At 59.9% G+C, this 52,613-nt stretch carries 72 protein-coding genes and 1 tRNA gene (1 of these 73 cut by a window edge); 56 read left to right on the top strand and 17 right to left on the bottom strand.

The annotated features are described in order from the left end of the window. Together JET17_RS20230 and JET17_RS20225 are read left to right on the top strand one after the other, a co-directional pair. Window positions 1–237, top strand: the 3' portion of a protein-coding gene (locus JET17_RS20230) for a sulfurtransferase TusA family protein (protein WP_012315801.1). The gene continues 3 nt to the left of window position 1, outside the view; 237 of the gene's 240 nt are visible here — the last part of the coding sequence; its start codon lies off the left edge, out of view; the stop codon is at window positions 235–237. A gap of 20 nt (window positions 238–257) precedes the next feature. Next, window positions 258–1,328, top strand: coding sequence for an AI-2E family transporter (locus JET17_RS20225; protein WP_012315800.1), 1,071 nt, complete (start codon window positions 258–260; stop codon window positions 1,326–1,328). 114 nt (window positions 1,329–1,442) lie between these two features. Here JET17_RS20225 and JET17_RS20220 read toward each other — a convergent pair whose 3' ends face one another. Together JET17_RS20220 and JET17_RS20215 are read right to left on the bottom strand one after the other, a co-directional pair. Then, window positions 1,443–1,916 carry a peroxiredoxin gene (locus JET17_RS20220; RefSeq protein ID WP_012315799.1) on the bottom strand — a complete coding sequence of 158 codons (474 nt, stop codon included), beginning with the start codon at window positions 1,914–1,916 and terminating at the stop codon, window positions 1,443–1,445. A gap of 11 nt (window positions 1,917–1,927) precedes the next feature. Next, window positions 1,928–2,488, bottom strand: coding sequence for a glycine cleavage system protein R (locus JET17_RS20215; RefSeq protein ID WP_012315798.1), 561 nt, complete (start codon window positions 2,486–2,488; stop codon window positions 1,928–1,930). A gap of 260 nt (window positions 2,489–2,748) precedes the next feature. Between JET17_RS20215 and dapA the strand changes: the two genes are divergently transcribed. The 8 genes from dapA to JET17_RS20175 all read left to right on the top strand — a co-directional run bounded on the left by dapA (window position 2,749) and on the right by JET17_RS20175 (window position 9,079). Beyond that, complete coding sequence (gene dapA, locus JET17_RS20210) at window positions 2,749–3,627, top strand: 4-hydroxy-tetrahydrodipicolinate synthase (RefSeq protein WP_012315797.1); 879 nt, start codon at window positions 2,749–2,751, stop codon at window positions 3,625–3,627. 17 nt (window positions 3,628–3,644) lie between these two features. Continuing rightward, window positions 3,645–4,763, top strand: a complete 1,119-nt coding sequence (gene bamC / locus JET17_RS20205; protein ID WP_012315796.1) for an outer membrane protein assembly factor BamC — start codon at window positions 3,645–3,647, stop codon at window positions 4,761–4,763. Further along, entirely contained in the window at window positions 4,764–5,522 is a 759-nt protein-coding gene (locus tag JET17_RS20200) for an MBL fold metallo-hydrolase (protein ID WP_012315795.1), read from the top strand. It abuts the gene before it with no gap. A gap of 30 nt (window positions 5,523–5,552) precedes the next feature. Then, window positions 5,553–6,263 (top strand): phosphoribosylaminoimidazolesuccinocarboxamide synthase, encoded by a 711-nt coding sequence (gene purC / locus JET17_RS20195; protein ID WP_012315794.1) that lies wholly within the window; start codon window positions 5,553–5,555, stop codon window positions 6,261–6,263. 92 nt (window positions 6,264–6,355) lie between these two features. Continuing rightward, window positions 6,356–6,445, top strand: a tRNA-Ser gene (locus JET17_RS20190). Between the two features lie 109 nt (window positions 6,446–6,554). Beyond that, a complete protein-coding gene (locus JET17_RS20185; RefSeq protein ID WP_042111674.1) occupies window positions 6,555–7,532 on the top strand; it encodes an integrase in 978 nt (325 codons plus the stop codon). 56 nt (window positions 7,533–7,588) lie between these two features. After that, the gene (locus tag JET17_RS20180; RefSeq protein WP_042111673.1) at window positions 7,589–8,008 is read left to right on the top strand and encodes a hypothetical protein; all 420 of its coding nucleotides are present in this window, start codon (window positions 7,589–7,591) and stop codon (window positions 8,006–8,008) included. A 123-nt stretch (window positions 8,009–8,131) separates the two neighbouring features. Then, window positions 8,132–9,079, top strand: a complete 948-nt coding sequence (locus tag JET17_RS20175; RefSeq protein WP_042111672.1) for a DUF6414 family protein — start codon at window positions 8,132–8,134, stop codon at window positions 9,077–9,079. 15 nt (window positions 9,080–9,094) lie between these two features. On the opposite strand, the gene JET17_RS20170 is transcribed toward JET17_RS20175, so the two are convergent. The 8 genes from JET17_RS20170 to JET17_RS20135 all read right to left on the bottom strand — a co-directional run bounded on the left by JET17_RS20170 (window position 9,095) and on the right by JET17_RS20135 (window position 12,508). Continuing rightward, window positions 9,095–9,343, bottom strand: coding sequence for a helix-turn-helix transcriptional regulator (locus JET17_RS20170; protein WP_012315791.1), 249 nt, complete (start codon window positions 9,341–9,343; stop codon window positions 9,095–9,097). Window positions 9,344–9,397: 54 nt separating this feature from the next. Continuing rightward, entirely contained in the window at window positions 9,398–9,640 is a 243-nt protein-coding gene (locus tag JET17_RS20165) for a hypothetical protein (protein ID WP_012315790.1), read from the bottom strand. After that, window positions 9,630–10,187 carry an HNH endonuclease signature motif containing protein gene (locus JET17_RS20160; RefSeq protein ID WP_012315789.1) on the bottom strand — a complete coding sequence of 186 codons (558 nt, stop codon included), beginning with the start codon at window positions 10,185–10,187 and terminating at the stop codon, window positions 9,630–9,632. The genes JET17_RS20165 and JET17_RS20160 overlap by 11 nt, the downstream gene beginning before the upstream one ends. Beyond that, window positions 10,180–10,542, bottom strand: a complete 363-nt coding sequence (locus tag JET17_RS20155) for a hypothetical protein (RefSeq protein WP_042111669.1) — start codon at window positions 10,540–10,542, stop codon at window positions 10,180–10,182. Before JET17_RS20155 ends, JET17_RS20160 begins: the two co-directional genes overlap by 8 nt. Next, complete coding sequence (locus tag JET17_RS20150; protein WP_190273314.1) at window positions 10,539–10,682, bottom strand: hypothetical protein; 144 nt, start codon at window positions 10,680–10,682, stop codon at window positions 10,539–10,541. Before JET17_RS20150 ends, JET17_RS20155 begins: the two co-directional genes overlap by 4 nt. Then, window positions 10,679–11,092, bottom strand: a complete 414-nt coding sequence (locus tag JET17_RS27865) for a carbon storage regulator (RefSeq protein WP_012315788.1) — start codon at window positions 11,090–11,092, stop codon at window positions 10,679–10,681. Before JET17_RS27865 ends, JET17_RS20150 begins: the two co-directional genes overlap by 4 nt. 90 nt (window positions 11,093–11,182) lie before the next feature. After that, window positions 11,183–11,572, bottom strand: a complete 390-nt coding sequence (locus JET17_RS20140) for a LuxR C-terminal-related transcriptional regulator (RefSeq protein WP_012315787.1) — start codon at window positions 11,570–11,572, stop codon at window positions 11,183–11,185. A 156-nt stretch (window positions 11,573–11,728) separates the two neighbouring features. Then, window positions 11,729–12,508: an XRE family transcriptional regulator gene (locus tag JET17_RS20135; protein WP_012315786.1), complete on the bottom strand. Its 780-nt coding sequence runs from the start codon at window positions 12,506–12,508 to the stop codon at window positions 11,729–11,731. Between the two features lie 86 nt (window positions 12,509–12,594). Between JET17_RS20135 and JET17_RS27600 the strand changes: the two genes are divergently transcribed. From JET17_RS27600 to JET17_RS20065, 14 genes are all read left to right on the top strand, one after another. Then, complete coding sequence (locus JET17_RS27600) at window positions 12,595–12,900, top strand: transcriptional regulator (RefSeq protein ID WP_080516490.1); 306 nt, start codon at window positions 12,595–12,597, stop codon at window positions 12,898–12,900. A gap of 445 nt (window positions 12,901–13,345) precedes the next feature. Next, complete coding sequence (locus tag JET17_RS20125; RefSeq protein ID WP_012315785.1) at window positions 13,346–13,675, top strand: hypothetical protein; 330 nt, start codon at window positions 13,346–13,348, stop codon at window positions 13,673–13,675. After that, entirely contained in the window at window positions 13,672–13,962 is a 291-nt protein-coding gene (locus JET17_RS20120) for a hypothetical protein (RefSeq protein WP_012315784.1), read from the top strand. The genes JET17_RS20125 and JET17_RS20120 overlap by 4 nt, the downstream gene beginning before the upstream one ends. After that, complete coding sequence (locus JET17_RS20115; RefSeq protein ID WP_012315783.1) at window positions 13,959–14,252, top strand: hypothetical protein; 294 nt, start codon at window positions 13,959–13,961, stop codon at window positions 14,250–14,252. Before JET17_RS20120 ends, JET17_RS20115 begins: the two co-directional genes overlap by 4 nt. Beyond that, on the top strand, window positions 14,249–15,013 hold the full coding sequence (locus JET17_RS27395) for an ORF6N domain-containing protein (protein WP_012315782.1): 765 nt from the start codon (window positions 14,249–14,251) through the stop codon (window positions 15,011–15,013). The genes JET17_RS20115 and JET17_RS27395 overlap by 4 nt, the downstream gene beginning before the upstream one ends. After that, window positions 15,010–15,651, top strand: coding sequence for a hypothetical protein (locus tag JET17_RS20105; RefSeq protein WP_012315781.1), 642 nt, complete (start codon window positions 15,010–15,012; stop codon window positions 15,649–15,651). Before JET17_RS27395 ends, JET17_RS20105 begins: the two co-directional genes overlap by 4 nt. Next, window positions 15,648–15,878, top strand: coding sequence for a hypothetical protein (locus JET17_RS20100; RefSeq protein WP_012315780.1), 231 nt, complete (start codon window positions 15,648–15,650; stop codon window positions 15,876–15,878). Before JET17_RS20105 ends, JET17_RS20100 begins: the two co-directional genes overlap by 4 nt. Further along, the gene (locus JET17_RS20095) at window positions 15,875–16,669 is read left to right on the top strand and encodes a hypothetical protein (protein ID WP_012315779.1); all 795 of its coding nucleotides are present in this window, start codon (window positions 15,875–15,877) and stop codon (window positions 16,667–16,669) included. The genes JET17_RS20100 and JET17_RS20095 overlap by 4 nt, the downstream gene beginning before the upstream one ends. After that, window positions 16,666–17,448, top strand: a complete 783-nt coding sequence (locus tag JET17_RS20090; RefSeq protein ID WP_012315778.1) for an ATP-binding protein — start codon at window positions 16,666–16,668, stop codon at window positions 17,446–17,448. The genes JET17_RS20095 and JET17_RS20090 overlap by 4 nt, the downstream gene beginning before the upstream one ends. Beyond that, window positions 17,445–18,827 carry a replicative DNA helicase gene (locus JET17_RS20085; RefSeq protein ID WP_012315777.1) on the top strand — a complete coding sequence of 461 codons (1,383 nt, stop codon included), beginning with the start codon at window positions 17,445–17,447 and terminating at the stop codon, window positions 18,825–18,827. Before JET17_RS20090 ends, JET17_RS20085 begins: the two co-directional genes overlap by 4 nt. After that, a complete protein-coding gene (locus JET17_RS20080) occupies window positions 18,814–19,344 on the top strand; it encodes a hypothetical protein (protein ID WP_012315776.1) in 531 nt (176 codons plus the stop codon). The genes JET17_RS20085 and JET17_RS20080 overlap by 14 nt, the downstream gene beginning before the upstream one ends. Continuing rightward, window positions 19,341–19,628: a hypothetical protein gene (locus tag JET17_RS20075; protein WP_012315775.1), complete on the top strand. Its 288-nt coding sequence runs from the start codon at window positions 19,341–19,343 to the stop codon at window positions 19,626–19,628. Before JET17_RS20080 ends, JET17_RS20075 begins: the two co-directional genes overlap by 4 nt. Next, window positions 19,625–20,014 carry an antiterminator Q family protein gene (locus tag JET17_RS20070; RefSeq protein WP_012315774.1) on the top strand — a complete coding sequence of 130 codons (390 nt, stop codon included), beginning with the start codon at window positions 19,625–19,627 and terminating at the stop codon, window positions 20,012–20,014. The genes JET17_RS20075 and JET17_RS20070 overlap by 4 nt, the downstream gene beginning before the upstream one ends. Before the next feature lie 150 nt (window positions 20,015–20,164). Beyond that, entirely contained in the window at window positions 20,165–20,524 is a 360-nt protein-coding gene (locus tag JET17_RS20065; protein WP_012315773.1) for a hypothetical protein, read from the top strand. A gap of 371 nt (window positions 20,525–20,895) precedes the next feature. On the opposite strand, the gene JET17_RS27390 is transcribed toward JET17_RS20065, so the two are convergent. Continuing rightward, window positions 20,896–21,129: a DUF6555 family protein gene (locus JET17_RS27390; protein WP_075044688.1), complete on the bottom strand. Its 234-nt coding sequence runs from the start codon at window positions 21,127–21,129 to the stop codon at window positions 20,896–20,898. A 279-nt stretch (window positions 21,130–21,408) separates the two neighbouring features. On the opposite strand from JET17_RS27390, the gene JET17_RS20060 reads away from it, so the two are divergent. The 26 genes from JET17_RS20060 to JET17_RS19935 all read left to right on the top strand — a co-directional run bounded on the left by JET17_RS20060 (window position 21,409) and on the right by JET17_RS19935 (window position 44,631). Continuing rightward, window positions 21,409–21,741, top strand: coding sequence for a phage holin, lambda family (locus tag JET17_RS20060; protein ID WP_012315772.1), 333 nt, complete (start codon window positions 21,409–21,411; stop codon window positions 21,739–21,741). A gap of 49 nt (window positions 21,742–21,790) precedes the next feature. Then, window positions 21,791–21,985: a hypothetical protein gene (locus tag JET17_RS20055; protein WP_012315771.1), complete on the top strand. Its 195-nt coding sequence runs from the start codon at window positions 21,791–21,793 to the stop codon at window positions 21,983–21,985. After that, window positions 21,985–22,323, top strand: coding sequence for an HNH endonuclease (locus JET17_RS20050; RefSeq protein ID WP_012315770.1), 339 nt, complete (start codon window positions 21,985–21,987; stop codon window positions 22,321–22,323). The genes JET17_RS20055 and JET17_RS20050 overlap by 1 nt, the downstream gene beginning before the upstream one ends. Window positions 22,324–22,481: 158 nt before the next feature. Next, complete coding sequence (locus tag JET17_RS20045; protein ID WP_012315769.1) at window positions 22,482–23,015, top strand: terminase small subunit; 534 nt, start codon at window positions 22,482–22,484, stop codon at window positions 23,013–23,015. Continuing rightward, on the top strand, window positions 23,012–24,700 hold the full coding sequence (locus tag JET17_RS20040; protein ID WP_012315768.1) for a terminase large subunit: 1,689 nt from the start codon (window positions 23,012–23,014) through the stop codon (window positions 24,698–24,700). Before JET17_RS20045 ends, JET17_RS20040 begins: the two co-directional genes overlap by 4 nt. A 2-nt stretch (window positions 24,701–24,702) precedes the next feature. Further along, a complete protein-coding gene (locus tag JET17_RS20035) occupies window positions 24,703–25,917 on the top strand; it encodes a phage portal protein (RefSeq protein ID WP_012315767.1) in 1,215 nt (404 codons plus the stop codon). Continuing rightward, on the top strand, window positions 25,904–26,545 hold the full coding sequence (locus JET17_RS20030) for an HK97 family phage prohead protease (protein ID WP_012315766.1): 642 nt from the start codon (window positions 25,904–25,906) through the stop codon (window positions 26,543–26,545). Before JET17_RS20035 ends, JET17_RS20030 begins: the two co-directional genes overlap by 14 nt. After that, window positions 26,542–27,744, top strand: coding sequence for a phage major capsid protein (locus JET17_RS20025; protein ID WP_012315765.1), 1,203 nt, complete (start codon window positions 26,542–26,544; stop codon window positions 27,742–27,744). Before JET17_RS20030 ends, JET17_RS20025 begins: the two co-directional genes overlap by 4 nt. Window positions 27,745–27,799: 55 nt before the next feature. Next, on the top strand, window positions 27,800–28,171 hold the full coding sequence (locus JET17_RS20020; protein WP_012315764.1) for a hypothetical protein: 372 nt from the start codon (window positions 27,800–27,802) through the stop codon (window positions 28,169–28,171). After that, window positions 28,172–28,471 (top strand): head-tail connector protein, encoded by a 300-nt coding sequence (locus JET17_RS20015; RefSeq protein ID WP_012315763.1) that lies wholly within the window; start codon window positions 28,172–28,174, stop codon window positions 28,469–28,471. Beyond that, window positions 28,471–28,797, top strand: a complete 327-nt coding sequence (locus JET17_RS20010) for a phage head closure protein (protein ID WP_012315762.1) — start codon at window positions 28,471–28,473, stop codon at window positions 28,795–28,797. Before JET17_RS20015 ends, JET17_RS20010 begins: the two co-directional genes overlap by 1 nt. An 8-nt stretch (window positions 28,798–28,805) precedes the next feature. Then, the gene (locus JET17_RS20005) at window positions 28,806–28,985 is read left to right on the top strand and encodes a hypothetical protein (protein WP_012315761.1); all 180 of its coding nucleotides are present in this window, start codon (window positions 28,806–28,808) and stop codon (window positions 28,983–28,985) included. Between the two features lie 3 nt (window positions 28,986–28,988). Continuing rightward, on the top strand, window positions 28,989–29,489 hold the full coding sequence (locus tag JET17_RS20000) for an HK97 gp10 family phage protein (protein WP_012315760.1): 501 nt from the start codon (window positions 28,989–28,991) through the stop codon (window positions 29,487–29,489). Next, complete coding sequence (locus tag JET17_RS19995) at window positions 29,482–29,868, top strand: DUF3168 domain-containing protein (RefSeq protein ID WP_012315759.1); 387 nt, start codon at window positions 29,482–29,484, stop codon at window positions 29,866–29,868. Before JET17_RS20000 ends, JET17_RS19995 begins: the two co-directional genes overlap by 8 nt. 55 nt (window positions 29,869–29,923) lie before the next feature. Continuing rightward, window positions 29,924–30,424 carry a hypothetical protein gene (locus JET17_RS19990; RefSeq protein WP_012315758.1) on the top strand — a complete coding sequence of 167 codons (501 nt, stop codon included), beginning with the start codon at window positions 29,924–29,926 and terminating at the stop codon, window positions 30,422–30,424. A gap of 40 nt (window positions 30,425–30,464) precedes the next feature. Next, on the top strand, window positions 30,465–30,809 hold the full coding sequence (locus JET17_RS19985; protein ID WP_012315757.1) for a hypothetical protein: 345 nt from the start codon (window positions 30,465–30,467) through the stop codon (window positions 30,807–30,809). Beyond that, complete coding sequence (locus JET17_RS19980) at window positions 30,806–31,039, top strand: hypothetical protein (protein WP_012315756.1); 234 nt, start codon at window positions 30,806–30,808, stop codon at window positions 31,037–31,039. Before JET17_RS19985 ends, JET17_RS19980 begins: the two co-directional genes overlap by 4 nt. A 44-nt stretch (window positions 31,040–31,083) precedes the next feature. After that, window positions 31,084–34,398: a phage tail tape measure protein gene (locus tag JET17_RS19975; protein ID WP_012315755.1), complete on the top strand. Its 3,315-nt coding sequence runs from the start codon at window positions 31,084–31,086 to the stop codon at window positions 34,396–34,398. Further along, window positions 34,398–34,736: a phage tail protein gene (locus tag JET17_RS19970; protein WP_012315754.1), complete on the top strand. Its 339-nt coding sequence runs from the start codon at window positions 34,398–34,400 to the stop codon at window positions 34,734–34,736. The genes JET17_RS19975 and JET17_RS19970 overlap by 1 nt, the downstream gene beginning before the upstream one ends. Next, window positions 34,733–35,482 (top strand): phage minor tail protein L, encoded by a 750-nt coding sequence (locus JET17_RS19965; RefSeq protein ID WP_012315753.1) that lies wholly within the window; start codon window positions 34,733–34,735, stop codon window positions 35,480–35,482. The genes JET17_RS19970 and JET17_RS19965 overlap by 4 nt, the downstream gene beginning before the upstream one ends. Window positions 35,483–35,484: 2 nt before the next feature. Beyond that, a complete protein-coding gene (locus JET17_RS19960; RefSeq protein WP_012315752.1) occupies window positions 35,485–36,240 on the top strand; it encodes a C40 family peptidase in 756 nt (251 codons plus the stop codon). 32 nt (window positions 36,241–36,272) lie between these two features. Further along, window positions 36,273–36,623 (top strand): hypothetical protein, encoded by a 351-nt coding sequence (locus JET17_RS19955; protein ID WP_012315751.1) that lies wholly within the window; start codon window positions 36,273–36,275, stop codon window positions 36,621–36,623. Between the two features lie 42 nt (window positions 36,624–36,665). Next, on the top strand, window positions 36,666–37,295 hold the full coding sequence (locus JET17_RS19950; RefSeq protein ID WP_012315750.1) for a tail assembly protein: 630 nt from the start codon (window positions 36,666–36,668) through the stop codon (window positions 37,293–37,295). Between the two features lie 58 nt (window positions 37,296–37,353). Beyond that, window positions 37,354–43,377 carry a phage tail protein gene (locus JET17_RS27860; RefSeq protein ID WP_012315749.1) on the top strand — a complete coding sequence of 2,008 codons (6,024 nt, stop codon included), beginning with the start codon at window positions 37,354–37,356 and terminating at the stop codon, window positions 43,375–43,377. A gap of 308 nt (window positions 43,378–43,685) precedes the next feature. Then, window positions 43,686–44,378 (top strand): hypothetical protein, encoded by a 693-nt coding sequence (locus tag JET17_RS19940; RefSeq protein ID WP_012315747.1) that lies wholly within the window; start codon window positions 43,686–43,688, stop codon window positions 44,376–44,378. Between the two features lie 22 nt (window positions 44,379–44,400). Continuing rightward, complete coding sequence (locus JET17_RS19935) at window positions 44,401–44,631, top strand: hypothetical protein (protein ID WP_012315746.1); 231 nt, start codon at window positions 44,401–44,403, stop codon at window positions 44,629–44,631. Between the two features lie 9 nt (window positions 44,632–44,640). Here the strand turns inward: JET17_RS19935 and JET17_RS19930 are convergent, their stop codons facing one another. Then, entirely contained in the window at window positions 44,641–44,928 is a 288-nt protein-coding gene (locus JET17_RS19930; RefSeq protein WP_233100452.1) for a YceK/YidQ family lipoprotein, read from the bottom strand. A 103-nt stretch (window positions 44,929–45,031) separates the two neighbouring features. Continuing rightward, entirely contained in the window at window positions 45,032–45,394 is a 363-nt protein-coding gene (locus tag JET17_RS19925) for a YceK/YidQ family lipoprotein (protein ID WP_012315744.1), read from the bottom strand. A gap of 88 nt (window positions 45,395–45,482) precedes the next feature. Here JET17_RS19925 and JET17_RS19920 point away from each other — a divergent pair, with 88 nt between their 5' ends. From JET17_RS19920 to JET17_RS19910, 3 genes are read left to right on the top strand one after another with little or no spacing between them, the layout of a single operon-like run. Beyond that, entirely contained in the window at window positions 45,483–45,920 is a 438-nt protein-coding gene (locus JET17_RS19920) for a hypothetical protein (RefSeq protein ID WP_012315743.1), read from the top strand. Next, window positions 45,917–46,279 (top strand): hypothetical protein, encoded by a 363-nt coding sequence (locus tag JET17_RS19915; RefSeq protein WP_012315742.1) that lies wholly within the window; start codon window positions 45,917–45,919, stop codon window positions 46,277–46,279. Before JET17_RS19920 ends, JET17_RS19915 begins: the two co-directional genes overlap by 4 nt. Further along, complete coding sequence (locus JET17_RS19910) at window positions 46,276–46,536, top strand: hypothetical protein (RefSeq protein WP_012315741.1); 261 nt, start codon at window positions 46,276–46,278, stop codon at window positions 46,534–46,536. Before JET17_RS19915 ends, JET17_RS19910 begins: the two co-directional genes overlap by 4 nt. Here JET17_RS19910 and JET17_RS19905 read toward each other — a convergent pair whose 3' ends face one another. The 3 genes from JET17_RS19905 to JET17_RS19895 all read right to left on the bottom strand — a co-directional run bounded on the left by JET17_RS19905 (window position 46,537) and on the right by JET17_RS19895 (window position 48,270). Continuing rightward, window positions 46,537–47,193: an AbiV family abortive infection protein gene (locus JET17_RS19905; protein ID WP_012315740.1), complete on the bottom strand. Its 657-nt coding sequence runs from the start codon at window positions 47,191–47,193 to the stop codon at window positions 46,537–46,539. Between the two features lie 64 nt (window positions 47,194–47,257). Next, on the bottom strand, window positions 47,258–47,410 hold the full coding sequence (locus tag JET17_RS19900) for a hypothetical protein (RefSeq protein WP_176393865.1): 153 nt from the start codon (window positions 47,408–47,410) through the stop codon (window positions 47,258–47,260). A gap of 596 nt (window positions 47,411–48,006) precedes the next feature. Continuing rightward, window positions 48,007–48,270 (bottom strand): hypothetical protein, encoded by a 264-nt coding sequence (locus JET17_RS19895; RefSeq protein WP_012315739.1) that lies wholly within the window; start codon window positions 48,268–48,270, stop codon window positions 48,007–48,009. Between the two features lie 526 nt (window positions 48,271–48,796). Between JET17_RS19895 and JET17_RS19890 the strand changes: the two genes are divergently transcribed. Together JET17_RS19890 and mqo are read left to right on the top strand one after the other, a co-directional pair. Next, the gene (locus JET17_RS19890) at window positions 48,797–48,988 is read left to right on the top strand and encodes a DUF4223 family protein (RefSeq protein WP_008097338.1); all 192 of its coding nucleotides are present in this window, start codon (window positions 48,797–48,799) and stop codon (window positions 48,986–48,988) included. 328 nt (window positions 48,989–49,316) lie between these two features. Then, a complete protein-coding gene (gene mqo / locus JET17_RS19885; protein ID WP_012315738.1) occupies window positions 49,317–50,954 on the top strand; it encodes a malate dehydrogenase (quinone) in 1,638 nt (545 codons plus the stop codon). Between the two features lie 81 nt (window positions 50,955–51,035). Here mqo and JET17_RS19880 read toward each other — a convergent pair whose 3' ends face one another. After that, window positions 51,036–51,371 (bottom strand): ArsR/SmtB family transcription factor, encoded by a 336-nt coding sequence (locus tag JET17_RS19880; protein WP_012315737.1) that lies wholly within the window; start codon window positions 51,369–51,371, stop codon window positions 51,036–51,038. Between the two features lie 49 nt (window positions 51,372–51,420). On the opposite strand from JET17_RS19880, the gene xenA reads away from it, so the two are divergent. After that, window positions 51,421–52,512: a xenobiotic reductase XenA gene (xenA, locus tag JET17_RS19875; protein WP_012315736.1), complete on the top strand. Its 1,092-nt coding sequence runs from the start codon at window positions 51,421–51,423 to the stop codon at window positions 52,510–52,512. The last annotated feature ends 101 nt before the right edge of the window (window positions 52,513–52,613 follow it).

Genomic DNA, 52,613 nt, shown 5'->3' with positions numbered 1-52,613 from the left:
ACTAGCACCCCGACCTGCGACGCCGAACTCGACGCCAGCGGGCTGAACTGCCCCCTGCCTCTGCTCAAGGCGAAGATGGAGCTCAACCGTCTGGCCAGTGGCGCGGTGCTGAAGGTGATTGCGACCGACGCAGGCTCACAGCGCGACTTCCGCACTTTTGCCCAGCTGGCCGGTCATACGCTGCTGCATGAAATGGCCGAGGCCGGCACCTATACCTACTGGCTGCGCAAGGCCTGAGCCCCAATCAAGGATCGTCAATGTTCAAAGTGCTTCGCGACTGGATAGAGCGCTACTTCTCCGATGAGGAAGCGGTGGTGCTGGCGGTCCTGCTGTTTCTGGCCTTTACCGCGGTCCTTACCTTGGGCGGCATGCTCGCGCCGGTGCTGGCGGGCATGGTGCTGGCTTTTTTGATGCAGGGGCTGGTCAATGCCCTGGAGCGCCTTCGGGTGCCGACGCGGTTGGCGGTGATGGTGGTGTTCGCCCTGTTCATGAGCGCGCTGGCGGTGTTCCTGCTGGTGCTGGTGCCGTTGCTGTGGCACCAGTTGATCACCTTGTTCAACGAGTTACCGGGCATGCTTGGTAAGTGGCAGTCGCTGCTTTTGCTGCTGCCCGAGCGCTACCCGCATCTGGTGTCTGACGAGCAGGTGCTGCATGCCATCGAGTCGGTGCGCGGCGAGATCGGCAAGTTCGGCCAATGGGCACTGTCCTTCTCGCTGTCGAGCCTGCCGCTGCTGGTCAGTGCCATGATCTACCTGGTGCTGGTGCCGATTCTGGTGTTCTTCTTTCTCAAGGATCGGGAGCAGATCGGCCGTTGGGTCAGTGGCTACCTGCCGCGCCAGCGGACCTTGCTGAACCGGGTAGGCACAGAGATGAACCGGCAGATCGCCAACTACATCCGCGGCAAGGGCATCGAGATCCTGATCTGCGGCATTGCCACCTACATCGCGTTCATCAGCCTGGGGCTCAATTACGCCGCGCTGCTGGCGCTGCTGGTAGGCCTGTCGGTGGTGGTGCCGTATGTAGGGGCGGTGGTGGTCACGGTGCCGGTGACGCTGATCGCGCTGTTCCAGTGGGGCTGGGGTGATCAGTTCATCTACCTGATGACGGTGTACGCCATCATTCAGGCGCTCGATGGCAACGTGCTGGTGCCGCTGCTGTTCTCAGAGGCGGTGAGCCTGCACCCGGTGGCGATCATCTGCGCGGTGTTGCTGTTTGGCGGGTTGTGGGGCTTTTGGGGGATCTTCTTCGCAATCCCGCTGGCGACGTTGATCAAGGCAGTGCTCGATGCCTGGCCGCGGCAGGAACCTGCTGTGGCGCCGATGTTGTGATGCATGGGGCCGCTTTGCGGCCCTTTCGCGACACAAGGCCGCTCCTACAGACGAACGCAACCCCCTGTAGCGGCCTTGTGCCGCGAAAGGGCTGCGCAGCAGCCCCAGTCAATCTCAAGCCTTGTTCAGCGCCTGGGCCGCCGCGAGTACGGCATCCACATGGCCCGGCACCTTCACGCCACGCCATTCCTGGCGCAGCACGCCGTCCTTGTCGATCAGGAAGGTGCTGCGGTCCACGCCCATGTACTCCTTGCCATACAGCTTCTTCAGCTTGATCACGTCGAACAGCTGGCACAGGGCCTCGTCCTTGTCGCTGATCAGCTCGAACGGGAAGGCCTGCTTGGCCTTGAAGTTCTCATGCGACTTGATGCCGTCTCGCGATACACCGAACACCACGGTGTTGGCCGCTTCGAACGCTGCGTGCTGGTCGCGGAAGCCCTGGCCTTCGGTGGTGCAGCCTGGGGTGCTGTCCTTGGGGTAGAAGTACACCACTACCTGACGGCCCTTGAGCTCGGCCAGGCTGACGGTCTGGCCGCCGGTGGCCTGGGCCTGGAAATCGGCGACGGGTTGGTCGAGTGCTACTGCCATGGATGCATTCCTTAAACGGGGTTCTGTGGGCGCCAAGGCTCGATCAGCGCGTCCAGGTTGAGGGCGTCGGCAAAGTCGAGGAACTGGTCGCGCAGCCAGCTGATCTGGGTGCCGGCCGGCAGGATCACGGTGAACTGGGCGTTGAGCATGCTGCTGCCGGTCTGCGGCGCCAGGTAGGTGTCGCAGGTCATGGCTTCGAGCTCGACACGGTGGTCGAGGAAGAACTGGCACAGCTCGTTGATGATGTCCGGGCGGTAGGCCGCACTGACATAGGCCACATAAGGCAGGGCCTGCGGGCGCACTTCCTGGTCGGCGCTGCGTACCACGTCGAGGGTCAGGCTGTGCTTCTTGCCCAGGCTGGGGAGGGTGGACTCCAGGCGCGCCAGGGCGTCCCAGCTGCCACCGACCTGCAATACCAGGGCGCTGGTCTCGCCATGGCGGCTCAGGCGCGAGGTGACGACCGCGCAGCGGTTCTCGAAGGCAGCGCGGCTGAGGACGTTGGCCAGCTCCATGGGGTTGGGGCCCAGGGCACTGATGACAAGGAATTGTTCGCGGACGGTGGGGGTGGACATGCAGCATTCCTAAAGCGATGAGCGGTCGGCACAGGACGGGCGAAAGCCTCCTGTCGGCAGGGCCCGGGGCTCGCATGCGAGGACGTGGACGCTGGCCGGGGAGCAAGGTCGACGGCCCGGCGGGCCGCGCTGCACCGATCAAAGGATCAAGGGTAGCGAAATAAGGCGCCGAGGGGAATGCTCCACCCGCCTGCTTCGCTTGTGCAAGGCCGATGCCCCCAGTACCATTACCGCTCTCTTTTTCCGGCAGGAGCAGTTACATGATTGCGGGCAGTATGGTGGCATTGGTCACACCCATGGATGCACAAGGGCGTCTTGATTGGGGCAGCCTCGGCAAACTTGTAGACTTCCACCTGGAAAACGGCACCCACGCGATCGTCGCCGTCGGCACCACCGGCGAGTCGGCCACCCTGAGCGTCGAAGAACACATCGAGGTCATCGAATTCGTGGTCAAGCGGGTCGCTGGCCGCATTCCGGTCATCGCCGGCACCGGTGCCAACTCCACGTCCGAGGCCGTGCACCTGACCCAGAACGCCAAGGACGCCGGCGCCGACGCCTGTCTGCTGGTGGTGCCGTACTACAACAAGCCGACCCAGGAAGGCCTGTACCTGCACTTCAAGCACATCGCCGAAGCCGTCGACATCCCGCAGATCCTCTACAACGTACCCGGCCGCACCTCCTGCGACATGCAGGCCGAGACCGTGATCCGCCTGTCGACCGTGCCCAACATCATCGGCATCAAGGAAGCCACCGGCGACCTGGCCCGTGCCAAGGCCATCCTCGATGGCGTCAGCAAGGACTTCATCGTCATGTCCGGCGACGACCCGACTGCCGTCGAGCTGATCCTGCTGGGTGGCAAAGGCAATATTTCGGTCACCGCCAACGTCGCCCCGCGCGAAATGGCCGACCTGTGCGAGGCCGCCCTTGAGGGCAACGCCGAGAAGGCCCGCGCAATCAACGAAAAACTCATGCCGCTGCACAAAGACCTGTTCTGCGAAGCCAACCCGATTCCGGTGAAATACGCGCTCGTCGAAATGGGCCTGATGCAAAAAGGCATTCGCCTGCCACTGACCTGGCTGAGCGAAGGCTGTCACGAAAAAGTCCGTACTGCCTTGCGCCAGTCCGGCGTACTGGTTTAATCGAGGAAGTACACCGCATGAAGCGACTGGCTGGTCTTTCCGCGCTCGCCCTGATCATTTCCAGCACCAGTGGGTGTGGCTGGCTGTGGGGCGAGGATGGCTATTTCCGCGACCGCGGCAGCGATTACCTGCAGGCGCACCCGACTGCACCGATGCAGCTCCCGCAGGACGCCAGCAACGTCAAGCGCCTTGACCCGCTGCTGCCGATCCCGCGCAACGTCGCCGACGATACCGCCAAGGGCGAGTTCGAAGTGCCGCGTCCGCAACCGCTGTCCGCTGGCGCCGACGTCAGCGATTTCAGCCTGCAGCGCAGCGGCAGCAGCCGTTGGGTGCTGGCCCAGCGTTCGCCGGCCGAAGTCTGGCCGGTAGCGCATCAGTTCTTCGAAGACAACGGCTTCCGTATTGCCGAAGAGCGCCCGCAGACGGGCGAGTTCACGACCACCTGGCAGCGTTTTGACGAACTGTCGGCATCGCTCGGCCAGCGCCTGGCGAGCACCGCCAGCAGTGGTGACAGCGAAGTGCGCGTGCGTGTGCGCATGGAGCCTGGCGTACAACGCAACACCTCCGAGGTGTATGTCGTCAGTGTCGAGCGCCCGGCTGGCAGCACCGCCGAGCCTGCGTTCCCGTCCGCGTCCAGCAACACCGCCGCCGATGCGCTGCTGGTCGACGAAATGCTCGCCAGCATGAACCGCAGCGCCGAGAAGGGCGGTTCGGTATCCCTGCTGGCCGCGCGCGACTTCGATGCGCCGAGCCGCGTCAGCCTGAGCGAAGACGGCAGCGGCAACCCCGTGCTGTTCCTCGGCGCCGACCTGGACCGTGCCTGGTCCGGCGTGGGCCGTGCCCTGGAGCAGGGTGGTGAATGGCGTGTGGAAGACATCAACCGCAGCCTGGGCCTGTACTACATCAACCTGTCGGAAAAGCCCGAAGACAAGCAGAACCAGCCTGGCTTATTCAGCCGCATGTTTGGCAGCGAGCCAACCAAGGAAGAGCTTGAAGCCCGCGCCGAGCGTTACCAGGTGCGCCTGAGCAAGGTTGGTGAAAGCGTCCAGGTTACCGTCGAGAAGAACATCAACACTGTGGCCCCGGCCGATGTCGCTCGCCGCGTGCTGAGCGCCATTCAGGACCACCTGGGTTAAGTGCGCTTCGCGGTACTGGGAAGCGGCAGCCAGGGAAATGGCACGCTGATCGCCAGTGGTGACACGTTCATCCTGGTCGATTGCGGGTTTTCCCTGCGTGAAACCGAGCGGCGCCTGGCGCTGCTCGGGGTGCAGGCGTCTCAACTGAGCGCCGTGCTGGTGACCCACGAGCATGCCGACCATGTGCATGGGGTGGGGTTGCTGTCGCGGCGCTACAATGTACCGGTCTACCTCAGCCAGGGCACATTGCGCGGCATGCGCAAGCCGGTGGAGGTGGCCGGTTTTCTTGCCTGTGGCGACAGCCTGAGTATCGGCTGCCTGCAAGTGAGTGCGGCGCGGGTCGAGCACGATGCCTACGAGCCGCTGCAGTACGTTATCAGCGACGGTCGCCGGCGCTTTGGCATGCTCACTGACCTGGGTTCGTACGACGCGCTGTTGCTTGAGCGCTATCAGGGCCTGGATGCACTGCTGATCGAGGCCAATCATTGCCGCGACATGCTGGCCCGCGGGCACTACCCGTACTTCCTCAAGCAGCGGGTCGGCGGCATGCAAGGACATTTGAACAACCACCAGGCCGCGCGCTTGGTGGACGAGTTGGGGTGGAGCAACCTGCAGCATCTGGTGCTGGCCCACCTCAGCAGCAAGAACAACCTGCCACATCTGGCCCGCCAGTGCTTCGTCGACACCCTTGGGTGCGACCCGGACTGGCTCCAGGTGGCGAATCAGGAACACGGGCTCGACTGGCGCGAAATCGCCTAGCCCAACCACTCAAGCAAGCGGAGCCCAATCATGGAAAAACGCGAAGAACTCTACCGCGGCAAGGCCAAATCGGTTTACAAGACCGACGACGCCGACCGCTTGATCCTGCTGTTCCGCAACGACACCTCGGCGTTCGACGGCAAGCGCATCGAACAACTGGACCGCAAAGGCATGGTGAACAACAAGTTCAATGCCTTCATCATGCAGAAGCTCGAAGAAGCCGGCGTGCCGACCCAGTTCGACAAGCTGCTGGGCGACAACGAGTGCCTGGTCAAGAAGCTGGACATGATCCCGGTCGAGTGCGTGGTGCGTAACTATGCCGCCGGCAGCCTGGTCAAGCGTCTGGGCGTGGAGGAGGGCATCAAGCTGGAGCCGTCCACCTTCGAACTGTTCCTGAAAAACGACGAGAAGGGCGACCCCTTCATCAACGAATCCCACGTTGTCGCGTTCGGCTGGGGCACTGCCGAGCAGCTGGCAGAGATGAAAAAGCTGTCGCTGAAAGTCAACGAAGTGCTGAACAAGCTGTTCGATGACGCAGGCCTGTTGCTGGTCGACTTCAAGCTGGAGTTCGGCGTGTTCCACGGCCAGATCGTCCTGGGTGACGAGTTCAGCCCGGACGGCTGCCGCCTGTGGGACAAAGAAACCCGCAAGAAGATGGACAAGGACCGCTTCCGCCAGGGCCTGGGCGACGTGATCGAAGCCTACGAAGAAGTTGCCAAGCGCCTGGGCGTGCCGCTGTAAGCGGCGCATTCACGCAAGCGCCTGATACCACGCGCTTTTTTTGAAAATAAAGGTTTGCGTTTTCGGAATTCGCTGGTATGATGCGCGGCATTGGAGAGATGCCGGAGTGGTCGAACGGGACGGATTCGAAATCCGTTGTACTGGCAACAGTACCTAGGGTTCAAATCCCTATCTCTCCGCCATATTAGAGGCCCCGAGCGCTATATAGCCCTCGGGGCCTTTTTCATTTGGGGGAATTTTGGGGGAATGGGGGAGCGTGTATTTCCCCCAAGCGTTCGCTATCATTCCGCCATGGCCTACTACGAGAAGCGCGGGGACGCCTGGCGCGCCCAGATCCGCCGCAAAGGATATCCAACCCTTTCCGCCACCTTTGACACCAAGGCAGAAGCCCAGCGATGGGCCGCCGAGATCGAGGGTGACATGTCGCGTGCACGCTTCGTGGACATGCGCGAGGCTGAGAGCACCACGCTGGACGAGGCCCTGGACCGATACCTGTCTGAGGTGACTTCTACCAAGAAGGGCGCCAAGCAGGAGCAAGTCCGCATCAAGAAGTGGAAAGAACACAAGCTGGCCAGCAAAGGGCTGGCGGCCATCCGCTCGAGCGACATGGCTGCCTATCGCGATGCTGAGCTGAAGGAAGGGAAGTCGACGGCGACAGTGCGCCTCAACTTGGCAGTGATCAGCCATCTCTTCACGGTGGCTACCAAGGAATGGGGTATCGAAGGATTGACCAACCCTTGCCGGGCGATCCGGATGCCGAAGGGCAGCAAAGAGAGGGATCGGCGCCCAACGCCGGCGGAACTCACCGCGCTGTACAAGGCAGCCGGCCAGATGAATGCCCAGCTACCGGTGTTCATCGAATTGGCCGTGGAGACGGCGATGCGCCGGTCTGAGCTGCTGATGCTGCGCCGCGACCACGTACGCGGCAAGGTGGCTTATCTGGAAGACACCAAGAACGGCGAGCGTCGCGCTGTGCCGTTGTCGTCGAGGGCGATTGCCCTGCTGGAGGGCTTGCCCACGCCCATCGGTGGCGGCCGGTACTTCAACCTGGCGCTCAACACGATCAGCAACTACTTTCCCCGGGCCTGCGCTGCGGCCGGAATTGAAGGTTTGCGCCTTCACGACCTGCGCCATGAGGCGACCAGTCGTTTCTTCGAGCGCGGCTTCACGATGATGGAGGTCGCGAGTATCACGGGCCACAAAACCCTGGCGATGCTCAAGCGCTACACGCACCTATCTCCGCATGACTTGGCTGAAAAATTAGGGTAGATTGGAAAATTACTTTTGATCAGCGATCAACAAAGTCATCAGGGAGGATTTCGTATTTGTTTAGCGAGAGAAAGGCACTTTGGTTAATCTATACCGTTTTGTTTGGTATGGTTCCAATTTTTATGCGATTACTTGCTGCGGGGCTTGTTAACGGCGGTAAGATACCCCTTATCACGGCTTCGGATTTTATATCTTTAGGTATTGTTTTGCACATTTCGCTCTTGGCGGAAATTAGATATAACGATACAGAGGAGGCGGGTTGGAAAAAACAGATTGCCGGGATCTCGGTGTTAGCAGTCGTATTTTATGCTGTGATGTATGTTTTTTCACTGCTTTCGGACGTCTTTAATGATGTCAATGCTCGTTTCGTGTTGATAGCTTCGATTGGTATGGCGATAGGCTCCTTCGCAATGTGTTTGGCAGTATATGATCGTTTGACATATGTGCCTGCTCATACAAAAGAGGTGGCGGCATGATCAATTTATTGGTTGTTATAATTGGCGTATCGTTTTTGGTTATTTCTGCGGTTTTCGCAGTTGTGACTGCTAAGAATACTCGAAATCACTACTACAATGATTTTGTGAAAAGGAAATCTGAGCGTGAAAAGCTTCGTGTATCTCGATGAGTACAAAATGTACTCTCTTTCATCTCAGCTCATGGAGGGTGTTACCGACTTTGTTGTTTCCGAAAGTTCTTCCAGGGGATCGGAAGAGGAAACTCAAGCTGGTCCATTCAATAGCGGTCGTAAGATGGCGAGTATCATCGAGACCACATCTGGGAATGTTGAGAAGAAGTTTCTTCATGATTATGCTTATGCATTGTTTGAGGAAAAACTTCAGGAAAGTGGTAAGATTAACTCGGTAAGCTCTGAAAACTCGTTTTCTGATATTGCATCAGATCCGTTGGGGCGCAGGTTCATTCGTATTAAGGCGAAGGCAAGCTTCCTTGATGCGGTGGATGTTATGAAGAGTATGGAGTCTCTTGTTGATATTCAAGAGGCGATATCAGTGATTTCTGTTAATGATGAACGTGAGGAATTGATAGCTGAAATCCTAGAACTCTCAGATAATCCCAGCAAGCGAGGTAGATTAGGGCAACTCAAGATCGAATTGGATAAGTTGTCCAAATCTCAAGTTCCCAAGGAAAAGGCCGCCAACGATCGTCTGCATTACAGAAATACCTCAGCCGTGCTCGAGCATGGCTTCAAGCGACGATTGGATTTGTCCATGGACATGAAAGATTGTCGCGTCGATGCAGATCTCAAGCGTGATTGTTTGAAGGATCCAGAGGATTTTGTTTTCAAAACCTACTCTCGAGTGTCTGAGGTTGAGCTGGTGCTGTTAGGCATGGTTACCCAGTGCCGCCCTTACCAGGAGCAGGAGGAAGAGCAAGAGGAAGAGGAAGAGGAAGAGGAAGATGCAGGAGGTAAATTGAGCGAAATGATCCGGCATACAACAGCTGCCCTTCAATCGCTTGAAGCCCATTTCCATAGACCTGCTGTTAATCAGATAATTGTGCATCCAATCGCAGTTTATCTTGAGTTGTAAGCTCCGCCCAGATTATTAGGCCAGCCTGAGTGTTGGCGGTTCTTTCCGCTTTCGCCCAGGCTTAACCTTCTGGTGTTCCCCATCTCGGAACTCCCGCAGGAATTTGCGCACGTCCTCTTTCAGCCAGCAGTGCCGGTTGCCCATCTTGAAGCTCTTGGGAAGCCACGGCACGCCGCGGCGAATCCCCTCCCTGATCGACGCCTCGGTGCGGCCCAGCAGCTTGGCCAGGCCCTCGACCGTCAATACCTCAGTCTCTTCGCTCATACCTTATTCCCCGCCTGACGCGTCAGGTTTTGGTTGTCACGCTGACCTGTCACGTCAGGTTCGTTTTGCTGGCGGCAGCGCAGGCTTCGACTCAATGAACGAGCTGGCCGAGTGTTCGCCGCCAATGTGGCGGAAGTAGTCGATCTCAACCTTTGCGCTTTCAATAAGTACGCGGCTGATATCCGATACCGACTGGGCGCGCTGAACCTCCTTGGCCAAGTTGTCGTCATCAGCCTCACGCACCGCTTCGAGCTGGGCGAACAGGTGGTCGCGAAGATCGCTGAGCTTATTTTTCATTCCTGGTCTTCCTCTTGATCTCTTTCTTCAGTTCGTTCTGCAGGTAGAGGATGTCAACGATCTCTTCCGGCAAGTCTTTGTAGTGATGGTTGTTGCGCAACTGGTGCTCGGCCCGTGTGCGCAGGCATAGATTGGCAAGGTCCGTGTTCTGCACGTCTCCATCCTTGGCCGCCACCACCATCCCCTCTGGAACAGGTCCGTTGGCTTGCTCCCAGGTGTAGATATGAATCGGCCTCCACACGTCGGGCTGCGCTACCTTGATCAACGTGTACCGGCCCTTACGGTGGGTAGCACCAACTGGTCTTGGATCTTGGCCAAGCGGACCCCCTTGAGCATCCAGCCTGGCAAGTAGGATGCGGCGATGCGTTTCCGACCTGTGGGCATCGGTTTTAACTAGTCCAAACTGGACTGCCCTTAAAGTGATGGCTGTTTTCGTCCGCCCTGGTAAAAGCAAGCAGAGCTCCTTGTTGGTTTTGTTGGGATAGAGCAGGCGAAGGAGTGCATCCTCTGCCTCGGTCCAACGCTTGACTTGCCCGCGCCTAGTCATGGCTTGCTCCTGCCTGCAGTTCTCCGATGACTGATTGGATGCCGGCCACATAGCTGCCTGGCCGGCCTAAAGTCGCGCCGTTCAATCGCTCTACCACCACCTCGACCGGAGAGCCTCGCAGCGAGGCGACCAGGTCAATAGCCCAGTTCCTTGCCTCCAAGTACATGAAGCGATTGATGGGGCCGGCCGGAGGCATCGCCGGTCCAGAAAATTTGCGGGCCGGCTCTGAAACCTGCGCTGACGGGATCTTTGCAGCCGATCTCGATACGACCGAGTTGACCCGGCCGCGACCCCGCTTGAGTCCCATCGATTCGATGATCTCCATCGCTGCCTGGCTGACATCGCGATTGCTCATGGGCGCCCCCGGAAGTGATCGGCCAGCACCTGTCGCCCGTCCAAGCCGCAAGCGGCAGACAGATCCAGCACTTGGCCGAAGGTTGTGTCGCGATGTTGTAGGGCGTTCCACAGCAGCAGGAGCAGGCCGGCCTGGCTCATGGCTGCTGCCCCTGCGTGTCCTGCACCACGTGCTGCTCGGTGAAGTGCCGGATCGCGGCATCAATTCGCTGGTCCAGGTCCTCACCAGCGCGCACTGTGCCCATACCGCCCGCTCTATCGAATACTGCTGGTGTGAAGCCGGAGTCCGTCAGAAGGGCGCTATCCCGCAGCCATCGGTACCGGCGTGCATCGGCCACCAGCTTGACGTGATCGTCGATGCTGAATGCTGGCGCCTCATGGACAGTACCTTCGGCGACGCGGCGCTGGTGAATCTCCTCACGGTCGATTATTACACCGCGCGGGGCGTCGATCCCGAGGCGGACCTGGCAGCCGTTGACCTGGGCCACGGTGACCCGGATGTTGCCGCCGATGACGACGGTCTTGCCGATGTTGCGGCTGAGCATGAGCATGTGAATCTCCTTATTGAAGGCAAGCCGAGGGCCCGCCGCGGTTGTTGGCTTTCGCAAAAGTCAGGGGTGGATCAGGTCAGGCGGGGAGCGTTACGCCACCGCCAGGGCGCACTCGGCGCGCCTGGTAGCCACTCGGGTTTCGATCTTGCGCTCGCCGCCATTGCTGCCGCGACGGACTCGCATCAAGTGTTCATCATCCATTGCCGCCTGGCCGATTAACCCAATGCACATGATCAAGGACAGCTTTCTAGCGATACCTCGATAGAAAAGCTCGGTTGGTACAGCGGAGCGGCTACTGATGCCAAGCTTGTAGAAGATCCGCTCGATCGATTTCTTGATGGTTGCTGGTGAGCAGTCGAGCTCCCTGGCGATCTCTTTGTTACCCAGGCCGCAGCAGATGCCAAGTGCCGCCTTCAGTTCTTGAACGGCGAGAATACCAACGTTGCCTTCCATGTCTCTGAAGCTGATTACGTTCTGCATTTGGCACCCTCACATGTGTAAGCTCTGCTCAAAAATATAAGCTGATTGATATTTTCATGCAAGCAGTTGACTTATGTTTTTATCAGTGAACTGATTTGGCTGATCGCCGGGCACAAAAAAGCCCGGGATCACCGGGCTTTGGAGATGGTGGTTCGGCTAGTAGAAGGATGCTCCCCAGAAGACACGACCAATGATCTCGATGGACTTCTCGGCCATCTCATCTGCGGTGTAGGTCTCGTCAGGATGCTCGCTTTGGTTGAAGCTGCGGAATCTTACTCCTCCTCCAGGAACGCGATACAGAACCTTTACTCGGAGCTGACCATCATGCTTGATAGCGTACATTTTTCCATCGACGATCTGCGTTTGCCCGATATTCACGCCTACAGTGCTCCCATCTGGAAGCACTGGCTCCATCGAATTTCCTGACACAACCACGCAGACAGCCTGGTCGAATTGTACGTTATGCGCACGGAGGGATCGTTTTCCAAACCTAAGCTTTGCTGTCGAGCTTCGCTCAATCACCGTTCTTCCGCTCCCTGCAGACAGTTCCACTTCTCGCAGGAAGGGGATCTCAACTTCATCGTCCTCCAGCGGCGTATCGTCATCCCATGCCTGGATCGGCTCAAGCGCGACCGCAACGCCTGGGTCGTACACGGGCTTAGCGTTCTCATGAGCAGTTTTTAAGGGGTGGTCCCCAGAGTTTAAAAACGCTTCCACGGATGCCGCATCTCTAAGCATCGTGCCCCACCCCTCAGCAAGCCAAGCGCTGCTGACGCCGCAAGTGCTAGCTATGGCCATTAGGTATGAAGATCGCTGGGTCTTGCCTGACTCAAGCTGACTTATCGCTGTTTGGGCAATACCAATTTTTTCAGCGAGATCGCGCTGAGTAAGGCCTGCGTGCAGCCTGGCGGCCCTGATTCGTTCAGATAGTTTCATCCGCTGATCCTATAAAAATGCTTATGTGCTTGCAAAGAAGTTTGCTTCTGTGCAGCATATAAATTGACTTATCAGAGGCCCATAGAATGGCTCGTTCAATCAGCAGGCTGATAAACCATTTCGGCACCCAGGCCCTGACCGCTAAGGCACTGGGCGTATCCCAGGCCACCGTTTCGTACTGGCTTTCTGGTGCCGTTAGGATGAGTGCTGAGAAGGCATTTCTCGCCGAGCTCGCAACTGGAGGCGCAGTGGCCGCCGCATCCCTGTGCCCTCTGATTGCTCAAGTCGAAGCTCGCCACAAGGTAGGTGAATCATCTGCCAAAAATGACAATCGCGCACCTGGGCCTGTTGGCTCTGTATGCCCATCCAGCGTTGGGAGTGGCGCTGTATGAATACCCAGGTGTGTTTGCCACCTTACGCTAGCTCGATGGTTAGCAGACCATCGAGCATTGCCGCCAATTCACAGTTCAATCCCATGCTAACGAGTAACGCGCACGAGTTGAGTGGCGGCGTAAGACCGTTTTGTGGATTCTCTTTTCAAGTAGGCCCTGTTCAGGGCCTTCCAATGGCGAGCAGTAGCCATTTGAATAACCCGAAACTTATCGCGAGCGCAGGTTGCGCTTTCAAAGGAGCGTGATATGCGCGCGCAGACATCTATTCGCCAACCCCGTCCGGGGTAATCGAATCACCCCAGGATCCTGGGGTTGCACTTCTGGGCTTTGCGCGATGGTGGAATGGAAAACACCGGACACAAAAAAGCCCAGCCTTAGCTGAGCCTTTAAGTCGCTACCAGTTCGCACCTGGTGGCTGGGTATCACTTTGCTTCGAGAAACCAAAATGAGTTCAGAAAATAACACCGCGCCACCACCGGCGCAACCCACCAAGACCGTCGAGCTTGCTTTCTTCGACACCCCAATCGACAACCGCGGCCTCTACTTGCTCAAGGTCGAATCCGGTGTCAATGCGGAAGATGCCCTGCAGGCAGCGAAGGTTCTCGCGTCTGGCATGGGACAGCTGTGCCAGCACGTCCACGACTCGCTAAATTACGGTGAGTCGGTCTACTGCGATGCAATGGAAGCTTTGAAGTTTCTGAGCGAGACCGTTTCTACGTTGGTGTGGAGCGTCCAGAAGGGCGTCGCATCGCCAGCTACGGAGGCACAGTCATGACCACTGCGCCAATCGTTGCAAACGTGGCCGCTGAGGCCGAGTTCCAGCTGATGGTAGCCAAGGACAATCTGATCTGGCTGAGCTCCCTGGTCCGCGCTGTTCACCTGAGCCACACCCATGACCGCGGCCTTCACGCGGATAGCTTGGCCAGCCTGGCGCAGTTTCTCGACGACACCGGATTTTCCGGAGTTGACCGCGAAATCGAGCGCTTCAGGCAAATTCACAAAGATCATTGCGCGCCACGAAAGCCTACCTCACGAAATCGTGGCGCGGGAGGTGCGGCATGAGCGCGCCGATAGCCCAAGCCCCGCTGGCTCGTGAAGGTCAACTGCTGCAGCCGGCCATGCTGGATGCCCAGGCGATGGCCTACATGAACTTTGCCAGACTGGAACACCGCAAGCTTGAAGCCTTGGTGCGCACGATCGTGATCCCCATGTTGGGCGGCTATCACAACGAGCTTGCCAAGGAACTGGATCGCCATCTGGAACAGGCGCGCACATTCAGCGGCAACTTCTGCTGGCAGCACCGGCACCTTGGCGCGTCGTATGGCTTGGTTGGTGAGGGGGCGGACGTATGAACCTGGTCACCATCCACGACACTCAGCTGCCCGTCGTCGAGTACCGGGGCCAGCGCGTCGTCACCCTGGCGATGATCGATCAGGTGCATGAGCGGCCCGAAGGAACTGCTGGCCGCACCTTCACCGCCCACAAGGACCGTCTCATCGAGGGGGCGGATTACTTCTTCGCCGACACCAGCCAAAAAGACGTTTTGCGTTGTTTTGGAATTGAGGTGCCCAACCGCGGACTGATCCTGATGGCCGAGCAAGGCTATCTGATGTTGGTCAAGCCTTTCACCGACGATCTGTCGTGGTCGGTCCAGCGCCAGCTGGTCAACAACTACTTCAGGCCGGCTCCCGCGCTGCCCACCGACTACATCACAGCGCTGGAGCACCTGCTGGCCTCGAAGCGTTCTGAGCAGCTGGCGCTCGAGCAGCGAGATCATGCAATTGCCACCAAGGCGGAGATCGGTAGCCGGCGCGAAGCCACAGCCATGGCCACCGCATCAGCTGCAGTCCGCAAGGCAATGCACCTGGAGAACGAACTGGGTCGTGGTTGCCAGCACGCCACCGTGACGGCGGTTGAAAAGGCGGTCCACCGGAGTTTCGGTGGCCAGGGTTTCCGCCCGCTCAAGAATTGGTGCGACAGCCACGGTGTGGCCGCCCCGAAAGTCCAAGACCCTCGATTCGGCTGGGTTCGCTCCTGGCCAGCTGCCGCCTGGGCGGCTGTTTACCAAATTGACCTGGCCGATCTGTTCGGCGCTGCTGGAGAGCACGAATGACCCTCATCAGACTTAAGGTCGCCGAGAAGCTCGCCAAGATCGCACGCAAACCTGACCACTCGCCGAGGACCATGCTGATCCTGACTCAGCGAATGGTTCGCATCAGCTTGGCCAGGTTGGCTGAAATACGTGCCGAGCGCCGAGTGTTCAGGCGCGAAGCTGCAAAGCTGCAGGGCTATCCGTTTACCCAGCAGCAGATGGATAGGCTCCTGGAGAAATCCCGAACCCATCGCGACGATGACGTTCGAGACATCAAGCGGGGCTTGATTGGCATGGGCTATCACCTGATCAAGGACACCGACAACAGCTACGACGCCATTGGCTTCGACTGCTTGTGCGACCTGCTGAGCATCAACCCGGTACATCGTCCAGCAATCCAGAACGACGAGCGAGGTCTTGCGGGGCTGATCTACGTCGCAAGATTGGAAAACAGCGCCAACCCACAGTCCGAGGGCTGGGGAGAGGGCGGGCCTTTGTTTGAGGCCTGCTTCATGGCGATGGTCGACTGGATTAAGACGGCTCCCGAGGGCGACCTGCCTGATCTGTTCGGCCCAGGTTCACCCTTTGCTGGCGTTGAAGTGGTCCAGGTCAACCCATGGACGGATAGCACCGGTCCCTCATCGGAGACTCTCCAATGACTATGACCCCGAACCATGCCCAGGCGCTCCAGCAGCGCGGTGGCGCGACGATCATCAACGGCCCATGGCCAACCTACACCCAATTCAAGGGCCCTCCAGAGCGAGAGCGGTGGGCGCTGTACGAGCTGGCCAAGGCCGGGCGCCAGGCGATGGAAGACAGCGGCTTCGAGATGGCCGAGAGCTACGACGCCTTCGTGCGCCGCGTTTGTGAGGAGCTGCAGCTGTGAGCAAGCCAGTGAACGTGGAAAAAGCTACGCCCACGACGTTCTACGCCAAGCAGGCACCGTACAGCTCACTGAGCAACGATGTGGTGGCCATGATCATCAATCCTGATGCCCTGGCTATCTGGACCTACCTCCAGACCCGATCCAGCGACTGGAAGGTCATTGGTTCACACCTGCAAGACCGGTTCGCAATCGGTCGTGAGCGCTACTCGAAGGCCATGGCCTGTCTCAAGGAGCTGGGGCTGGTCAGCCATGAAGTCGTGCGCGAGGAGGGGTCCGGAAAGGTGCTCGGACGCCGGGTGATCGTCCACTACGAACCGAACCTACAGGTTTCCGAATATTCGGTTAACCGAAGTGTGGGTTTACCGAACTGTGGGCAAACCGACAACTACTTAATAAAGGATTCTATTACTCAATCAATAGAGAAAAAACCAACGGTCGCTGACGCTCCCGAGCAGGTCGAGTTTGATCGTTTTTGGAAGCTTTACCCGCGCAAGGTCGGCAAGGCCAGTGCCGAGAAGGTTTGGAAGAAGCTCAAAGTGGACGCATCCCTGTTCACCCGCATGTGCATCGCCCTGGCTGCTTGGAGCAAGTCTCCCGACTGGACCAAGGATGGCGGTCAGTTCATCCCGCACGCAGCTACATGGCTGAACGGCAAGCGCTGGGACGACGAGCTTCCAACTGCTGGCGCGCATCACCAATCCCCACACCTAGACCTGGACCAGATCGACCACGAGGAAGGCCTTGAGCGCCAGCCCGATGGCTCCTACCGCATTGCGAGGCAGTACCCATGAACGACTTCATCCTGAAGACCCAGCGCACCATCTGCGCGGAGCACGGCGGCTACGACGCCAAGCTGGTGGAGCAGTTCACCGGCCCGGCGATCTGGACTGGGTGCCCGCGTTGCGAGTTTGATGCCCGCCACTCTGCCGACCAGGAAGTGCGCCAGCAGGCTGTAGATTTGCTGGATAGCCGGACGACCAACGCGCTGCTGATGGCCAGCAACGTGCAGCCGCGGTTCCGTGGGTTGGGCTTCGACAGCTACCGCACTGATTTCGCTCCAGGCGAGCAGCCTGGCGTACTGGCGCGATGCCGCAACTATGCCGAGAATTTTGATCAGAACTGGGAAGCCGGTCGCTCGCTGATCCTGCTTGGCACCATGGGTACCGGGAAAACGCACTTGGCCTCTGCGATCATCCAGGCGGTGATCCAGGCTGATGCCCTTGGCGGTGCCAATGCGCTGTACACCACCGCGTCTGACATCATCCGCAGCGTCAAAGAGACGTTCGGTAAGTCGGGCCGGAGCGAAGCTGAGGTTTACGCTGATCTGTGCAGCTACGACCTGCTGGTGGTGGATGAGGTTGGTGCCCAGCACGGTACCGATTTCGAGCGTCAGGTGATCTTCGAAGTCATCAACGGCCGCTATGGTCGCAAGCTGCCCACCATCATGATCTCGAACCTAAGTCTCCCCGAGGTACGCAAGTTCATCGGAGATCGGGTGGTTGATCGGCTGTGCGACAACGGCGGTGAAGTGCTGGTGCTGCGCTGGAAGTCCGTGCGGGGTGCCGCATGAGTCGCGACCTGTTCAGCATTGAGGCCGAGCACGCCCTACTGGGCGCCCTGATGCTTGATGCCAGCCTGTACGACGATATCACCAGCAATCTGACCACCCAGGACTTCAGCGACCTTGAGAACGCTGCCCTGTATCAGTCGATTTGCAATACCCACGCTGCCGGCTACTCGGTCGACCCGGTTACGGTTGGGTCGCGATACCCGACGCTACCCAGCGGCGAGAGCACGATCTACTACGCCGGTACCATCGCCAAGAACACGCCCAGCACGGCGAACTGGAAGGCCTATCTGCGTACGGTATTGGAGCGCTCGACGCTGCGCCGCGTGGTAGAGGTGGCTGAGGTGATACGGGGCAGTGTCCACGACGACAAGCACGTTGAGGAAGTGATTGCGCTGGCGCAGCAGGCCACCGCAGATCTGCGCAACCTCGACAGCGCAGAGCCTGAGTATCACCGCATCGGCGACGTGCTGCCCGCAGTGATCGACGGCATCGACGCACGGTTCAACGGCACTGTCTCGCGAGGCCTTAGTACAGGCATACCAGATCTGGACAACATCCTGTGCGGTCTTCGACCTGGTCACATGATCGTCGTGGCCGGCCTGCCCGGGTCTGGCAAGACGATCCTCGGCCAGCAGATCGCCCAGCACATCACTGTTTCGCTGGGCCACGCTGGCCTCATGTTCAGTCTGGAAATGACCAAGGAAGAACTGGCCGCGCGGGGCATTGCTTCCCTTGGCGCCGTGAACCTGTCGCGCATCGACGCGGGTAACACCCTGCAGGATGACGACTGGCCGAAGATCACCAGCGCTGTGAGCTTGCTGAATCGCGCCAGGCTGTACGCCAACGACCAGGCCGGCATGACTATGCCTCGCATCCGCTCTATCGCTCGGCAGTGCCAGAAGCGTGAAGGGCTAGATGTGCTGGTGGTGGATTACCTGACTTTGATCGCATCCGAGAGTAGCCAGAACCGCGCCCTTGAAGTGGGCAAGATCAGCACCTCCCTCAAGAACCTGGCCAAGGAGCTCGGTGTGCCGGTGATCGTGCTGGCGCAGTTGAACCGCGGGCCTGCAAACCGCCCCGACAAGCGACCACGCCCGAGCGACCTTCGCGACTCTGGCCAGATCGAGCAGGACGCCGACGCCGTGATCCTTGTGCACCGTGACCCTGACAGCGAGGAAGGCCAGAACGGCGTCACCGAGCTGATCGTGGGCAAGTGCCGCCACGGCAAGCCTGGCACCTGCCTTGTCCAGGCCCAGGGCCAATACGTGCGCTTTGTGCCGTTCGGCGGCCGTCCGCCAAGTGACGACGAGGTCGAGATGGGCCGCGTCGTGAATTTCTCCAAACACCGTAAGGGGAGCCAGCACCGTGAAACTTTCTGATCTCTGGCCAGGCCACAAGCCGCCAGCACGCACTCCTACAAAACCGGTTGTCTCGGTAACCGTGACCAAGCGTGCTGGCGCCGAGCAGGCTCCTTCCATTTTGGAGAACGAGCAATTGCCCGCCACCCACGCACCTACAAGTGCACACCGGCGCCTGGTCGGCCCTCGTGAACTGCCCGAAACCCTTGAGGCCTGCGAGGCCCTGCACGAGCAACTGATGAGTGACGCGATCCGCCTAGAGCTGGCGCTGAGCCAGGCACAGGAGGGCGCTGTTCAGGGGCGCCCATACGACCGGAGCTGGTACAACCGGGCCAAAGCGGCGCTCAAGCACATCAACCATGACCGCACCCGCCTGCTTTACCGATGCGGCCAGTTGCGCAAGGAAGCCAAGGTGCACGCCCAGCAGCACATGGACCGGGTCATCCTCGACGTGATCAAGGAGGCGATGCCAGCTGACCAGTTCCTGGGTTTTGTTCGACTTGCTGAGGCCCGCATGGCCCAAGGAGTAGCTCGATGAGCAACGTTACCGCGGCGCAACCGCGCAAAAGTATGACCGCCGTTGAGTGCAAGTTCCTCAAGGTTGGCAACCGCATGCTGCTGGAGCAGAACAAAGGCCGGATCGCTTCGGCCGCGCTGATGGACATCGTGGCCGACTGGCACGCTGCGCGCGCCAACCTGGGGTTCGAGCAGTTCGCCAAGGGCTGGATCACCGAAGGCAACGCCAAGAACAAACACGCTGACAAGCTGCTGCGCGAGCTGTTCGGCCTGGACACCGACCCAACGCCCCGGAGGGCTGCATGAAGAAACGAACCTACGTGGACAAGGCGCTGGGCGATACCGAGTACCTGCTGGAGCAATGGGGCTGGTGGCGAATGAGTGAAATGGGGGTGCCCCGGTATGTGTCGCCGCTCTATGCGCTTATGCGCGACAACGTTCCCAGCGAGGGCGGTGTCAGGCAGCACGTGATCACGGACGACCTAGCGCTGGTTGTGGACGGTGCCGTGGCCAGACTGACAAAGCGTAACCAACAGATGGGTGACTTCGTCTGGGCCTACTACGGGTCAAAGCATCCAGCCATGCGGGTAGGGCGGGATGCGGGCATGTCCGAGCGCAAAGCCCGAGAGATCATCAAGGCGGGGGTTGCATGGATTGATTGCGCTCTGGAGGAAATTCGAGAGGCGGCGTAAAAGTTCTATGCGGGCGGATAAACACCTGTTTTCATAGCAGCGTGTCCAGCCTGCAACAGCACGCGACACAGATGAACCCCGGCCATTGTGTCGGGGTTTTTGTTGTAGTGGCTTTTTGATATATTCCGCGCCCTCACTTGGAGGGAACCCATGAAAAAAGCCATCTTCACTGTAATTGTCGCCGCCGCTGTCGCTTCGGGCTGCACTGTTCGAGTAGCCGACATGACTGTCGCGAGTACCAAGAACTACAACATCAATTCTTCGAAGTTCGTGAAGGGGTCCCGAGTCACTGGCGAAGACACCTACCCCGTTATCCTCTTTCCGTTCGGCATTCCCAACATGAAGACTGCTATGGATAACGCCATTCAGAAGGATGGGTGTGCAGTTGGTCTCTCGGATGTTGTGATGAGCCAGCTCAACCACGCCTTCCTCGTGGGCTCCATCGGATATCGAGTGGAGGGTGATTTGATTATCGACACCTCCCGCCCAGGCTGTGAAAAACGAGCCTAAAGAGTCAGTCTGATCGCTGACATCCTGAGCCCCGCCATTGTGCGGGGCTTTTTCATTTATGGAGCAGTGCTTATGGCCGAGCCAAGTACCGGCGCCCTCGCAGTGACCGGCGTACTTGCCAGCGTCGGCCTGGGTATCCCGATATAGCTATTTATCCCCCTCAATGCGTACATCCGAGATACCCAAATCGGCGACCGCACTGCGCAATTCATTGTGTGATAAGCGGCACGGTGGACGCACCTCGGACAGGGCGTCAGCGGGAGCATGCAGGCGGAGGAGAGCGGTGAGCACATTGTCTTCGCTCGGCCTGCTAGACCAATCGCATATCCAGAATTTGGTATGGCCTCTGAGGTTGTAGTCGATGCGGTATTTCATAGTCTGCTCGATTTGCTCCACCGCACATTGGTGATGCCGTATCGTTCGGCTGATGATTTATCAACCATGTGAAATTTTACGGCCCCGAACCTCGGTATCACTCCCACGCCCGCATCGCAGGCGGCCCAATGCCAAGCATTGGCATCGTCCATGCGCTCGGCCCGGATTATGAAGCGCCGTGTCCCGCCGTGTAACTCATACACGACGGCATAAAGTGAGTCGGTTGTCATTTCCCTATTTCCGATTGCTTTAGGCCATCAATCTTTCTACCGCTTAAGTACGGGCGCGGCAATGCTGCTGTCGGGCCATCACAGCAATTTTTCGATGAGTATTCTGGAGTAAATATGGGCTCGACCGACCTCGGACCAGGCACAGCCACCCCGCTGGGCAGAAGGCTCCTCTACTGCTACCGCTGAGTGGTTGGTCGCTCCAGCCTTCCGCACATACTCCCGGGCTCGCCACAACGGCGGGTCTTTTCTTTTCCTGCTTCCCGCAAGGGAGGAACCCGGATGTCCAACATGCCAGACAAACCAGACACCTGGGCGATTGCGCTTGCGTGGTTGAGCCAGCATTCGCCTTTGCTGTACGCGGCCGGCCTCTCCTGCGCCATGGCCGTACTGAGAATCACCTACGGTGGTGGCACTCGCCGGCAGATGCTGGTGGAGGGAGCCATCTGCGGCGGCCTGACCCTGACAATCATCAGTGGCTTCGAGTTCTTCGGCCTGCCACAGAGCATGGCTGCCTTTGTTGGCGGGTGGGTTGGCCTCCTTGGAGTGGAAAAGGTTCGTGCGATTGCTGATCGCGTTACCGACTTCAAGCTGCCTGCCCGCAAGACTGACTGAGCCGCGCCACAAATTCTAGGTGCGCCGTTTCGTGGCGCGAGGTATCGCAATGATCACTCTGACCGACATCAACCGTCGCCAGCACTATCTGGCCCCGACCGCCATTGCCCGCGTGCAGGAAGCCGGCACCAGCTCGCAGTGGCACGGCATCTGCGCCATTGTTCGCACCTTCGATGGTCAGGTGCTTGAGGTTAAGCAGCGGGCTGATGACATCGTGCGTCTGATCAGCGAAGCGAAAGGCTGATGGCCAGGCTCAAGACGCTCGGCTCACGCATCAAGGAGAGCGCAGGGTCGCGGGTCAAGGTGGTCACTCCTGGCAGCTGGCGGAGCGGTATGACCAGCTCCCAACGTGGCTACGACTACCGGTGGCAGAAGGCGAGAGAGCAGTACCTACGTGATAACCCACTGTGCGCATACTGCGCCCGGCAAGGGCGAACGGCAGCGGCCAGCGTCGTCGACCACATCGTGGCGCACCGAGGCGACAAGGATCTCTTCTGGAATCAGGCCAACTGGCAGTCGCTCTGCAAGCCCTGCCACGACTCGGTCAAGCAGGCCGAGGAGGCTTCAGGCCTGATGGGCTGACCGCCAACGCAATGGCGCGAGGTCGGCTGAGGCATCATCGCGGCACGCCAGTGACGTGCTGCGAGGGTGGGGGGAGGTCAAAATATAGCGATTCGCATCTAGCTAGACCGCCTCCGACCCCACGTACAGATTTTTTTCCCCCACAGGATTTTTGTTAAATGGCTTTAACATCCCGCAAGCGCGCTTTCATCGCAGCGCTGAGGGAAGGTGCGTCCAATCGAGACGCAGCTGTGGCAGCAGGCTATTCCGAGAAGACAGCGTCTGCGGCGGGGTCTCGGCTGGTGAAGGACAAGGATGTGGCGGCCGAGTTGGCCAAGCTCCGTGCCCTGGGTCTGATGCCATCGGATGTTAAAGCAGATGTTAAAGCCCCTGTTAAAGCTAAGCAGGCACAGGAGCCCTCGTCGCAGGCTGATCCGTCGCCTGCAGAGGACGCTCATGCGGAACCGGAGCCAGCTGGCTTCGACCTGATGCAGGCGCTCCTGCACCGCGATCCAAAGGACTTCCTGCTGTCGGTGATGAACGACCTGGAGTCTGAGCCGAGGCTGCGGGTCGATGCCGCCAAGGCACTCATGCCCTTCGTGCATCCCCGCAAAGGGGAGAGCGGGAAGAAGGACCAGGCCCAGGCCAAGGCTGAGCAGGCCTCCACTGGCAAGTTCGGCGCCCGGCGTGGTCCGCTGAGGTCGGTTAAATGATGGACTGGACAACTGCATGCCCTGACTGGGAGCAGCGCATCGTTGCGCGCAAGAGTCTGATTCCGTTCAAGCCGCTGTTTCCGACTGAGGCCGAGGAAGCCCTCGACGTATTCGGTGCGCTCCGGATGGTCGATGCCACCGGTAGCCCGCTGATGTCCGAGACTGTGCGCGACTGGGTCAACCAGTTCGTGGCCGCCATATTCGGCGCCTATGACCCCGACGAGGGGCGTCGCCTGGTCAGCGAGTTCATGCTCCTGATCAGCAAGAAGAACGGCAAGTCGACGATTGCCGCTGGCATCATGCTAACGGCCTTGATCCTCAATTGGCGGCCCTCGGGTGAGTTCATCATCCTGGCGCCGACCAAGGAAATCGCGGACAACTCCTACATTCCGATCCGCGACATGGTGCGGGCCGATGAAGAATTAGACGCCTTGCTCAAAGTGCAGGACCACCTGCGCACCGTTACCCATCGGCAGACCAACGCCACGCTCAAGGTGGTGGCCGCCGACAGCGAGACCGTTTCAGGCAAGAAGGCCATCGGCGTGTTCGTCGATGAGCTGTGGGTATTCGGCAAGCGTGCGAATGCCGAAGCCATGTTGCGCGAGGCCACGGGTGGATTGGCGTCTCGGCCAGAGGGTTTCATCATCTGGGCAACGACCCAGTCTGATGCGCCGCCGGCCGGCGTGTTCCGGCAGAAGCTGCTGTATGCCCGCAAGGTGCGCGACGGCGAGATCGTCGACAAGTCGTTCTTGCCGGTGCTGTACGAGTTCCCCAAAGCGATGCTCGATGCTGGGGCGCACCGGGATTTCTCCAACGCCTATATCACCAACCCCAATCTGGGGCTGTCGGTCGATGAACCCTTCATCGAACGTGGATATGCCCAAGCGCAGATGGATGGGGAAGAGTCATTCCGCGGATTCTTGGCCAAGCACCTCAACGTCGAGATCGGCCTGGCCCTGTTGTCCGATCGCTGGGCTGGCACTGATTACTGGGAGCAGCAAGCTTCCGAGCTGTGCAAGACCCTGGATGATCTGATCGAGCGCTGCGAGGTGATCGACATCGGGATCGACGGCGGGGGGCTGGACGACCTGCTGGGGCTGGCTGCCATCGGGCGTGAAATAGGCACGCGGCGCTGGCTGACCTGGACTCACGCCTGGGCGCATCCATCGGTGCTGGAGCGCCGAAAGTCAGAAGCACCGCGCATTCGGGACTTCGCCAAGGATGGGCACCTGACACTGGTCAAGCGGATCGGTGATGACATTGATGACGTGGCCCAGTTGGTCGCGAAGGTCGAGCAGGCCGGGCTGTTGGACAAGGTCGGGCTCGACCCAGCTGGTGTCGGCGCGATTCTCGATGCCCTGGAGGCGGCCGGGATACCCCGCGACAAGATCGACGGCATTTCGCAGGGCTGGCGCTTGGGCGGATCAATCAAAACTGCGGAACGCAAGCTGGCAGAGGGCGCCCTGCTGCACGGCGGCCAGCCGATGATGGCGTGGTGCTGCGGCAATGCTCGTGTCGAGCCGCGAGGCAACTCGATACTGATCACGAAGCAGGCCAGCGGCTCGGCGAAGATCGACCCGCTCATGGCGCTGTTCAATGCTGTGACGCTGATGGCCCTCAATCCAGAAGCGAAGAGCGGCATGGACAACTACCTCAACCACGGCTTCTTCGACCTCATAGGCTGACCATGGCATTCAAATGGTACAACCCCGCGACCTGGGGCTTTTTCGGTTATACCGACCCGACCACCGGGAACTATGTGGAGGCCGATCTAGAGGTTGGCGGCAGGCGGACGAAGGCTGGCGTGCGGATCACCACTAGGACCGCCTTGTCCATCAGCATGGTCTGGTCCTGCGTCAAAGTACTCTCGGAATCGCTGAGCGGCCTGCCGCTGAAGCTGTATGAGGATAAGCAGGGCGGTCGGCAGATGGTCAGCGGCAACGACCGCATGCTCAAGTTGCTGCGCAAGCCCAACCCCTACATGACCATGCTGAACTTTCTCAAGTTCGTGGTCGTGAACATGGCGCTGCGTGGCAACGCTTTCGCGCTGATCGAGCGCAACGGTCAGGGGGATGTGATCGGCCTGGTGCCGTTGGATGGTCGAACAGTCAAGATCGATACAGAAGACGATCTGCTTTACACGGTGACACCCGCCGAGGGTAACCCGTTTCCGGTTTCGCCCGAGAACATGCTGCATTTCAAGTTGTTTAGCCTTGATGGGATCGTCGGCCTTTCACCGCTCGAATACCAGGCCGAGACCATGGGCTTAGCCAAGGCGGGCCAGCAGTGGTCGGCCCGCTTCATGCGCAAAGGCGGCTTCACTGGCGGCTACGTCATCTACGACGGCTTTCTGACCGAACAGCAGCAAGAGCAGATCCTCAAGCGATTCCCAGATGTCCGCAAGGCTGACACTGACGACATCGGCAAGATGGCGATCCTGCAGGGCGGACCCAAGATTCACCCAGCCGGGATTTCGCAAAAAGATGCGCAGTTCATCGAATCCCAGCAGTTCCAAGAGGAGGCGCTGGCGGGCATCTACGGCGTGCCGCTCTGGTTGGCCAACCGCGCTGGCAAGACCTCAATCATGGGCTCCAACTTGGAGCAGCAACTGATCGGGTTCATCACCTTCGGCCTCAAGCCCTACATCGATACGGTCGAGGACGAGCTCAACAGCAAGCTGTTCGGTGCATCCGGGCGCTTTGTCGAGTTCGTCGTCGAGGGGCTGATGCGCGCTGATAGCGCTGGCCGATCCACCTACTACGGCGGTGCGCTAGGCGGCTCAGGAGGCTCTGGCTGGATGAGCATCAATGAGGTGCGCTTGAAGGAAAACCTGCCTCCCCTGGAAGGCGAAGAATACAACCGGGTTACTCGGTGGGAGATGCAAACAAATGGCGAACCTTGAATGCCCCTTTGAGCTCAAGTCCGTCGACGAGGCCGGCAACTTCGAAGGCTACGCCGCGGTGTTCAACAACGTAGACCTCGGCGACGACGTGATCGTGCCAGGGGCGTTCACCCGGGTGAAGGCAACCCGCGGCGGCAAGCTCAAGCTTGCCCTGTACCACGACCTGACCCGCCTGGTCGGCGCCGCCGACTTCACGTCGGACGATCACGGCCTGCTCTTGAAGGGCCAGGTCAATCTCAAGGTCAGCTACGCGCGCGACGCGTACGAGCTGATGAAGGACGAAGTCCTCGACAGCATGTCGATTGGCTTCAACACCCTCAAGGCAGATTTCGAAGAGCGCGCCGGCCGGCGTGTCCGTGTCATCAAGGAGGCCGAACTCTGGGAGGCCTCATTCGTACCGTTCGGCATGAACCCCGAGGCGCAAGTTCTCAGCGTCAAGTCGGACATCAGGCTTTTCGAGAAGGCCCTGCGTGAACGCATGGGTCTCTCGCAGAAGGAAGCGGCGGCAGTCGCTTCGCTCGGCTACACCGCGCTGCGCCGTGACGGCGGAAGCGAGGCCACGGCGATCGTGGATGAGCTGAAAGAAATTCCCAACTTGTTCACCCAATATTTTGGAGTATCGCCATGAGCGAAGTAAAAGAACTGAAAGACTCCCTGGAGCTGCAACTCAAGAACGGCTTCGGTGAGCTGCAAAAGAAGTACGACTCTGCCATGCAGGAGTTGGAGAAAGGCAACGAAGTCGCTGGCGACCTCAAAAAGCAGATCGCAGACACGAAGGGCGAACTGCAGAAGGTCATCGACCAGGTGGTCGATCTCGAGCAGAAGGGCGTGAAGCTGCGTGGTCTGCCGGGCGAGGGCAAGAGCTTCATCGACCTGATCAAGGGCGACGACACCTACAAAGCGTTGAACCAGAAGAACGCTTCCCTGGCGCAGCTCGAAGTTACCAAGTCCGACATGGCCAGCATGAAGGAAATGAAGGTCACCAGCGCCGGTATCGTCGCCCCGATCTACGACCCGGTTATTCAGCCGGGCATCCGCCAAGAGCTGCGCATCCGCGATCTTCTGACCGCGATCCCGGTCTCCGGCCAGCAGTACACCTACTTCCGCGAGGACGTACACACCCGTGGCGCCGCGACCGTGGCGGAAGGCGGCCTAAAGCCAACCAGCAATGTCACCTTCACCAACGTCACCGATCGCGTGAAGAAGATCGCGGTCTGGATGCCGGTGACGGACGAGGCGTTGGATGACGTGCCGCAGATGTTCGCCTACCTGCAGCAACTTCTGCGCTACGACCTCAAGCTCGAGGAAGAGGCGCAGATCCTCAAGGGCGACGGGCTCGGCGAGAACCTGAATGGCTTGATGACCCAGGCGACCACCTACAACACGGCCCTGAGCAAGGCTGGTGATACCGCCATCGACCTGGTGCGCCGCGCTATCTACCAGGTTCGCAAACAGTCGCAGATGTCCGCCGATGGCGTGGTGATGACTGAGCTCGACTGGATGAACATCGAGCTCCAGAAGGATGGCGAGAACCGTTATCTCTTCGCCAACCTCCAGGGCCTGGTCACTCCAATTCTCTGGGGCCGTCCGGTTATCACCTCAGACAGCATGGACGAGGGCGACGAAGCCGCCGGTGGCGAGTTCCTGGTGGCTAACTTTGCCCGCTCCACCACGCTGTTCGACCGCATGTCGTTCTTGTTCAAGATGGGCCTGATCAACGACCAGTTCATCAAGAACGAACGAGCGCTGCTGGTTGAGGAGCGGCTGGGTCTCGGCGTCCGCCGCAAGGAAGCGCTGGTCAAGGGCAACTTCCCAACCGCTGCGTAACCAACCCCTTAGCGAAGGCCGGCAAGTCGCCGGCTTTATCGCGCTTGGAGGCATCATGAAAATCAAGATTCTGTGGGGCTTCGTCGGTAACGGCGCCCTGCTGGGTGGCACCTCGAACAAAATCAAGGCCGGCGAAACCTTCGACGAGGCGGATGACGAATACGCTTATTCGCTGATCGGTAAAGGGCTGGCGGTCGAGGTGGATGCAAACGGCAAGCCCCGAGCGGCGAAGCCAAAGGAAATCAAGCCTGCAGCGGCCAAGGAAGAGAAGGCCTCCACCGAAAAGGCTGCAGCCGCAAAGGCAGCTGCTGACAAGGCTGAGGCTGAAAAAGCGGCTGTGGAGAAGGAAGCAGCCGAGAAGGCCGCTGCCGAGAAAGAAGCTGCTGACAAGGCTGCCGCCGAGAAAGCCGCCGCCGAGGCCAAGTAAATGCTCGAGCTGGCCACCGTGAAGATGCACCTGCGGGTCGACGGCGAGGAGGAAGACGCTTTGATCGTCGGTTACGTCGCAGCGGCCAAGGCCCACGTCGAGCAGCACTGTGACCGCAAGCTGGTCGATGCTGACCCGGTCGAGCCGGAGGAAATGGGTTTGACCAGCGATGTTGAGCAGGCGGTCCTGCTGCTGGTCGGCCACTGGTACGCCAACCGCGAGGCAGTTGCAGTGGGCACCATTGCCACGGCCATGCCGCTCGCAGTCGAAAGGCTGCTCTGGTACAGGAAGCGCTTCTGATGAAAGCCGGACCCATGCGGCACCGCTGCCGGATCTACAAGCCCCACCGCGAGCAAAACCGCTCCGGCGGCGCCACGGAGGCCTGGGTGGAGGTCGGCGAAGTCTGGGCAGAGGTCACCACGCCGACGGGTAGGGTTTCGCCTGTGGCCGAACAGCTGCAAGCGGTGATCAGCGCTGAGATCCGCATCCGGCCACGTTCGGACATCGTCGCTGGCTGGCGACTGACCGAGAAACGCACGGGCATCACTTACAAGGTCGAGGCGCCACTGCTCAACAACGAACGGGACATGCTGCGGCTGCTGTGCTCCAGCGTCCCAAACCCATGAGGTGAACCATGAAAATTCAAGCTTTGGGGCCGCTAACCGGCGCTTCTGGCGAGCGCGAGAAGGGCGAGGTCTTCGTCGTCGACAAGACATATGGCGAAGGGTTGATCGCCCGCGGTTATGCCGTGGAAATCAAAGACGAGGCCACCACCGCTGATAAGCCAGCGAAGGGCGCCCAGGCCAAGGAGTGAGCCATGGGAAGCCGGTCCAGCATTCGGGGCGATATTCGGCTGCGCCGAACGCTGCGAAACATTCACAAGACGATGGACAACGAGCTTCAGCCGGCCATGCTGGAGGCTGCTAACCGGATCTTGGAGAGCCAGCGGCAGCTGATTCCTAAAGATACCGGGGCCGCCGCCGCCGCGCTCAAGGTGTACGTCTCGCCCAGCGGCTTGGATGCGCAAATCGGCATACGCGGTAAGCGCGACAACCGGCGATTCTTCTACCTACGCTTCATCGAGTACGGTACCAAGGGTTACATCGGCGGCAAGCGGGCCGGTGATCGTAATCGGCGCGTCACCAACAAGAGCGATGGCACGCACTTCTTTGGCAAGTATCCAGATATCCCGGCCAGGCCTGCACATCCCTGGCTTCGTCCATCGATGGACGTCAACCGGGAGTACGTCATGGCTGATATCGAAGCCGCCGTGCGTCGCACGCTCCGCAAAGCGAGCCAGGGGGTAGGCAATGACTGATCCATCCTTGGCCCTGCAGGAGGCCATCTTCGCCAGGCTTCAAGAGGAGGTCAGTTGCCCCATCTACGACGGCGCGCCGCTTAATGCGGACATGCCGTATGTGTCCATCGACCGGGAGGTTTCGGTCAACAGCAGCCCGATTTCGGGCCGCAAGCGTGAGACGCGCCTGCTGTACCTCTCGGTTTGGTCCGATGCAGTCGGTCAGGCCGAGGTCAAGCGCATCAACGGCGAAGTCATCGCCGCTCTGGATGAGCGCCGGCTGCCGCTGGGAGTGGGGCGCGCGGTGTCTGTCAGGGTGGAGCAAGCCGACGCCCAGCGCGACGCCGACGGCATCACCTATCAGGGTTCGATCACTGTCCGCGTGATCACCACCCACTGAATCACTTATCGGCCGCGCCGCGGCTTTTATCCAATGTGCCTTTGGAGGATCCCCCATGGCCGAAGACAACCTCAACACAGCCGCCGGCTGCCGCCTTGCCATTGGCGGCAAGACCGGTGCAGGCACCCTCACCGAGTACGAAGCCGACACCTATGTCCAGGTGGGTGAGATCGAAGACTTGGGCGATTTTGGCGATACCTTCAGCGCCGTTAACTTCACTGCGCTGAGCGATGGCCGTGTGCGCAAGTACAAGGGCACAGCTGACGCCGGCAACATGACCCTGACCGTGGGCCTGGACAGCGGCGATGCCGGTCAGAAGGCCGTGTCGGTAGCGCACAAGGACCGCTCCAAGGGTAACTACAACGTCAAGGTCACGCTCAACGACGGCGACCCGGACGCGGCCACTCCGATTCTGCCAACCACTTTCTATTTCGGTGTGAAGGTGATGAACAACACGGTGGCCCCTGGTGCGGCCGACAACGTCGTGCGCCGCAACATGACGTTTGCAATCAACACCGACATCATCGAGATCCCCGCCGGCCCGGCCGTCCCGTGATCAACGGGGCTGAGCCCCGTTCTTTTCTGCGAGAAATCCAATGAGCGAAGCCTTGCACGGCACCGTCACGCTGGTGATCGGCGCCCGCAGCTACACCCTGAAACCCACGCTCGATGCGGCGCTACGAATCGAGGCCCGCTTCGGCGGTCTGCGCGCCGCGTTGGAGTCCATGCGGATCATGAGCATCGCTGCCTGTGCTGACATTGTGATCGCCGGCGCCGATTTGAAGCCTGAACAACATCCAGTGATCGCTGGCGAAGTGTTCCATACCGGCGTGGCCAAGGTGTCGGGCCTGCTGACCGAGTACATCACCGTCCTGCTCAACCCGGTACCGCCGAGCGTGGCCGCCAGGGGAAAGGACGAGGCGGCCAGCACAGCGCAGTGAAAAACGGCAGCTACGTCGACTATTTGTTCGGCGTGGCCACCGGCTGGCTCGGCTGGCCGCCCGACACTGCGTGGCACACCCCCATCCCGCAGATCATGCTCGCGCTCGATGCTCGGCTCGACTGGACGGGTCGCGGGCAGGCGCATGGCCAGGCTCAGGCCTTGCCGCAGAAGCGTGAAAGCGTCGCGGACAAGTTGAAGAGCTTCCTGCGAGGGCGGCCCAAACAGTAGATAGCGTGCCGCCTCCGGGCGGTTTTATGTGCTTGGAGATTTGCATGGCCGACCAACAAGTCCAGGGGATGCTGGTCCAGATCGAGGCCACAACGGCGCAGCTGCGTCGGGAACTGGCCAGCGCAGACCAGGTAGTCGCACGAACTACCCAGTCGATCGATCAAAACCTCGCTCAGGTCGACTCGGCGTTCGACAGCGCAGGAGGGGCTGCCGAGAAAGCTGGTGTGCTAATGCGTGGCGCCTTCGCTGCCGTGGCTGGTGCAGGATTGATCGGCGGCATCATCAAGCAGGTCGACGCTTACGGACAGATGTCCGACCGCATGAGGGCCGCCGCCGGCAGCGCTGGTGAGTACCAGACGGTGCAGGAGCACCTGCTGCGCACCGCGCAGGAAACTTACCGGCCGCTGGCTGAAGCGCAAGAGCTGTACATCCGTACTGCGGACGTCATGCGTAGCCTGGGTTTCAATACCCAGCAGACCCTCGACATCACCGACAGCTTCAGCTTCCTGCTGGTGACCAACGCGGCTGCTGCCGACAAGGCCGGTTCCGCTCTTGATGCCTATTCCAAGGCTCTGCAGACCGGCAAAGTCGAGGCCGATGGCTGGGTGTCCATTCAGGACGCCATGCCCACCATCGTCACAGCGATCGCGACCGCCACCGGCAAGAGCGCCGAGGAAATCCGCAAACTGGGCGTAGAGGGCAAGCTGTCGCTCGATGACATCAATACCGGCCTGCTACGCACCGTCGAGGTGAACCGCAAGGCAGCGACCGATATGTCCACCAGCGTCCAGGATGCGATGGTGAACATCAGCAACGCCGTCCAAACCTTCCTGGGTGGCATGGAAGAGCAGACCGGCGCTGTTGCTGGCCTGTCGAGTGTGCTGATCACTCTGGCCGACAACGTCGATCTGGTGGCCGTGGCCATGGCTGGCGCTGGTGTTGCGGCGTTGACCAACTATGTTGCGAAGTCTGGGCTGGCTGCGAAATCGGCGCTGGCGGACCGCGCGGCGCGTATCGCCCAGGCCGAGGCCGTGCTGCAGGCTGCACTCGCCGACCAGCGTAAGGCCGAAACCGCGACCATCCTGGCGGCTCGCGAGGCAGCTGCTGCACGCGGCACGGCGGTACAGACGCAGATGTCGATTCAACTGGCTCAAGCCCGCCAGCGCGAAGCGGCGGCCACGGCCGCAGTAGCAACCGCACAGGCTGGTCTTCGCACCGTGGGTGCCGGCCTGCTCGGCATCTTGGGCGGACCGATGGGGCTGGCGTTGCTGGCCGGCACTGCGGCGGCCAGCTTCTTGCTGCTGCGGGACAACTCGGACTCACTTGAGAAGAAACTCGGCGACCTGAGTGATCCGCTCGATAAACTGGTGGATCGGTTCAACAAGCTTAACAGCGCGACCCAAGCAGTAGCGCTCCGGGAGCTGCAAGGCAAAATCGAGGACACGCAAAGCCAGTTGTCGCAAGTATCAGGATCGATTGCCGATCGGTTCGAAAATGATCTTCGTGGCGTAGGTGCAGCTGGCGTCGACGGCCTAATGGCTGGCTTGGCGCCCATGCCAGCAGAGGCCCAACAAGCACTCGATTTGGTGCGAGCCGCCGCTAACGATTTTGCGAAGGGCGCGGTTGTGGACTGGAAGGCTGTCGCTGACCAGGTCCGCGTCATCCCAGGCGTAACCGAGGCGATGGCCCAGGCCATCGAAACCGGGCAGATCAAGGCCTCCGATCTAAGCGGTGAGCTGCAGAACCTGAAGACCAAGCTCGCGGAGCTGACAGGCGAGACGGACCGAAATACGGTCTCGACCACTGCCAACAACGCCGCTAAGGCTGGCATGAGTTCTGCGGGGCAGACCTACCTCGAGACCCTGCAAAAGCAGCTGGCCGGGCTGCAAGACAATGGCGATGCAATGAAGATCGCCAACCGCCATATCGCGGAGAACGCCGACCTCACCGAAACAGATCGCCAGGCAATCCTGTCGGCAGCCAGTGCAATTGAGGCGCAGAAGAAGGCCAACAAGGATGCAACCGAAGGCAGTAAGGATCGCACGAAGGCGCTGAATGACGAGATCAAGGCACTCGACGCGATCATCGACCGCGCGCTACCGGAGAAGAAACGACTCGAGGATCTGGCGGAGGGCGTGCAGGGGCTACGCAAGGCCCAAGCTGCCGGCAAGATCACCGCGGCCGAGATGGAGCTCGGCATCAAGAACCTCAACACGGCCTACGCCGACCCTGTCCTGCAGAAGCGGGCTGAGGAAGAGAGGAAGCTTGCAGAAGTGCGCCGCAACAGCGCCGAGGCCTATCGCAAGGCGATGGAAGTGGTGTTGCAGACGCGGCAGGAGGCGATCAGCGCGGACGTGGCCGGCGTCGGCATGGGCGACGACCAGCGCGAAGAGGCTGACCGGCTGAATGCGGTGCGGCAGAAGTATGCCGAGGCACGCCGTCAGCTGGAGGAACAGCAGGAAGACGTGTCACGCCGCCTCAGCCAGGACGCCTACCAGCAGCGGCTGGCCGACTTGGCCGACTACCAGGCGCGTGAGCTGCAGATGGAGGTCGACGGCTTCGAGGCCAGGCTGCAGGCGCAACGTGACTACCGCAACGGCGCCAAGCGCGCATGGGCCAACATCCAAGCTGATGCGGCGAACGTGGCCGGCGCAACCGACGACATGCTCACCACCGGTTTCAACTCTGCTCGCGATGCTGTGGCCGAGTTCGCCATGACAGGGAAGGCCAACTTCAAGGATTTCGCCACCAGTGTGATCTCGGACATGGGCAGGATTGCGAGCCAGCAGGCCGCGAGTTCGCTCTTGAGTGGGCTGGTCGGCATGGGCATTTCCGCTGCCAGTAGTTTCTTCGGCGGCGGTGGTGGCAATGGCCTTCCGGCAGGATCGGCAGGGGCAACTTCCTCGAATCTGGGCGCGTCCCAGGCTGGCTACGGCAGCACCTACTTTCCGCAAGCCTTGGGCGGCGCCTGGTCGAACGGCGTGCAGCTGTTCGAAAAAGGTGCCGGGTTCGCTACCAATACCATTCTGAATACGCCAACGATGTTTGGCATGGGCGATGGTGATCTTGGTATCGCTGGTGAGGCTGGGCCGGAGGCAATCATGCCGCTGGCGCGCGGGGCGGATGGCTCGCTCGGCGTGCAGATGGTCGGCGGAACGGGTGGTGGCTCGACCGTTGTTCAAGTCAGCGTGCCGGTGGCCGTGACGTTGGAAGATCGGAGCTCTGATGGGATGGAGCTGGATAGCACAGCCCTGCAGCAGAACATCCAGCAACAGATGCAAGGTGTGGCTGAGCGGGCTATTGCCGCTTCTTGGCGCGCCGGCGGCATGAGCTATCGAAACAGCAACGGGAGACGCTGATGGCGATCGAAACTTTCACCTGGACACCGGACGATGAGGCCAGCGGCGACAGCACCCTACGCACCAGAAAATCGCAATTCGGCGATGGCTATGTCCAGGTATCAAGCGATGGATTGAACGGCGAATCGGACAGCTGGGCGCTTTCATTCGGCGGGCTGGCCGATGAGATTGCGCCGGCTATCGCGTTCATACGTCGCCATCGAGGCGCCAAGTCCTTCCTCTGGACCAATCCAGAAGGCGTGCTTGGCATGTACCGCTGCGAGACCTTCCGGCAGCAGCGCAAGCCGGGAGGTGTGGTGATGCTGACGGCAACCTTTGAGAGGGCGTTTCACCCATGAGTTTGATCACGCAGCTGCAGAAACTGGAGCCGGGCGCGGAGATCCTGCTGTTTGAACTGGACGGTTCGGACTTCGGGGCGGACACGCTCCGGTTCCACGGGCATGCAATCCCGCATTCGCCCGAGGAGCTGGCCGCAGCTGGCGCAAACGCCGACCAGCTTCCGGCCAAGTCGATCTCGTGGCAGGGCAACGAGTACGGTGCCTGGCCTATGCAGATAGAGGGCATTGAAGCGAACTCGGACGGTACGGCAGTACGACCCACGCTGACCGTGGGCAACGTCAACGGCAGGATTACGGCGCTGTGCCTGGCCTTCGACAACTTGCTCGAGTTCAAGCTGACCATGCGTCACACCATGGCGCGCTACTTGGACGCGGCAAATTTCCCCGCCGGTAACCCGGAAGCTGACCCGAGTGAGGAGGCGATCGAGGTCTGGTACATCGACCAGAAGGTGTCCGAGAACGGCACCGCTGTGTCTTGGGAGCTGGCCAGCCCTGGCGACGTGGGCGGGGAGACAATCGGCCGGCAGATGACCCAGCTTTGCCACTGGGCAATGACCGCCGGGTACCGTGGGCCGAACTGCGGTTATACCGGCCCTTATTTCGACCTTGACGGCAATCCAACGGACGATCCGGCCAAGGATCAGTGCAATGGGTGCTTCGATACCGGGTGCACTGTCCGTCATGGTCCGGGTAACCAGCTGCCCTTCGGCGGCTTCCCGGCCGTTTCCCTGATCGCACGGAGCTGACCATGCGCAAACACATCCTCGCCGCCGTGCAAGTGCACGCTGCGGCAGAGTATCCGCGCGAGTGCTGCGGGTTGATCATCGCCGTGGGCCGCTCCCGGCGGTACCTACCATGCGACAACATCGCGACCGACCCGTCCGAGGAGTTCCGTATCTCCCCAGAGCAGTATGCGGCAGCCGAAGACCAGGGCAAGGTAATCGGCATTGTGCACTCGCACCCTGACGCGACCAGCAGGCCTTCGCCGCGCGACCTCGCGATGTGCGAGGCAACGGGGTTGCCCTGGTACATCCTGTCGTGGCCAGAGGGCGACCTGCGCACCATCACTCCGACCGGTCACACCCCGCTGCTGGGCCGACCCTTCGTGCACGGTGCCTGGGACTGCTGGCAGGTCTGCGCGGACTGGTATAAGCGCGAGTGGGGGTTGGATTTTCCGGCATACGCCCGGGAGGAGGGATGGTGGGAGCAGGCAGACGGCCCGAGCCTTTACGAGCAGACCTACGAGGCTGCTGGCTTTTACCAGGTCAGCCAGCCTCAGCGCGGCGACATGATCGTGATGTCTGTCGGCCGGACAGCTCACCCGAACCACGCCGGCATCTACCTGGGCGCTGACGCTCGGCTGCCCGTGGAAGCGGCGGAGGTCTTCGGCCCTGGCCCGTTCATGCTGCACCACTTGCTGGGGCGGCCATCAGAAATTGTTGTGTTTGGCGGGCCCTGGCTCGATCGGACGCGGCTTGTGCTTCGCCATCGCGATGCCAAGTGATGGTACATTCCCGGTTTTCAGGGAGGGATCACATGCGAATTCTGATCGGTGCTCTGGGTCTGGCTTTGCTGGCCGGGTGCGCTTCGATGAATGAGAAACGGGCCGATGGGCCTGCCAGGTCATTCAGTAGTGCAAAGCCTGTCGACAGCCTCGCTGAGTGCGTCCTTTTTGCCTGGCAGAACCAGTCGCTGATGGGAGCCCACTACGGCGCGTCGATACAGTCCCTTGCAGGTGGAGGCAGGACAGTTATCAGCGCTGGTGAAGTCGAGTTTGCCGACTTCCGTGGCTCAAACTCTGGAACTGAAGTGGATCTGTACTTCCAATCAGGCCTAATGGATTGGCGGAAAAATCGACGAATCGAGGCAGTCAACAGCTGCCTGTGAATAGACCGCCTACGGGCGGTTTTTTATTGCCTGGAGGAAAGCATGACTGCGAGTTCCATTGCCTACACGCCCATGACCACAATCAAACTTTCGGGCTCACTTGCCCAGAAGTTTGGGCGCCTGCATCGTCGAATGATTGACTCCGGATCTACCTGGGAGGTCTTTCAGGCCCTCAAGGCCACGCTTCAAGGGTTTGAGGATGAAATCAAGAGGTTGGACAGGCTTGGCCTCAGATTTGCGGTTTTTCGCAACAGGAAGAATGTTGGGCTGGACGAGTTTTCCCGCGCCGGTACACGTGAAGTTCGAATTGTTCCGATCATCAGTGGCAGCAAGCGCGGGGGCCTACTGCAGACCGTGATTGGCGTCGCTCTGGTTGTTGCCGCGACAGTAGCTTCCGGTGGCGTCGGTGCCGCATTTGCGGCTGGCGCAGGAGGGTGGGGTGTCGCCGCTGCCGTTGGTGCATCCATGGCTATTGGTGGCGTGATCCAGCTGCTCAGCCCTCAGGCTCAGGGTCTATCATTGAGCGCAGCAGCAGAGAACAAGCCCTCGTACGCTTTCGGTAGCGCCAGGAACACCACCGCCAGCGGCAATCCAGTCCCGATCTGCATCGGTAAGCGACGCTGGGGCGGGGCTATCATCTCGATCTCCATCGAAGCTCAAGACAAGGCCTAGGGCCAGCTCAGCACACTAACACCGCCTCCGGGCGGTTTTTTATTGCCCGGAGGAAAGCATGGGCCCAGCAGATCACCTGGAAATCACCGGCGCCAAGGGCGGCGAGAGCAAGCCGAAAACCCCCGTTGAGGCACCGGACAGCCTGCAGTCGACGAACATCGCCAAAATCCTGTTGGCCGTGGGCGAGGGCGAGTTCGACGGCACGCCGACCGATCGCGACATTTACCTCGACAACACGCCGATCATGGACGCCAGCGGCAATGTGAACTTCCCGGGTGTGAAGTGGGAGTGGCGCCGCGGGAGCGTTGAGCAGGATTACATCCAGGGCATTCCCTCGATCGAGAGCGAGAACACCGTCAACGTTGAGCTGCGCAGTGACAGCCCGTTCACCCGCTCGCTGAGCAACACGCAGCTATCTGCGGTGCGCGTGCGTATGTCCTGGCCTCGCTTGGTCAGCCAAGACAGCAGTGGCAACACCAACGGCTACCGCATCGAGTACGCCATCGATATCGCCACTGATGGCGGGGCGTACGTTGAAGCGCACCTGGGTGCCGCCGACGGTAAAACCACGAACGGCTACCAGCGCTCCGTGCGGGTCAATCTGCCTAAAGCAACCACCGGCTGGATGATGCGCGTCCGCCGGATCACCCCGAACGCCAATAGCGGTACCGTTGGCGACACGATGACCATTGCCGGCTACACGGAGATCATCGATCAGAAACTCAGCTATCCGAACACCGCGCTGCTCTACATCGAGTTCGACGCCCAGCAGTTCCAGAACATTCCGGCGGTGACCGTGGACTGCAAGGCCAAACTCTGGCCTGTGCCGACCAACTACGACCCGGGGACCCGCACCTACACCGGCGTGTGGGACGGCACTTTCAAACAGGCCTGGACCAACAACCCGGCGTTCGTGACCTACGGCCTGTGCGTCGAGGACCGCTTCGGCTTGGGCAAGCGCATCAAGTCGTGGATGGTCGACAAGTGGGAGATGTACCGCATCGCCCAATACTGCGACCAGCTGGTGCCGGACGGGATTGGCGGGCAAGAGCCGCGCTACCTGTGCGACATGAACCTGCAGGGCCGCGCTGAGGCCTGGACCCTGCTGCGCGACCTTTCGGCCATTTACCGGGGCATGGTGTACTGGGCCCATGGTTCGCTGTTCATGCAGGCGGACATGCCGCGCGCCCAGGATATTGACTACGTGTTCACCCGGGCCAACGTCATCGACGGCGACTTCGTCTATGGCGGCGCTGAGCGCAACACCCATTACAGCCGGGCGTTGGTCAGCTATGACAACCCGGCGAACAACTACGACACCGATGTGATTCCGGTAACCGATCTAGCGCTCCAGCGCCGGTACCGGGATCGCCCTGTAGAAATCTCGGCCATTGGCTGCACCCGTGCCTCCGAGGCCCAGCGCCGAGGCAAGTGGGCGCTGTTGAGCAACAGTCAGGATCGCACCGTCACCTTCAAGACCGGCATGGAAGGCCGGATTCCGCTGCCTGGCTATGTCATTCCCGTGGCTGACGAGCTGGTGGCAGGCCGTCCGAATGGTGGCCGGATCTCGTCGGCCGCCGGCCGTGTGATCACTTTGGATCGTGACACCCCGATTAAGGCTGGCGATCGCCTGATCCTGAACTTGCCGAACGGCACTGCCCAGGCTCGCACCGTGCAATCTGTCGCCGGCCGAGCTGTGACCGTGACCACCGAGTACGGCGTCCAGCCTGAACCCGAGCTGCAGTGGGCAATCGACTACGACGATCTGGCGGTTCAACTGTTCCGCGTGCTGAAGACGACGCGCACCCAGGAGGGCGAATACGAGATCACTGCCCTTGAGTTCAACCCGAGCAAGTTCGCGGCGATCGACACGGGTGCCAAGCTGGACGAACGCCCGATCAGCGTCATTCCCGTGACCACCGTTCAGCCTCCGGCCAGCGTGACCTTGTCGTCAGCCCACATGATCGACCAGGGAATTGCGGTCAACACCATGACCATCGCCTGGCCTGCAGTGGAAGGGGCCGTCGCCTACGACGTCGAGTGGCGCAAGGACAACGGCAACTGGATTCGCCTGCAACGCACCGGCGCTGCTTCAGTTGATGTGGTCGGTATCTACGCCGGCGCTTACCTGGCGCGGGTACGGGCAGTCAGTGCCTTCGACATCACGTCCATCTGGAAAAGTTCGACCCTGACTCAGCTGAACGGTAAGGAAGGCATACCGCCCTCGGTCACCTTCCTCAACACCGAAAGCCTGCTGTTCGGGATCAAGATCACTTGGGGCTTCCCAGCTGGCGCAGAGGACACCCAGCGCACCGAGCTGTGGTACAGCGAGGGCACCGACCTCGAGGAGGCCACCAAGCTGGCCGATCTGGCATACCCGCAGCAGGACTACGTCATGCAGGGCCTGCGCGGCGGGCAGCGGTTCTTCTTCTGGGCGCGCCTGGTTGACCGCACTGGCAACGTCGGCCCGTTCTTCCCGGTCGCTCCGACCGTTGTTACCGGCGTTGCCAGCATGGACGCCGGCCCGATCCTGGAGCAGATCAAGGACCAGATCACCGAGAGCGAGCTGGGTCAGCAGCTCACCGACCGCATCGACCTGATCGACAAGGAGGGCCCGGGCTCCGTCAACGAGCGCCTGGGTGAAGTTCGCAGCGACCTGAACCAGCAGATCGTCGACGTCAACAACTCGCTGGGGCAAGTGCAGTCCGAGTTGCAGCAGCAGATCGACAGCATCGCCGATCTGGCCGACTCGATGCCGTACAAGCCCGACCAGGCCTACACGGCTGGCCAAGGTACGTTGGGCGAAGACGGCAAGCTGTACCAGGCCAAGGTTGACGTCCCGGCCGGCAACCCGCCGCCGAACGCCACCTACTGGACCGACATTGGCCAGGCAGTGCAGACGGCAAACGGTCTCGCCGCGCGCGTCGGTACCGTGGAGACCAGCGTCACAGAGTTGAACGGCGAGGTTGATGCCCAGGCCCAGCAGATCGATGGCCTGCGGACCAGCATCGACGGGAAGGCTGACGCCTCGACGGTGAGTAGCCTGTCGAACCGTGTCACGCAGAACGAGCAGGGCCTTTCCAGCCAAGGCCAGGCCCTCACCGGCGTACAGAACAGCCTCAACACCACCAACCAGAACGTGACCGCAGCCCAGCAGGCCGCCCAAGCCGCTGCCGATGCTGCTGGCGCCAAGGGCAAGGTGCTGTACCAGTCGACCGCGCCGGCAGTGGCGGACCGACTGGTGCAGAATCTCTGGATCGACACAACCGGCAATGCCAACACGCCCAAACGCTGGAACGGCAGCGCGTGGGTGGCCGTGACCGACAAGGTAGCGACGGAGGCAGCAGCTGCTGCCGCCAGCGCACTGAGCCAGGTCGCTACCAAGGCTGATGCTTCGACGGTGCAGGCCTTGAGCAACACTGTGGACCAGCACGGTACGGCGATCACAGCCAACGGCCAAGCGATCACCAATATCAACACGTCGCTCAGCCAGGTGGGCGGGGAGAACCTGCTTTACAACCCGTCGTTTGATAAAGCATCGGCTGCTAGCGCTAACGTCGCTGATGGGTGGTACTGGCGCACGCAAACCGCCGTCGCTGTAGTGCCGTCGCTTCTGCCATCGGCCTTGGGAGCTGGCGGCAAACGGCAAAGACTGGAAGTATCGGGGCTGATAGCCGGTACCGGCACTCACTACGTTGATTTCGTGCCCGAGTCGGCTCCTGCTGACTTCCGCCCCCCCGTCTATGAGGGGGTCGTAGGCACTGCATCTATCTATATCCGTGGCAGCTCGGGGTTGATGGTGCAGATCTACATGCAGTACAAGGATGCGGCCGGGGTGACGATAGGTACTCATGGCCCCGTCAACGTCAGCACCTCTCCCGTCGAGTCGTACAACCGCATCGTACTCACCGGACTAGCCGCACCTGCGGGTTCGGTGCGAGTAGACATTCTCTACCGGATCAGATCTGCTCCGGGGTCTAGTATCACGGCCGGTTTTGTTGACCTCGATAAAGCACAATACGAACATAGTCCTGTTGTGACGGGCTGGCGCGACAATGGGCAGGTCAATGCATCCGCTATCGCGGCTAACGCCACTGCCACCACAGCACTCACCGGCCGGGTAGGCCTCACGGAGCAAGGCCTCACTAGCGTTTCGGGCAGCATCACCGAATTGAACAACACAATTGGCGATGTTGGTGGTGAGAACCTGTTCTACAACCCCACTTTCAATGCTAACGGTTCCGGATCAGATATCGCCGATGGCTGGGCCATGGAAGGTTCGGCCGTGAGTGTGGATTCCAGAGTCACTTCTTGGCTCAACTCCGGGGAGAAAGCAATCCGAGTTGAGGTTTCAGGCGTGGGGAATGCAGGCCCCTACAAATCCGTGCGCCCCACTGGCGGAACGCCAGATCGAAGACCCAAAGTAGCGGAAGGCCAGACCTTGACGGCGTCTGTTTATCTTCGCGGTACTGCCGGTTTGGGGTTTAGGTTCTTCCTCCAATGGATCAACGCTGCGGGTTCTTCGATAAGCGCACCGAACTCGTTGATGTTCACCGTCACACCCGGAGGTGAACGCGTTCAATACAGCGGCGTTGCACCGGCCGGTGCCGTTAGTTGCTACGTTTATCTCAGGATTTATAGTGCTACTGGTGCCGTCACATCAGGCCATGTCGAAATGGCCAGACCCCAATTCGAGTACGGCACACGTGCTACAGGTTGGCGCGATAACGGTCAGGTCAATGCGGCGGCTACTTCGGCGGTTTCGACAGCGGTAGATAGCCTTGGCTCTACAGTGACCCAGCAGGGCAACAGCATCACGAGCGTCTCTAACCGGACCACATCGCTGGAGAACTCGGTCAATAGCACGACTAATGGACTCGCCACCAAGGCCTCGGCCTCGGCGGTGGACGCGCTGACCAACCGTGTTTCGGCAGCGGAGGGGGTCAACACCAGTCAGTCCAGCAGCATCACCGAGCTCAACAACAACGTTGGCGCAATCCAAGATGCGCTGGGGGCCTCCGGTCTCGATCCAGCACCCAACTGTTTATGGCAATTCGATAGCACCACCGAAGGTTGGGTGGCTTCGGGCGCAACGCTGGCACAGGGGGCTGGGTTCATCAAAATCACTTCGACCGGTTCGGATCCGCAGCTGCACAGCGGTACGGCGGCGACGTTGTCTATCACAGGCAGTCTCTACAGCCGCGTGCGGGCGCGCATCACCCGTCGGGCCGGTGCCGTTACGGACTGGGATGGCCAGTTGTTCTACCAGACCGCTGGTCACGGGTTCTCGGGTAGCTATCGAGCAATCGCGGCTAACCCGAACTTGGCAGTAGGACAATCGGCAGTGGTCGAGTGGGACATGGCCAACCTGGCAGCAGGCGGAACGGACTGGGTGGACAGCACTATCACTCGGCTTCGCTTGGACATGGGAGCTACAAGTGGCGGCGCTTTCGATGTGGACTGGGTTGCCGTCGGCAGGGTTGCGCCATCGGCCTCCAGTCGTGCAGTGGAGTCGTTGACCTCGACCGTGACTCAGCAAGGCGATGATCTTAGCGCCCAGGCGCAACAGCTCACCGGCCTCCAGACCTCGGTTGGTAGCAACTCGGCGTCGATCCAGCAGGTAGCCAATGCCCAATCCACGCTCAACGGGAAGATCAACGCGTCCTACTCGGTGAAGCTCCAGGTCACCGCTGGTGGACAGTACGTTGCTGCTGGCTTCGGTCTGGGCGTTGAGAACAGCGGGGGAGTGCTGCAATCGACATTTGCTGTGATGGCTGATCGGTTCGCTGTGCTGAACCCATCGGGTAACGGTTTTGTGAGCCCATTCGCTATACAGAATGGACAGGTATTTATCAATGATGCGCTCATATCGAGGCTATCAGTCCAAAATGCGATTGTGGGATCGACCATTTCTTCCTCTACGTTTACGCAGTTTGGAGAGCCGTTGATGACTATAAATTTCAATAGCGGTGAAATTATTCTGCGTAACTTTAGTCGGAGCTCAACCTACACAAAAATAAATAACGATGGCATTGACGTCGTTGTTGATGGTGTACGCCGGGTTCGTATGGGCGTTTGGTAGTTACGGAGGGGTGCTATGCCAGCAGGTCTGGAAACTTTTTATGCGGATGGCACGCCTGGCATCAGACTAACTGACCGTCTGGGTCGTGTTTTGGGTACCTACTATACAGGCTCAGCTAATGGGGCTTTGGCCGTGCCAGGCCTGACCACTGGCACGCCTTTCTTCGTCGTAGTTCCGGACACTGGAGTGAACGATGCCTTTGGGGTGTTCACCCTTGAGGTGAGCGCCAACCAGAGTAATGGTGTTCTCAGCTGGACGTTTACGTCGGCAGCTCAGTCGCCGTCTTGGATAACGGTTGGAGTTTTCTAATGCCTACCGGTTTTCAGTGCTTCAACCAAAACGGGACGATCCAGATAGACTCTGACTGGGTTAATTACGGACTTGTTAATCGCTATACAGTTAGCAGCTCTTCCATTTACTTTCCTACTGGGAGCATAAACGGCATCCAAGTAGCTTTGGATAATTTTTCAGATCTTGTATTTGTAAGTTGTGCAGGCCAGATTGCCTACCATGTCTCGGTCAAGACAGGGCCATCTGCACGGACCATTACCTATGCGGTGAACGGGCTTGGGGTGCCGGTCGATGTGTATGTATATCGAGGTATGCAGGCTTCGGCTACTAACTCGGGAATGCAAATATTTGGTCCGGACGGCAGGTTGATCTTTGACGCCAACTCCCGATTCATGAACGTGTCTGGCAGTCTGCCTGCACTTGCTTTCAATACTAAATACGCCCTACCTGCAGGTCGTAAGTATGCTATTTGCTTTCCATCATTCTATGGCAGGAACATCCAAGAAGGGTTTCCCAATGGAGCATTCTGGGATTTAGTTAGATCGCACTACAAGCTTTATTGCATCTGCCAGAGTGATGGTATTCAGACAACGGGCGAGGCGCTAATCACGGCGTACACCTCGCCGTGGTTTGACCCCAGCCCACCGCCAGCGAGTAACGTTTTTTACGCCGGTGGCAGTCCACTTGTCATTGATGTCACCGGATTCTGATCAGCCCCAGGAGGGCCACGCTATGCCATATGTCGCCGTAAACATGAGCAATGCCTATGACGTTGCCAACAACACCCGCTACGCCACTCAAGAAGAAGCCGATGTCCGGGCACGGGAGATCCTGAGCCAGTTCCCGGCCGCCCAAGTCTTCACCGCCCAGGTGCTGAAAGACTACAGCGCTGAGGTGACCGTGACCGCGACGGACCCGGTTGAGCCAGTGCCAGTGCCAGAGCCTGAAGCTCCTGCGGCCTGATAAGGGGGATCAATATTCCATTCTACGAATGGGCACATTGCCGCGCTTGTATTGCTGATATCCGGTGTACGGAAGGATCACTGTATCGGCAATGCCCGACGCCGCCATATCGACCAGGATAGGGAAGGGCGCCCAATGAGGCCCGGTACGTTGTGGCCCATTCAAATTGCAAAACTGATAAGCGACTCCGCTGTACGCGCGAGGAATCGTATGGCAACTGGTCTGCCATCTAGCGAGATCATCCACGGCTTTCGACTCGTTCGACACCGTTCGTACGGTCCCGCACCCGCTCAACATAATAGTAAGAGCCATTCCAATCCATAGTTTGCTCATCGAAGTAATTCCATCAGTAGTGGCTATAACGGCGGGCCTCAGAGCCAGATTAGCGAATGCGCTTTGTTCACAGTGAAGGCCCCGACTGAGGCGGTTCTTGGATCAGCTGCGGGCTAAAGCTTGGTATCACCATATTGCCGTATTTGTATTGCTGATAGCTGGTATATGGCAGCACAACGGTATCAGCAATACCAGATGCGGCCATGTCGATCAGGATTTGATAGGGGTCTGAATGTGTTCCTTGTCTTTCCGGTCCAGTTAGGTTGCAAAACTGGTACGCGACGCCGCTATACATCCGAGGGATCTCTGGGCAGTAGGAATTCCATTCCGCCAGGTCGCCCACGGCCTTTGATTCGCTAGACACGGTTCGCACCGTCCCGCAACCGCCGAGCGCCATGACCAGCGCCACTCCCATCCATAGCTGTTTCATCAGGCCACTCCCTCTGTGATGGCCAGATCATAGCGCATTAACTAATCAGGCCCGCCTAGTGCGGGCTTCTTTTTGCCTGGAGAAAACCATGGCCACAGCACGCGGCATCCGCAACAACAACCCCGGAAACATCGATTTCAACCCCCGCAACGACTGGCAGGGCCAGATCGGCAAGGAGCCGGGCGGGCGCTTCGCTCTATTCGACACCCCCGAGAATGGCATCCGCGCCTTGGGTAAACTGCTGATCAACTACCGGGGCAAGGACGGTATGCCAGGCGTGGGCGGGAAGGGCATCGACACCGTGCTCGAAACTATCAACCGCTGGGCACCGAGCAATGAGAACGACACCCAGGCCTACGCTGGTGCCGTGGCCAAGCGCCTGGGCGTGCGCACCACCGACCCGATCAACATCAAAGGCCCAGCCACGCTGCGCGGGATGGTGGTCAGCATCATCATCCACGAGAACGGCGGCAATCCGTATTCGCCGGCGATCATCGATGAGGGCGTGCGGAGGGCGCTGGCATGAGTGCCTGGCTGGCGCGAACTACAGTGGCCGGGCTGCTGATTTTGTTCGGTATGACCTTGGGCATCTGGGCCACCACCGGTCACTTCCGCCCGCTGCTCGATGACCAGCAGGGCAAGGCTGCCCAGTGCACTGCCGCGCGCGACAACTTGGCTGGCCTGGCAGCAGAGCAGGGTAAAGCCCTGGGCGACCTGACCCTAGCCGCAAATGAGCGCCAGGCCAGGGCCGAACAGGCGGTGAGCGAAGCCAGAGCCAGCGCGGATCTCGACTACGCCGCAGCCAACCGGCTGCAGCGGGAACGAACCGGTGGCGACCAGTGTGCTACGGCCACCTCGATCATCGACACGGAGCTTGGATTATGAAGGTACCGTTCATCGTGTGCGCGATGGCGCTCGCTGGCTGTGGCGGCAGGGTCGAGCCGCAGGTGCAGTACGTGCGTGTCGAGGTGCCGGTGCAGGTGCCATGCCGGGCTCCGGAGGTTGCTGTGCCGCCATGGGCCGCTGCCGGCCTGCGCAAGAGCGACAGTCTGGAGGTGAAGGTGCGGGCGCTGCTGGCTGAGCGTCGACAGAGGATCGGGTACGAGCGGGAGATCGTAGCTGCTAATGCAGCATGCCGCTGATCACTCTTCTGGTTGATCAGCTTTATCCTGCTTTTTGGATTGCAAAAGGGCTTTCGCGTATATGTTGCCCAGCGCTTCTATCATTTCGCGATCAAACTTTACGTCTTCTGGGCGTACTTCGGGAATGCTGATAGGAGCTCGGTTCGCGAATGGTCCTGATAGTTTTAGTATCGATAGCTGATTTTGAAGCGCATCCCAAGCTAGCGTGATAGTGCGTAACGCCCGCTCAGCTGAAAAGCTCTGGGTCGGCTGACTCACAATCCCATTTTTGAATCCGACATATAGGGAGTTATTTTTCAGGTCATTCCGGAAGTCGGGGGCTGTTCCAGCTGCACCGATCATGCTCTCCGCCGTGTTCGCATCAAAGCCAGCACAAAAAACGATACTGTTTATCGTCTCGGCAATCAGCTTCTGTTTGTGATCTCGCAGTCGTCGCTCAAGTTTTTTGAAATCTACTGGATGCCCAGCAAGTATTCTTGTGCCGGCAGCCTGTAACATGAGCGTTTTAGCTATTTCTTCACGCGCAAGATGCGCAAGCGCGAACGCGCGAGCATTAGCCTCGTTGTCATAAAGGATCTGGGACTCTCTGATGAGAGAGGCGGCATTAGTTAGAAGCGCGTCGATGTAGGCATCGATTTGCTCAAGTGAAAATGCCATGAAACCGCTCCTTTTGGCAGTTAAGGTCCGGCTGCCGGAATCGCACGCGCCCGGCGGCCTAGCTTTACACCTTCGCTAAAACGATAGCGGCGATGAGACCCAGTACAACAGCGGTCACCGGATCGAGCCCGAAGGTGCAAAGACCCCAGACTACGCCACCAAACGCCGTGAGGCGTTTAGGTAAAGCTGCTGAACCAGCCTGATTCAAAGCACCCATAGGGCGTCCTCCTCTAGCTGTTTCTCCTGGTCTCATGTAGCAGTTGGCGAGGAGGCTCAGACTTCGCCGCTATTTCCCTGTTTCCCAGCTACGATGGGTTCTTCCAGCGAGGGTTGGCACGGCGGCCCAACTGGCTTGTTGTGGCCAGTGGTTAGCTGGCCAGCGTCTCGAAGTGGCCGAACGATAGCACTTCCTCCTTGAGCTTTGCCACTGGAAAAACGTGGGGGAATTTTGGGGGAATTGATCCCCCCAACGGTGTGGAGTGATGTTGCGTCATCATGCGTTGAAGTATCTGATTTTATTGGGTTTAGAAAAGTAGGCTCAATAAACATATGAGGCCAAAAACGGATTCGAAATCCGTTGTACTGGCAACAGTACCTAGGGTTCAAATCCCTATCTCTCCGCCATACATGTGGTAGATAAAGCCCCTGAAAACGATAAGTTTTCAGGGGCTTTTTCGTTGTGCCCGAGTTAAACCCCAAAGCATCGCCGGGCACATGGCCGGGCCATGTCGCCGCTAGCGACGGGGCCTGCCGGATCGGATCAGAGCGCCAGGCCGACCTTTGCGGCACTCCCGGATTTTTCGTAGCTCGGCCCTAGTGCAATGTCTGTGGCTCCGTGGGCGAATCCGCTTGCCTGTGCAGTTGCATCAGCGCCGATTCCAGCAGCGCATGCGCAACTTCCATTTCATGGATGACCGCCCGCATCACGATCGAGTTGTGCGAGGTCGGTGTCAGTCGCACGGACTGGCGGGCTACGGACAAGGCGCAGATCACGTATTCCGAGGTCTGTACCAGGGTGTCCTGTAGCATGTACGAGGGATCGAGGGGGGACGGTGGATCGGGGACAATCTTGCGCATGAATGCTCCTTGAGTCAGGTGGAGCTACCTTTAAACGCTGTCAAACGAATGGAGGCAGCTATACACGGGTTGACAGACCGGTGACCCAAGGAACCCGGCGCACACGAAGGTGCCCCATGTACAGCTGCCATGAAGCGCTGCAAAGGACCCTTGAATCGGTCAGCCTGTCAAAGCCGGTCGCTGAGGTGTCAACGACGAACCGAGACTAGGCCGCAATCCGAGCGCTCGCAATGGGTTGGCAGCGCCGGCAATATAATTCGGAAATGGACTACAGGGAATGGGAAAAATCGGAGTTAAATCTGTAGGACCTTAGACGCACCAGGCGTGAATATTCTTCCCTGGCACGGATGCAAAAAGCCCCTGAAAGCGATGAGCTGTCAGAGGCCTTATCGTTATGCGTTTCCCCTCCCGCTGGTGCATTGGATGGCGGCCTATCTTCTTATGCGACTTGGATCCAATACTCTGGTTCTGTATCATCCGGCCGCCATCAGAATGATGGTCGATAATTATTTAAAGGACTGAAGTAATGAAAAAGCTGTTCAAGGCCACTGTAGCCGTTGCTGTCGTTTCGGGCGTTGCCCTGCTGTCCGGTTGCACTGGCCAAGTTTACAACCAGCAGAAAAACTGCTCGTACGACTACCTGTTCCACCCATCGGTTTCTATCTCCAAGGTCATCGGTGGCTGCGGCCCGATCGATAAACTGCCTCAGCCGCAGTAAGCTTGGCGATACCCTGATCGCGTCACCTGTGACCTGATCCAGAGCCCCCAGTCATGCGTATGGCTGGGGGCTTTTGTTTGTCTGGCGTGACAACCTGCCGCTGGGACAACCTGCCGCCTTGCTTGTACGCCCGCAATTTGTTTGTGCTGGCATTTCAGATACAATCAGCGAAACGATTCAGCCCTGTCGGTCAATACGACAAAAGCCTGGGTCGTTTTCTGGTTCTTTAAGCCGCTGAACAATGATCACAAAAAGCCTGCGCACAAGAACACGAAGCACCTGGGCCAGCCACAGGCCCGTCCTCCGTTCTACAGACTGGAATTGATCAATGTTCAAGAAAGCTGGCAAGACCTTGCTGGGTCTGGCTGTCGCTGCGAGCTTCATGCAAGCGCACGCCGCAGAAACCAAGAAAGTCGATGTGCTGCTGGTCGGCGGCGGCATCATGAGCTCCACCCTGGCCGTGTGGCTGCACGAGCTGGAGCCAAGCTGGTCGATGGAGATGGTCGAGCGCCTGGATGGCGTCGCCGAAGAAAGCTCCAACGGCTGGAACAACGCCGGCACCGGCCACTCCGCGCTGGCTGAGCTGAACTACACCCCGGAAGATAAAGACGGCAACGTCAACATCACCAAGGCCATCGAAATCAACGAAGCCTTCCAGATCTCCCGCCAGTTCTGGTCGTGGCAGGTCCGTCAGGGCGTGCTGAAGAACCCGCATTCGTTCATCAACACCACTCCGCACATGAGCTTCGTGTGGGGCGATGACAACATCAAGTTCCTCAAGAAGCGTTATGACGCGCTGCAGGCAAGCCCGCTGTTCCGCTCGATGCAGTACTCCGAGGACCACGCGCAGATCGCCAAGTGGGTCCCGCTGATGATGGAAGGCCGCGACCCGAACCAGAAGCTGGCGGTGACCTGGACGCCACTGGGTACCGACGTGAACTTCGGCGAGATCACCCGCCAGTTCGTCGGCCACCTGAAGACCCAGGATAACTTCACCCTGAAGCTGTCCAGCGAAGTTCAGGACATCACCCGCAACGAGGACGGCTCCTGGCACGTCGAGTACAAGAACCTGAAGGACGGGACCGAGTCGGCCACCGACGCCAAGTTCCTGTTCATCGGTGCCGGCGGCGGCGCGCTGAAGCTGCTGCAGAAGTCGGGCATTCCTGAAGCCAAGGAATACGCAGGCTTCCCGGTTGGCGGTTCGTTCCTGGTGACAGAGAACCCGACCATCGCCATGCAGCACATGGCCAAGGCCTATGGCATCGCCTCGACCGGCGCGCCACCCATGTCGGTACCGCACCTGGACACCCGAGTGCTGGACGGCAAGCGCGTGATCCTGTTCGGGCCATTCGCCACCTTCTCGACCAAGTTCCTGAAGAACGGTTCGTACCTGGACCTGCTCAGCAGCACCACCATGCACAACGTGTGGCCAATGACCAAGGTCGGCATCGAGCAGTACCCGCTGGTCGAGTACCTTGCTGGCCAGCTGATGCTGTCGGACGACGACCGCTTCGAAGCGCTGCGCACCTACTTCCCGAACGCCAAGAAGGAAGACTGGAAGCTGTGGCAGGCCGGTCAGCGCGTGCAGATCATCAAGCGTGACGCAGACAAGGGCGGCGTGCTGAAGCTGGGTACCGAAGTGGTGGCCTCGCAAGACCGCACCATCGCCGGCCTGCTGGGCGCATCGCCAGGTGCCTCGACCGCCGCGCCGATCATGCTGAACGTGCTGGAAACCGTGTTCAAAGACAAGGTCGCCACCCCGCAATGGCAAGCCAAGATCAAAGAGATCGTGCCGAGCTACGGCACCAAGCTCAACGATTCGGCAGCGGCCACGCAGAAAGAGTGGAACTACACCGCTGAAGTCCTGCAGCTGGAGAAGCCGCCGGTCATCGACCAGAGCGTCGGTACCGGCACGGGTGCTAGCCAGCCGGTTGAAAGCAAGCCAGAGAACGACATGGCGCTGTAAGCGTCAGCGTTGTGATCGAAAGCCACGGGGGTGACCTCGTGGTTTTTTTTTGCCTGTTCCGGCCCCACCGCCAACCCTGGCTCACCGCTGACGCAAAATGCACTCCAGCAAACCGGGGAAGCGTGCATCGAGCATTTCGCTGCGCAGTGAGTTCATATGGGTAGTGCCCACATTGCGCGTTTGCACCAGCCCCGCATCGCGCAACACGCGAAAATGATGGGACATGCTGGACTTCGGCCGGCCGCCGTCCAGCTCGCCGCAGCTGGCCTCCGCCACGCCCGCCAGGTGGCGCACGATTTCCATGCGTACAGGGTCGCTCAGCGCATACAGCAGGCGCTCGAGGATCAGGTCTTCAGGGGTGGGATGTTTGTAGGCTCGCATGGGCGTCATGATAACGGGGGTTTCATTAATTGCCATAGTTCGATTATGATCGAACTATCGTATTCAGATGAACCCGGAGTTCTCCATGTCCGCACTGTTCGAACCCTATACCCTCAAAGACGTCACCTTGCGCAACCGCATCGCCATTCCGCCGATGTGCCAGTACATGGCCGAGGACGGCATGATCAACGATTGGCACCAGGTGCATTACGCCGGCCTGGCCCGTGGTGGCGCCGGCCTGTTGGTGGTCGAAGCCACTGCGGTTGCGCCGCAAGGGCGTATCACCCCCGGTTGCGCCGGTATCTGGAGCGACGCCCATGCCCAGGCGTTTGTGCCGGTGGTGCAGGCGATCAAGGCTGCAGGCTCGGTGCCGGGCATCCAGATCGCCCACGCGGGGCGCAAGGCCAGTGCCAACCGCCCGTGGGAAGGTGACGACCATATCGCCGCGGATGACGCGCGAGGCTGGGACACCATCGCCCCGTCGGCCATCGCCTTCGGCGCCAACTTGCCGAAAGTGCCGCGTGAAATGACCCTGGACGATATTGCCCGGGTCAAGCAGGACTTCGTCGATGCCGCACGTCGAGCGCGTGATGCGGGCTTTGAATGGATCGAATTGCACTTCGCTCACGGGTACCTGGGGCAGAGCTTCTTCTCCGAGCACTCCAATCAGCGCACTGATGCCTACGGCGGCAGCTTCGAGAACCGCAGCCGCTTCCTGCTGGAAACCCTGGCAGCCGTGCGCGAGGTGTGGCCGGAAAACCTGCCGTTGACCGCCCGCTTTGGCGTGCTGGAATACGACGGCCGTGATGAGCAGACGCTGGAAGAGTCCATCGAGTTGGCCCGCATGTTCAAGGCGGGTGGCCTGGACCTGCTCAGTGTCAGCGTCGGCTTCACCATCCCGGACACCAACATTCCATGGGGCCCTGCCTTCATGGGGCCGATCGCTGAGCGTGTGCGTCGTGAGGCGGGTTTGCCAGTGACCTCGGCGTGGGGCTTCGGTACGCCGCAGTTGGCGGAAGGGGCGTTGAAGGCCAATCAGCTCGACCTGGTGTCGGTAGGGCGTGCGCACCTGGCCGACCCGCACTGGGCGTATTTTGCGGCCAAGGAACTGGGCGTCGATAAAGCCTCGTGGACTTTGCCTGCGCCTTACGCGCACTGGCTTGAGCGTTATCGCTGAGTGAAAGGGGGCTGCTGTGCAGCCCAATCGCCGGCAAGCCGGCTCCTGCACAGGCTGAATATGCGCCGGGAATGCTATCAGCCTGTCAACGCCGGCCGTTG

The sequence above is a fragment of the Pseudomonas putida genome (assembly GCF_016406145.1).
GTDB lineage: Bacteria > Pseudomonadota > Gammaproteobacteria > Pseudomonadales > Pseudomonadaceae > Aquipseudomonas > Aquipseudomonas putida_E.
Note: the sequence above shows the minus strand (reverse complement) of the source record. Positions and strands in the feature narration are given on the sequence as shown.

Bases quoted from the DNA above. Each gene is read 5' to 3' on its own strand.
- JET17_RS20150 (WP_190273314.1), bottom strand. From the start codon at position 10,682: ATGAGCCAGGCCGGCCTGCTCCTGCTGCTGTGGAACGCCCTACAACAT.
- JET17_RS20090 (WP_012315778.1), top strand. From the start codon at position 16,666: ATGAACGACTTCATCCTGAAGACCCAGCGCACCATCTGCGCGGAGCAC.
- JET17_RS20155 (WP_042111669.1), bottom strand. From the start codon at position 10,542: ATGAGCAATCGCGATGTCAGCCAGGCAGCGATGGAGATCATCGAATCG.
- JET17_RS19880 (WP_012315737.1), bottom strand. From the start codon at position 51,371: ATGGCAATTAATGAAACCCCCGTTATCATGACGCCCATGCGAGCCTAC.
- JET17_RS20225 (WP_012315800.1), top strand. From the start codon at position 258: ATGTTCAAAGTGCTTCGCGACTGGATAGAGCGCTACTTCTCCGATGAG.
- JET17_RS20120 (WP_012315784.1), top strand. From the start codon at position 13,672: ATGACCACTGCGCCAATCGTTGCAAACGTGGCCGCTGAGGCCGAGTTC.
- JET17_RS20030 (WP_012315766.1), top strand. From the start codon at position 25,904: ATGGCGAACCTTGAATGCCCCTTTGAGCTCAAGTCCGTCGACGAGGCC.
- JET17_RS20000 (WP_012315760.1), top strand. From the start codon at position 28,989: ATGGGAAGCCGGTCCAGCATTCGGGGCGATATTCGGCTGCGCCGAACG.
- JET17_RS19940 (WP_012315747.1), top strand. From the start codon at position 43,686: ATGCCTACCGGTTTTCAGTGCTTCAACCAAAACGGGACGATCCAGATA.
- JET17_RS19935 (WP_012315746.1), top strand. From the start codon at position 44,401: ATGCCATATGTCGCCGTAAACATGAGCAATGCCTATGACGTTGCCAAC.
- JET17_RS19975 (WP_012315755.1), top strand. From the start codon at position 31,084: ATGGCCGACCAACAAGTCCAGGGGATGCTGGTCCAGATCGAGGCCACA.
- JET17_RS19905 (WP_012315740.1), bottom strand. From the start codon at position 47,193: ATGGCATTTTCACTTGAGCAAATCGATGCCTACATCGACGCGCTTCTA.
- JET17_RS20075 (WP_012315775.1), top strand. From the start codon at position 19,341: ATGAGCAACGTTACCGCGGCGCAACCGCGCAAAAGTATGACCGCCGTT.
- JET17_RS20005 (WP_012315761.1), top strand. From the start codon at position 28,806: ATGAAAATTCAAGCTTTGGGGCCGCTAACCGGCGCTTCTGGCGAGCGC.
- JET17_RS20015 (WP_012315763.1), top strand. From the start codon at position 28,172: ATGCTCGAGCTGGCCACCGTGAAGATGCACCTGCGGGTCGACGGCGAG.
- JET17_RS19985 (WP_012315757.1), top strand. From the start codon at position 30,465: ATGAGCGAAGCCTTGCACGGCACCGTCACGCTGGTGATCGGCGCCCGC.
- JET17_RS20140 (WP_012315787.1), bottom strand. From the start codon at position 11,572: ATGCAGAACGTAATCAGCTTCAGAGACATGGAAGGCAACGTTGGTATT.
- JET17_RS19950 (WP_012315750.1), top strand. From the start codon at position 36,666: ATGACTGCGAGTTCCATTGCCTACACGCCCATGACCACAATCAAACTT.
- JET17_RS20115 (WP_012315783.1), top strand. From the start codon at position 13,959: ATGAGCGCGCCGATAGCCCAAGCCCCGCTGGCTCGTGAAGGTCAACTG.
- JET17_RS20045 (WP_012315769.1), top strand. From the start codon at position 22,482: ATGGCTTTAACATCCCGCAAGCGCGCTTTCATCGCAGCGCTGAGGGAA.
- JET17_RS20065 (WP_012315773.1), top strand. From the start codon at position 20,165: ATGAAAAAAGCCATCTTCACTGTAATTGTCGCCGCCGCTGTCGCTTCG.
- JET17_RS19900 (WP_176393865.1), bottom strand. From the start codon at position 47,410: ATGGGTGCTTTGAATCAGGCTGGTTCAGCAGCTTTACCTAAACGCCTC.
- JET17_RS20105 (WP_012315781.1), top strand. From the start codon at position 15,010: ATGACCCTCATCAGACTTAAGGTCGCCGAGAAGCTCGCCAAGATCGCA.
- JET17_RS27865 (WP_012315788.1), bottom strand. From the start codon at position 11,092: ATGCTCATGCTCAGCCGCAACATCGGCAAGACCGTCGTCATCGGCGGC.
- JET17_RS27860 (WP_012315749.1), top strand. From the start codon at position 37,354: ATGGGCCCAGCAGATCACCTGGAAATCACCGGCGCCAAGGGCGGCGAG.
- mqo (WP_012315738.1), top strand. From the start codon at position 49,317: ATGTTCAAGAAAGCTGGCAAGACCTTGCTGGGTCTGGCTGTCGCTGCG.
- JET17_RS20160 (WP_012315789.1), bottom strand. From the start codon at position 10,187: ATGACTAGGCGCGGGCAAGTCAAGCGTTGGACCGAGGCAGAGGATGCA.
- JET17_RS19890 (WP_008097338.1), top strand. From the start codon at position 48,797: ATGAAAAAGCTGTTCAAGGCCACTGTAGCCGTTGCTGTCGTTTCGGGC.
- JET17_RS19955 (WP_012315751.1), top strand. From the start codon at position 36,273: ATGCGAATTCTGATCGGTGCTCTGGGTCTGGCTTTGCTGGCCGGGTGC.
- JET17_RS20055 (WP_012315771.1), top strand. From the start codon at position 21,791: ATGATCACTCTGACCGACATCAACCGTCGCCAGCACTATCTGGCCCCG.
- JET17_RS27395 (WP_012315782.1), top strand. From the start codon at position 14,249: ATGAACCTGGTCACCATCCACGACACTCAGCTGCCCGTCGTCGAGTAC.
- JET17_RS20125 (WP_012315785.1), top strand. From the start codon at position 13,346: ATGAGTTCAGAAAATAACACCGCGCCACCACCGGCGCAACCCACCAAG.
- JET17_RS20165 (WP_012315790.1), bottom strand. From the start codon at position 9,640: ATGAAAAATAAGCTCAGCGATCTTCGCGACCACCTGTTCGCCCAGCTC.
- JET17_RS20085 (WP_012315777.1), top strand. From the start codon at position 17,445: ATGAGTCGCGACCTGTTCAGCATTGAGGCCGAGCACGCCCTACTGGGC.
- JET17_RS19910 (WP_012315741.1), top strand. From the start codon at position 46,276: ATGAAGGTACCGTTCATCGTGTGCGCGATGGCGCTCGCTGGCTGTGGC.
- JET17_RS19990 (WP_012315758.1), top strand. From the start codon at position 29,924: ATGGCCGAAGACAACCTCAACACAGCCGCCGGCTGCCGCCTTGCCATT.
- JET17_RS19925 (WP_012315744.1), bottom strand. From the start codon at position 45,394: ATGAAACAGCTATGGATGGGAGTGGCGCTGGTCATGGCGCTCGGCGGT.
- JET17_RS19970 (WP_012315754.1), top strand. From the start codon at position 34,398: ATGGCGATCGAAACTTTCACCTGGACACCGGACGATGAGGCCAGCGGC.
- JET17_RS19915 (WP_012315742.1), top strand. From the start codon at position 45,917: ATGAGTGCCTGGCTGGCGCGAACTACAGTGGCCGGGCTGCTGATTTTG.
- JET17_RS20100 (WP_012315780.1), top strand. From the start codon at position 15,648: ATGACTATGACCCCGAACCATGCCCAGGCGCTCCAGCAGCGCGGTGGC.
- purC (WP_012315794.1), top strand. From the start codon at position 5,553: ATGGAAAAACGCGAAGAACTCTACCGCGGCAAGGCCAAATCGGTTTAC.
- JET17_RS19960 (WP_012315752.1), top strand. From the start codon at position 35,485: ATGCGCAAACACATCCTCGCCGCCGTGCAAGTGCACGCTGCGGCAGAG.
- bamC (WP_012315796.1), top strand. From the start codon at position 3,645: ATGAAGCGACTGGCTGGTCTTTCCGCGCTCGCCCTGATCATTTCCAGC.
- JET17_RS27390 (WP_075044688.1), bottom strand. From the start codon at position 21,129: ATGACAACCGACTCACTTTATGCCGTCGTGTATGAGTTACACGGCGGG.
- JET17_RS20060 (WP_012315772.1), top strand. From the start codon at position 21,409: ATGTCCAACATGCCAGACAAACCAGACACCTGGGCGATTGCGCTTGCG.
- JET17_RS19965 (WP_012315753.1), top strand. From the start codon at position 34,733: ATGAGTTTGATCACGCAGCTGCAGAAACTGGAGCCGGGCGCGGAGATC.
- JET17_RS20035 (WP_012315767.1), top strand. From the start codon at position 24,703: ATGGCATTCAAATGGTACAACCCCGCGACCTGGGGCTTTTTCGGTTAT.
- dapA (WP_012315797.1), top strand. From the start codon at position 2,749: ATGATTGCGGGCAGTATGGTGGCATTGGTCACACCCATGGATGCACAA.
- JET17_RS20025 (WP_012315765.1), top strand. From the start codon at position 26,542: ATGAGCGAAGTAAAAGAACTGAAAGACTCCCTGGAGCTGCAACTCAAG.
- JET17_RS20215 (WP_012315798.1), bottom strand. From the start codon at position 2,488: ATGTCCACCCCCACCGTCCGCGAACAATTCCTTGTCATCAGTGCCCTG.
- JET17_RS20220 (WP_012315799.1), bottom strand. From the start codon at position 1,916: ATGGCAGTAGCACTCGACCAACCCGTCGCCGATTTCCAGGCCCAGGCC.
- JET17_RS19895 (WP_012315739.1), bottom strand. From the start codon at position 48,270: ATGCGCAAGATTGTCCCCGATCCACCGTCCCCCCTCGATCCCTCGTAC.
- JET17_RS19920 (WP_012315743.1), top strand. From the start codon at position 45,483: ATGGCCACAGCACGCGGCATCCGCAACAACAACCCCGGAAACATCGAT.
- JET17_RS19995 (WP_012315759.1), top strand. From the start codon at position 29,482: ATGACTGATCCATCCTTGGCCCTGCAGGAGGCCATCTTCGCCAGGCTT.
- JET17_RS20185 (WP_042111674.1), top strand. From the start codon at position 6,555: ATGGCCTACTACGAGAAGCGCGGGGACGCCTGGCGCGCCCAGATCCGC.
- JET17_RS19930 (WP_233100452.1), bottom strand. From the start codon at position 44,928: ATGTTGAGCGGGTGCGGGACCGTACGAACGGTGTCGAACGAGTCGAAA.
- JET17_RS20020 (WP_012315764.1), top strand. From the start codon at position 27,800: ATGAAAATCAAGATTCTGTGGGGCTTCGTCGGTAACGGCGCCCTGCTG.
- JET17_RS20040 (WP_012315768.1), top strand. From the start codon at position 23,012: ATGATGGACTGGACAACTGCATGCCCTGACTGGGAGCAGCGCATCGTT.
- xenA (WP_012315736.1), top strand. From the start codon at position 51,421: ATGTCCGCACTGTTCGAACCCTATACCCTCAAAGACGTCACCTTGCGC.
- JET17_RS20010 (WP_012315762.1), top strand. From the start codon at position 28,471: ATGAAAGCCGGACCCATGCGGCACCGCTGCCGGATCTACAAGCCCCAC.
- JET17_RS20135 (WP_012315786.1), bottom strand. From the start codon at position 12,508: ATGAAACTATCTGAACGAATCAGGGCCGCCAGGCTGCACGCAGGCCTT.
- JET17_RS27600 (WP_080516490.1), top strand. From the start codon at position 12,595: ATGGCTCGTTCAATCAGCAGGCTGATAAACCATTTCGGCACCCAGGCC.
- JET17_RS20050 (WP_012315770.1), top strand. From the start codon at position 21,985: ATGGCCAGGCTCAAGACGCTCGGCTCACGCATCAAGGAGAGCGCAGGG.
- JET17_RS20070 (WP_012315774.1), top strand. From the start codon at position 19,625: ATGAAGAAACGAACCTACGTGGACAAGGCGCTGGGCGATACCGAGTAC.
- JET17_RS20170 (WP_012315791.1), bottom strand. From the start codon at position 9,343: ATGAGCGAAGAGACTGAGGTATTGACGGTCGAGGGCCTGGCCAAGCTG.